Annotated in this window: 49 protein-coding genes (2 of these 49 cut by a window edge); 19 read left to right on the top strand and 30 right to left on the bottom strand. The window is 37.2% G+C overall.

The annotated features are described in order from the left end of the window. The 4 genes from ACFILO_RS05195 to ACFILO_RS05210 form a co-directional block, all read left to right on the top strand. Window positions 1-108 carry the final stretch of an asparaginase gene (locus ACFILO_RS05195; RefSeq protein WP_375652499.1) on the top strand. 882 nt of this gene lie to the left of the window's left edge, so only the last 108 of its 990 coding nucleotides appear in the window; its start codon lies beyond the left edge, outside the window; its stop codon occupies window positions 106-108. A 122-nt stretch (window positions 109-230) separates the two neighbouring features. Continuing rightward, a complete protein-coding gene (coaA, locus tag ACFILO_RS05200) occupies window positions 231-1,229 on the top strand; it encodes a type I pantothenate kinase (protein ID WP_375613301.1) in 999 nt (332 codons plus the stop codon). A 13-nt stretch (window positions 1,230-1,242) separates the two neighbouring features. Next, window positions 1,243-2,616, top strand: a complete 1,374-nt coding sequence (locus ACFILO_RS05205; protein WP_375613300.1) for a M17 family metallopeptidase — start codon at window positions 1,243-1,245, stop codon at window positions 2,614-2,616. A gap of 153 nt (window positions 2,617-2,769) precedes the next feature. Further along, window positions 2,770-3,633, top strand: coding sequence for an NlpC/P60 family protein (locus ACFILO_RS05210; RefSeq protein ID WP_375611871.1), 864 nt, complete (start codon window positions 2,770-2,772; stop codon window positions 3,631-3,633). Between the two features lie 901 nt (window positions 3,634-4,534). Here the strand turns inward: ACFILO_RS05210 and mutT are convergent. The 3 genes from mutT to ACFILO_RS05225 form a co-directional block, all read right to left on the bottom strand. Continuing rightward, window positions 4,535-4,948, bottom strand: a complete 414-nt coding sequence (gene mutT / locus ACFILO_RS05215) for an 8-oxo-dGTP diphosphatase MutT (protein WP_375627652.1) — start codon at window positions 4,946-4,948, stop codon at window positions 4,535-4,537. A gap of 125 nt (window positions 4,949-5,073) precedes the next feature. Next, on the bottom strand, window positions 5,074-6,306 hold the full coding sequence (gene argJ, locus ACFILO_RS05220; RefSeq protein ID WP_375677936.1) for a bifunctional glutamate N-acetyltransferase/amino-acid acetyltransferase ArgJ: 1,233 nt from the start codon (window positions 6,304-6,306) through the stop codon (window positions 5,074-5,076). Between the two features lie 129 nt (window positions 6,307-6,435). Further along, a complete protein-coding gene (locus ACFILO_RS05225) occupies window positions 6,436-7,389 on the bottom strand; it encodes a peptidylprolyl isomerase (RefSeq protein ID WP_375611828.1) in 954 nt (317 codons plus the stop codon). A 435-nt stretch (window positions 7,390-7,824) separates the two neighbouring features. Here ACFILO_RS05225 and secA point away from each other — a divergent pair, with 435 nt between their 5' ends. From secA to prmC, 4 genes are all read left to right on the top strand, one after another. Next, on the top strand, window positions 7,825-10,542 hold the full coding sequence (gene secA, locus ACFILO_RS05230) for a preprotein translocase subunit SecA (RefSeq protein ID WP_375652498.1): 2,718 nt from the start codon (window positions 7,825-7,827) through the stop codon (window positions 10,540-10,542). Continuing rightward, window positions 10,481-10,972 carry a Fur family transcriptional regulator gene (locus tag ACFILO_RS05235; protein ID WP_375611830.1) on the top strand — a complete coding sequence of 164 codons (492 nt, stop codon included), beginning with the start codon at window positions 10,481-10,483 and terminating at the stop codon, window positions 10,970-10,972. The genes secA and ACFILO_RS05235 overlap by 62 nt, the downstream gene beginning before the upstream one ends. A 222-nt stretch (window positions 10,973-11,194) precedes the next feature. Then, window positions 11,195-12,271, top strand: a complete 1,077-nt coding sequence (gene prfA, locus ACFILO_RS05240; protein ID WP_375632281.1) for a peptide chain release factor 1 — start codon at window positions 11,195-11,197, stop codon at window positions 12,269-12,271. Next, entirely contained in the window at window positions 12,268-13,134 is an 867-nt protein-coding gene (gene prmC / locus ACFILO_RS05245) for a peptide chain release factor N(5)-glutamine methyltransferase (RefSeq protein WP_375632280.1), read from the top strand. Before prfA ends, prmC begins: the two co-directional genes overlap by 4 nt. Here prmC and nrdF read toward each other — a convergent pair. Genes nrdF through nrdH form a run of 4 tightly spaced genes read right to left on the bottom strand, consistent with a single transcriptional unit; the run spans window position 13,131 to window position 16,871 of the window. Next, window positions 13,131-14,105, bottom strand: a complete 975-nt coding sequence (gene nrdF, locus ACFILO_RS05250; protein ID WP_375611833.1) for a class 1b ribonucleoside-diphosphate reductase subunit beta — start codon at window positions 14,103-14,105, stop codon at window positions 13,131-13,133. The two genes, prmC and nrdF, sit on opposite strands and share 4 nt — an antisense overlap. A gap of 11 nt (window positions 14,106-14,116) precedes the next feature. Next, on the bottom strand, window positions 14,117-16,267 hold the full coding sequence (gene nrdE, locus ACFILO_RS05255) for a class 1b ribonucleoside-diphosphate reductase subunit alpha (protein WP_375677937.1): 2,151 nt from the start codon (window positions 16,265-16,267) through the stop codon (window positions 14,117-14,119). Continuing rightward, a complete protein-coding gene (gene nrdI, locus ACFILO_RS05260; RefSeq protein ID WP_375613294.1) occupies window positions 16,249-16,647 on the bottom strand; it encodes a class Ib ribonucleoside-diphosphate reductase assembly flavoprotein NrdI in 399 nt (132 codons plus the stop codon). The genes nrdE and nrdI overlap by 19 nt, the downstream gene beginning before the upstream one ends. Beyond that, window positions 16,647-16,871, bottom strand: a complete 225-nt coding sequence (gene nrdH, locus ACFILO_RS05265) for a glutaredoxin-like protein NrdH (RefSeq protein ID WP_005774163.1) — start codon at window positions 16,869-16,871, stop codon at window positions 16,647-16,649. The genes nrdI and nrdH overlap by 1 nt, the downstream gene beginning before the upstream one ends. A 680-nt stretch (window positions 16,872-17,551) precedes the next feature. Here nrdH and ACFILO_RS05270 point away from each other — a divergent pair. From ACFILO_RS05270 to ACFILO_RS05285, 4 genes are all read left to right on the top strand, one after another. Continuing rightward, window positions 17,552-18,304 carry an ABC transporter ATP-binding protein gene (locus tag ACFILO_RS05270; protein WP_375677938.1) on the top strand — a complete coding sequence of 251 codons (753 nt, stop codon included), beginning with the start codon at window positions 17,552-17,554 and terminating at the stop codon, window positions 18,302-18,304. Between the two features lie 3 nt (window positions 18,305-18,307). Beyond that, on the top strand, window positions 18,308-19,177 hold the full coding sequence (locus ACFILO_RS05275) for a metal ABC transporter permease (protein ID WP_375613292.1): 870 nt from the start codon (window positions 18,308-18,310) through the stop codon (window positions 19,175-19,177). Between the two features lie 10 nt (window positions 19,178-19,187). Beyond that, window positions 19,188-20,105: a metal ABC transporter solute-binding protein, Zn/Mn family gene (locus ACFILO_RS05280; protein WP_375613291.1), complete on the top strand. Its 918-nt coding sequence runs from the start codon at window positions 19,188-19,190 to the stop codon at window positions 20,103-20,105. Window positions 20,106-20,465: 360 nt separating this feature from the next. After that, window positions 20,466-20,654, top strand: coding sequence for a DUF4102 domain-containing protein (locus ACFILO_RS05285; RefSeq protein WP_375677939.1), 189 nt, complete (start codon window positions 20,466-20,468; stop codon window positions 20,652-20,654). Between the two features lie 1,381 nt (window positions 20,655-22,035). Here ACFILO_RS05285 and ACFILO_RS05290 read toward each other — a convergent pair. From ACFILO_RS05290 to ACFILO_RS05320, 7 genes are all read right to left on the bottom strand, one after another. Then, the gene (locus ACFILO_RS05290; RefSeq protein WP_375613290.1) at window positions 22,036-23,082 is read right to left on the bottom strand and encodes a sn-glycerol-3-phosphate import ATP-binding protein UgpC; all 1,047 of its coding nucleotides are present in this window, start codon (window positions 23,080-23,082) and stop codon (window positions 22,036-22,038) included. A gap of 2 nt (window positions 23,083-23,084) precedes the next feature. Next, window positions 23,085-23,936 carry a sn-glycerol-3-phosphate ABC transporter permease UgpE gene (gene ugpE, locus ACFILO_RS05295; RefSeq protein ID WP_375613289.1) on the bottom strand — a complete coding sequence of 284 codons (852 nt, stop codon included), beginning with the start codon at window positions 23,934-23,936 and terminating at the stop codon, window positions 23,085-23,087. Between the two features lie 10 nt (window positions 23,937-23,946). Beyond that, complete coding sequence (gene ugpA / locus ACFILO_RS05300) at window positions 23,947-24,831, bottom strand: sn-glycerol-3-phosphate ABC transporter permease UgpA (RefSeq protein ID WP_375627662.1); 885 nt, start codon at window positions 24,829-24,831, stop codon at window positions 23,947-23,949. Window positions 24,832-24,926: 95 nt separating this feature from the next. Continuing rightward, window positions 24,927-26,261, bottom strand: coding sequence for a sn-glycerol-3-phosphate ABC transporter substrate-binding protein UgpB (gene ugpB / locus ACFILO_RS05305; RefSeq protein WP_375618067.1), 1,335 nt, complete (start codon window positions 26,259-26,261; stop codon window positions 24,927-24,929). A gap of 965 nt (window positions 26,262-27,226) precedes the next feature. Continuing rightward, window positions 27,227-27,949 (bottom strand): glycerophosphodiester phosphodiesterase, encoded by a 723-nt coding sequence (locus ACFILO_RS05310; protein WP_375632275.1) that lies wholly within the window; start codon window positions 27,947-27,949, stop codon window positions 27,227-27,229. Window positions 27,950-28,118: 169 nt separating this feature from the next. Next, entirely contained in the window at window positions 28,119-29,675 is a 1,557-nt protein-coding gene (gene guaA, locus ACFILO_RS05315; protein WP_375632313.1) for a glutamine-hydrolyzing GMP synthase, read from the bottom strand. A 132-nt stretch (window positions 29,676-29,807) separates the two neighbouring features. Continuing rightward, entirely contained in the window at window positions 29,808-31,094 is a 1,287-nt protein-coding gene (locus ACFILO_RS05320; RefSeq protein WP_375621173.1) for an RsmB/NOP family class I SAM-dependent RNA methyltransferase, read from the bottom strand. A 466-nt stretch (window positions 31,095-31,560) separates the two neighbouring features. Here ACFILO_RS05320 and ACFILO_RS05325 point away from each other — a divergent pair, with 466 nt between their 5' ends. Next, window positions 31,561-31,707: a hypothetical protein gene (locus ACFILO_RS05325; protein WP_273722522.1), complete on the top strand. Its 147-nt coding sequence runs from the start codon at window positions 31,561-31,563 to the stop codon at window positions 31,705-31,707. Window positions 31,708-31,886: 179 nt separating this feature from the next. On the opposite strand, the gene guaB is transcribed toward ACFILO_RS05325, so the two are convergent. The 3 genes from guaB to ACFILO_RS05340 form a co-directional block, all read right to left on the bottom strand. Next, entirely contained in the window at window positions 31,887-33,386 is a 1,500-nt protein-coding gene (guaB, locus tag ACFILO_RS05330; protein WP_375632274.1) for an IMP dehydrogenase, read from the bottom strand. 150 nt (window positions 33,387-33,536) lie between these two features. Beyond that, entirely contained in the window at window positions 33,537-35,108 is a 1,572-nt protein-coding gene (locus tag ACFILO_RS05335) for a phospholipase D family protein (protein ID WP_375613283.1), read from the bottom strand. 402 nt (window positions 35,109-35,510) lie between these two features. Further along, a complete protein-coding gene (locus ACFILO_RS05340) occupies window positions 35,511-36,896 on the bottom strand; it encodes a sigma-54-dependent transcriptional regulator (RefSeq protein ID WP_375611848.1) in 1,386 nt (461 codons plus the stop codon). A 253-nt stretch (window positions 36,897-37,149) separates the two neighbouring features. On the opposite strand from ACFILO_RS05340, the gene ACFILO_RS05345 reads away from it, so the two are divergent. After that, window positions 37,150-37,509: a hypothetical protein gene (locus ACFILO_RS05345; protein WP_375611849.1), complete on the top strand. Its 360-nt coding sequence runs from the start codon at window positions 37,150-37,152 to the stop codon at window positions 37,507-37,509. Window positions 37,510-37,787: 278 nt separating this feature from the next. Here the strand turns inward: ACFILO_RS05345 and ACFILO_RS05350 are convergent, their stop codons facing one another. After that, complete coding sequence (locus ACFILO_RS05350) at window positions 37,788-38,780, bottom strand: SIS domain-containing protein (RefSeq protein WP_375613282.1); 993 nt, start codon at window positions 38,778-38,780, stop codon at window positions 37,788-37,790. 39 nt (window positions 38,781-38,819) lie between these two features. Continuing rightward, complete coding sequence (locus tag ACFILO_RS05355) at window positions 38,820-39,710, bottom strand: UTP--glucose-1-phosphate uridylyltransferase (protein WP_375677940.1); 891 nt, start codon at window positions 39,708-39,710, stop codon at window positions 38,820-38,822. A 265-nt stretch (window positions 39,711-39,975) separates the two neighbouring features. Between ACFILO_RS05355 and ACFILO_RS05360 the strand changes: the two genes are divergently transcribed. Together ACFILO_RS05360 and ACFILO_RS05365 are read left to right on the top strand one after the other, a co-directional pair. Further along, window positions 39,976-41,232, top strand: a complete 1,257-nt coding sequence (locus tag ACFILO_RS05360) for a lytic murein transglycosylase (protein WP_375668324.1) — start codon at window positions 39,976-39,978, stop codon at window positions 41,230-41,232. A gap of 14 nt (window positions 41,233-41,246) precedes the next feature. After that, window positions 41,247-42,323, top strand: coding sequence for an SGNH family hydrolase (locus ACFILO_RS05365; protein ID WP_375668325.1), 1,077 nt, complete (start codon window positions 41,247-41,249; stop codon window positions 42,321-42,323). 162 nt (window positions 42,324-42,485) lie between these two features. Here the strand turns inward: ACFILO_RS05365 and ACFILO_RS05370 are convergent, their stop codons facing one another. Further along, window positions 42,486-44,510, bottom strand: a complete 2,025-nt coding sequence (locus tag ACFILO_RS05370) for a M3 family metallopeptidase (protein WP_375632269.1) — start codon at window positions 44,508-44,510, stop codon at window positions 42,486-42,488. Between the two features lie 549 nt (window positions 44,511-45,059). Between ACFILO_RS05370 and mgtE the strand changes: the two genes are divergently transcribed. The 3 genes from mgtE to ppa all read left to right on the top strand — a co-directional run bounded on the left by mgtE (window position 45,060) and on the right by ppa (window position 50,135). Then, complete coding sequence (gene mgtE / locus ACFILO_RS05375) at window positions 45,060-46,436, top strand: magnesium transporter (RefSeq protein WP_375606748.1); 1,377 nt, start codon at window positions 45,060-45,062, stop codon at window positions 46,434-46,436. Between the two features lie 1,262 nt (window positions 46,437-47,698). Further along, window positions 47,699-49,525 (top strand): translational GTPase TypA, encoded by a 1,827-nt coding sequence (gene typA, locus ACFILO_RS05380; protein ID WP_330168603.1) that lies wholly within the window; start codon window positions 47,699-47,701, stop codon window positions 49,523-49,525. A 79-nt stretch (window positions 49,526-49,604) separates the two neighbouring features. Then, a complete protein-coding gene (gene ppa / locus ACFILO_RS05385) occupies window positions 49,605-50,135 on the top strand; it encodes an inorganic diphosphatase (RefSeq protein ID WP_375613276.1) in 531 nt (176 codons plus the stop codon). A gap of 51 nt (window positions 50,136-50,186) precedes the next feature. Here ppa and ACFILO_RS05390 read toward each other — a convergent pair whose 3' ends face one another. The 10 genes from ACFILO_RS05390 to ACFILO_RS05435 form a co-directional block, all read right to left on the bottom strand. Then, the gene (locus tag ACFILO_RS05390) at window positions 50,187-50,501 is read right to left on the bottom strand and encodes a DUF167 domain-containing protein (protein ID WP_375632266.1); all 315 of its coding nucleotides are present in this window, start codon (window positions 50,499-50,501) and stop codon (window positions 50,187-50,189) included. 22 nt (window positions 50,502-50,523) lie between these two features. Beyond that, entirely contained in the window at window positions 50,524-50,817 is a 294-nt protein-coding gene (locus tag ACFILO_RS05395; RefSeq protein WP_375652491.1) for a YggT family protein, read from the bottom strand. 326 nt (window positions 50,818-51,143) lie between these two features. Beyond that, a complete protein-coding gene (locus ACFILO_RS05400; protein WP_273790632.1) occupies window positions 51,144-51,704 on the bottom strand; it encodes an invasion associated locus B family protein in 561 nt (186 codons plus the stop codon). Window positions 51,705-51,803: 99 nt separating this feature from the next. Further along, entirely contained in the window at window positions 51,804-52,331 is a 528-nt protein-coding gene (locus tag ACFILO_RS05405) for an RNA pyrophosphohydrolase (RefSeq protein ID WP_375611860.1), read from the bottom strand. Between the two features lie 39 nt (window positions 52,332-52,370). Next, window positions 52,371-53,681, bottom strand: a complete 1,311-nt coding sequence (locus ACFILO_RS05410; RefSeq protein WP_273790634.1) for a S41 family peptidase — start codon at window positions 53,679-53,681, stop codon at window positions 52,371-52,373. Beyond that, window positions 53,671-54,915, bottom strand: coding sequence for a murein hydrolase activator EnvC family protein (locus ACFILO_RS05415; RefSeq protein ID WP_375677944.1), 1,245 nt, complete (start codon window positions 54,913-54,915; stop codon window positions 53,671-53,673). Before ACFILO_RS05415 ends, ACFILO_RS05410 begins: the two co-directional genes overlap by 11 nt. Before the next feature lie 133 nt (window positions 54,916-55,048). Then, on the bottom strand, window positions 55,049-55,531 hold the full coding sequence (rlmH, locus tag ACFILO_RS05420; RefSeq protein ID WP_375677941.1) for a 23S rRNA (pseudouridine(1915)-N(3))-methyltransferase RlmH: 483 nt from the start codon (window positions 55,529-55,531) through the stop codon (window positions 55,049-55,051). A gap of 1 nt (window position 55,532) precedes the next feature. Further along, window positions 55,533-55,919 carry a ribosome silencing factor gene (gene rsfS / locus ACFILO_RS05425; RefSeq protein WP_375610572.1) on the bottom strand — a complete coding sequence of 129 codons (387 nt, stop codon included), beginning with the start codon at window positions 55,917-55,919 and terminating at the stop codon, window positions 55,533-55,535. A 111-nt stretch (window positions 55,920-56,030) separates the two neighbouring features. Then, window positions 56,031-56,624 carry a nicotinate-nucleotide adenylyltransferase gene (locus ACFILO_RS05430; protein ID WP_375652490.1) on the bottom strand — a complete coding sequence of 198 codons (594 nt, stop codon included), beginning with the start codon at window positions 56,622-56,624 and terminating at the stop codon, window positions 56,031-56,033. Window positions 56,625-56,653: 29 nt separating this feature from the next. After that, window positions 56,654-57,671 carry the 3' portion of a glutamate-5-semialdehyde dehydrogenase gene (locus ACFILO_RS05435; RefSeq protein ID WP_375677942.1) on the bottom strand. Its footprint extends 239 nt past the window's final position, so only the last 1,018 of its 1,257 coding nucleotides appear in the window; the start codon falls outside the window, past its right edge — the gene reads right to left on this strand; its stop codon occupies window positions 56,654-56,656.

Consider the following 57,671-nt stretch of genomic DNA (forward strand, 5'->3'; position numbering starts at 1 on the left):
GGTTATTTATCAGCCGTAAAAGCGCGCCTACTTTTATGGGCTTTTTGGGCGCAGGGGTACTCATTAGCACAAATCCGTGCAAACTGGAATGACTGGACTATAAGTTAATGAAAAATGATCTATTATCTTAAAAGAAGAGAGCATGCAAAACAAAATTCACTTGAAAATAAAGCCGCTCATCTGTCTGCTCTTAATCAATTGCTGCTGCAAAAAATTCTCGACTAATACAAATGATTGATACGACTATACAAAAAATTAATCAGAAAGATAATCTGGTCAAATCCGTTTCTGACCGATATTCACCCTATCGCGTTTTTACTGCACAAGAATGGTCAGAGTTTCGTGCAGACACACCTCTTACTTTGACTTTTGATGAAATTAAGCGTTTACGCTCTATTGATGATCCTATTGATCTTAAAGAAGTCCAACGCATTTATCTTTCTTTATCGCGTCTATTATCATGCCATGTTGAAGCAGTACAGGAACTTTTTCACAAACGTCAGCAGTTTCTCCATCAAGAAGAGAGTAGAAAAACGCCCTTTATTATTGGAATTGCTGGTTCTGTAGCTGTAGGAAAATCAACCACGGCTCGCATTCTTCAAGAACTGTTGAAAAGATGGACATCTAGCCTTAAAGTTGATCTAATCACAACGGATGGTTTTCTCTATCCTAACGCAATCTTACAGCAAAAAAATCGAATGAATCGCAAAGGATTTCCTGATTCCTATGACATTAAAAAGTTGCTGTGCTTTCTTTCGGCTATAAAAGCAGGTATCGGAAATGTCCGTGCCCCGCTTTACTCACATATGATCTATGATGTTCTAGAAAATCAGACTATTACCATTGATCGTCCTGATATTTTAATTGTTGAAGGTATTAATGTATTACAGGTCAGTGATCTTCCTAAAGATGGAAAAGCTATTCCTTTCGTATCAGATTTTTTTGATTTTTCAATCTATGTCGATGCTGAAACAGAAGTCATTCGTCACTGGTATTTGGAGCGCTTTAAACGTTTGCGTAAAACAGCTTTTCAAAATCCTGAATCCTATTTTCATCGTTATGCCCACCTCAATGAAAAAGAAGCTTCAAAAATCGCTGAGGATCTTTGGCAAACGATTAATTTAAAAAATTTACAGGAAAATATATTGCCAACACGACCACGGTCCAATCTCATTCTACGAAAGGGAAAAAATCATTTGGTCGAATATGTCGCACTTAGACGACTATAAGGATCTCATAACTATGCAGCACCACCACATTTATTTTACCTCAACACGTATCGATAACAGTTGCCCTATCATCTTGGTAAACCAAAGAACTCTTGCCAACTTATCACTTGATGCGTCAACAACAGCATGGATAAAAGTTAATGACTTTACTGGTAAAGCAGGACAAATACTCTTTATTCCTCACGAAACGGGGCATTTAAAAAAAGTTTTATTTGGAATTGGCAATGGGAACGATCCTTTTATCACAGGACTGCTTGCTCAAAAGCTTCCTGCTGGTCAATGGCATTTAGAAGGTACAACCTCTGATGAAATAAATACCTATCTTGGATTGGCATTTGGTAGCTATCAATTTAATCGCTATCGTCAAAATTCTTCTTTCAAATCATTATCTATCCATGTCAATGAGGCTATTGATCTTAATGAACTCCAACGAATTTATGAAGCTGTCTTTTTCGTCCGTGATCTCATTAATATTCCAGCCAATGATATGAACCCTGATACTCTCGAAAAAGAAGCTCGAAAACTAGGAAAAACCTATGGTGCTCATATCAAAAGTATTTGTGGAGACGATCTCTTAACCCATAACTTTCCGATGATTCATGCTGTAGGACGAGCAGGCAGCACTGCACCACGACTGATTGAGTTACTCTGGGGGCAAGAACATCGTCCTAAAATAACGTTGGTGGGCAAAGGCGTAACTTTTGATACTGGAGGTCTCGATATTAAATCAGCCAATAACATGTTGCTTATGAAAAAAGACATGGGGGGTGGAGCAAACGTTTTGGGATTGGCTAAACTTATCATGGATGCAAAATTGCCTTTCCGTTTACGCGTTTTGATTCCAGCTGTAGAAAATGCAATTTCTGCGAATGCTTACCGACCAGGTGATATTCTCAAAAGTCGTAAAGGTTTAAGTGTTGAAGTAGGTAATACAGATGCTGAAGGGCGACTTGTCCTTGCCGATGCACTCGCCTATGGTGATGAAGAAAGTCCACAATTCATGCTTTGTATGGCTACTTTAACAGGGGCAGCGCGTATAGCATTAGGACCAGATCTTCCCGCATTTTATTGTAATGATTCAATATGGGCACAACAAATTTCTGAATCTGCTCACGCTGTCTTTGATCCTCTTTGGCAAATGCCCCTTTGGAAACCTTACCAAGAGATGTTATCATCACCAATTGCCGATCTTAACAATGTAACTGGAAATAGCTTTGCTGGTTCTATAACGGCTGCTTTATTTCTTAATTCTTTTGTTGAAAAAGCTGAACATTTTGCGCATTTTGACCTTTATGGATGGGTTCCAAAAGAAAAACCAGGATACCCTATTGGTGGATCAGCACAAACTATTCGTGCCCTTTATAATATTTTTAAAAATGAATTTTGACACAAATATCCACAAAAAATGGACAATTTTGCAGCTTAAAGAATAATTGGTCTTACACTGTGTTCTTAGTTTTGTTTGAGGATAAAAACCTTACCAATACAGTTTTCATGAGTTTGTTTAAAGGTAAGGAGTAACAAAATGGAAAGCAAAAAGATGATCTCTAAAGATCCAAGACTTCATGCATTCAGAGATGATCTAGCAGATCAACGTCTTGAAACAGAAATTACAGCTCAACGCTTTGTTCAAGGTGAAAAAAGACGTGTTAATACAGCGGTCGCTGGACTTTTTAAAGAAAATAGTAAAAAAAGTGAAAGACAAACAGAATGCTTATTGGGAGAAGAACTTCTCATTTTTGAACAAGGGGAAACATTGTCGTGGGGACAATCACTCAAAGATGGTTATGTCGGTTATATTGATACAAAAGTTCTTTGTACATCAACCATAAAACAAACACATGTGGTTTCAGTACCACGCACATTTAAATATTTACACGCTGACTTACGTGGACCAATAGTATCCCCATTATCTATGGGAAGCAAAGTCAGTGTTGTTGATGAAATTGAAGTCCGTGACACAATGTATTCTATTCTTGAAAATGGAACAGCAATCATTACGAGCCATCTCAGCCCCATTGGACGCGTATATGAAGATTATGTCACAGTTGCAGAAACCTTTATCCGTACACCTTATCTTTGGGGTGGTGTCAGCGGTTTTGGAATTGATTGTTCGGGACTCATTCAGCTCTCTATGATGATGACCGATCAAATAGTCTTACGTGACACCGATATGCAGCAAGAAACTATAGGCAGTCTTCTTACAGATACTGATAAACTTCAACGAGGTGATTTAATTTTTTGGAAAGATCATGTTGCTATTATGGTCGATCACGCAAATATTATTCACGCAAATGGTTTTTCTATGGACGTTATGATTGAGCCATTGGAAAAAGCAATTACGCGTATCGCTAAAAAAAATCAATATCCTATCGCAAAACGCCGTCCAATTCAAGAAACTTAATACATGCCTCCTATAAAAAATTAATTGAATGTTTTTATTATGCAATAGATTGATTTATAAGGATAATTATCCATCATTCACTCTGCATCAAGCATTCTAAATATCGTAAAATTCTCTTATTTCAAATCTGTTTTTATGTTGAATCAATCAAAATCGCTTGCTTGTTCATCACAAGCGAAATTGATGTATAAGTAAAAATGATTACGAAAAGAAAAATATCCCTTCTGAATGCTCTCAAATGCCAAGAGCTATCATAACTAACATTGGAACCAGCTTACTCCTTCACAAGCGTAAAGATAGTGGCGCTCAATAGATTTTATCTTATAAAGCTCTACCATTATACCATTCACGAGTGCCGGCACGAAATGGGCTTTGGAATATTGCGAGATGCCTCTTTTAAACAACCCCGCAAATATGCAACACAATGGCGTTCTATATTACGTAAGGGATATGCCCCTCTTAATCAAAAGCAACATTTTTTGAAATTTTTCCTATTATCGATATCTTATGAAAGAAATACTCCTAATATCTCTCGGTGCATCCAAGACAATCTCTCAATAATAATCGCGAAAAGTATAAATCCATTATCTACCACCATTTTTATGCTTATGAAGCGTGCAAAGGCATCATTATACACTTTGCCAATTCTCAATGTTGCGATAACCCTTGGCTATTGGAGAGTATTCTTTCAACACGTATTTTATTTCTTTCTTAAATAATTTTATCCACATGACCCGCCCCGCTTGGAACGTGCAAAAGAATGGTTTTGACTAATTTAACATAAAACAGATTTGAAATATGAGAAATTTTTTTACGACTCTGGACTTCCCTATTCAACATAAAAAATATAAATTATTATTTTAAATCAATATATTGAATTATATTTTCTTCTTATAACACATTAAAGAAGATGATTTTTCAATACCTGAACCAATGGTTTATCAGCATCAGGCATAGGGTATTTATCAAGATCATTAATAAAAACCCATTCTAAATTTTGGCCCTCTCGTCCTTGCGCAACGCCCTCATAATGGTCACAAAGATACAATGGCATTAAGAGATGAAATGTTTTATAGCTATGACTTGCAAATGTTAAAGGGTGTAAATTATTTGGTTGAACATAAATACCAAGCTCTTCCTCTAATTCACGAATCAATGATGCTTCCGGAGTTTCACCTTGCTCAACCTTGCCACCAGGGAACTCCCATAAACCAGCCAGTGATTTTCCTTCAGGACGCTGTGTAAGCAAAACACGATTATTCTGATCTAACAGTGCACATGCAACAACAAGAAGAATGGAACTTTTCATACACATATCACTCCCCAATAGGGAACATAAAGATAACTGACTTTTCTATCATATCCCCTCTGCTCCTAAAAGAGCTCACATACCCCATTTGCTCTGAAAAATAATAAACTGTTAAATATAAAGTGCATCCATTAACTTCTGTAATCGCTATTGATCATAACGTACTCTTTTGTTAAATCGCAAGACCAAACCGTCGCCGTACTCTTACCCAAACCGATATCAACACGAATCGTGATGTGCTTACCTTGCATATAAGTACCTATTGTCTCTTCACAATACTCAGGATCTCGTACGCCATTCACGGCCACACGATGCTCACCAAACCAAATCGTCAATAGATCACGATCGACTTCAACACCGGCCTTCCCAACTGCCATAACGACCCGCCCCCAATTCGCATCTTCACCGGCAATAGCCGTTTTTACAAGCGGTGAATTTGCAATTGATAAAGCAATAGTTTTAGCTGCATTATTTGTTGTAGCACCTACCACATTAACCTCAATTAAATGACGAGCACCTTCACCATCACAAACAACTTGTAGTGCAAGTTCATGCAGAAGTGCACTCAATTGTTTCACAAAAACCCCATAACGCGGATCAGATTTACTTGTAAGACATGGAAAATGTTCTTTTCCTGTCGCAAACAACATAAGCGTATCTGAAGTTGAGGTATCGCTATCAACAGTAATTGAATTGAAAGAACCCTCAACTGCCTCTGATAACATGGATTGGAGTGCATCCGAAGAAATGGTAGCATCACTAACCACAAATGACAGCATTGTCGCCATATCGGGTGCAATCATACCAGCACCTTTTGCAATTCCATTAATGGTAACACACTCTCCCCCACAGTCAAAAGTGCGGGTCGCAAGTTTTGGAAATGTGTCCGTTGTCATTATGGCTTTTGCAGCTTCCAACCAATTTCCCTCTTCTGCTGTCTCTGTCATACTTGGTAAAAGATTGACAATACCCGATGCATCCATTGGCTCACCAATAACACCCGTAGAAGCTATAAAAATTTCATCTTCTCTAACCTTTAAAGCGTTCGCTGCTGCACAAATAATTGCATCGGTTGTGTGCTTTCCTTTGCTTCCTGTAAAAGCATTTGCATTTCCAGAATTCACAACAACACCCCTCGCAACCCCATGAGGAAGCGATGCACGACAATGCTCTACAGGGGAAGATGGACATTTTGAACGGGTAAAAACACCGGCCACACTCACTGGCTTATCGAATATGATGAAAAGAAGATCTGTACGATCTTTATATTTAATCCCAGCTTCAGCTGTTGCTATCCGTACACCAGATAATGGAGAAAGCTCTTGGATCTTTTGAGGCGACAAAGGAGAGATTTTCAAAACCACAATATGCTTTCTATAAAAAAATGAAATGATTGCAGATCAATAACCTCTCATAGAAAACTGCTAGGCTTTTTGAACAAAACTAACCTAGCAAATTATCTATTAAAGAGGCTATCTACTTATTTTTCCTAGCTATTCCGTATCTTCTTCATCAGATGTCTCATCGGGAAGTAGCGTCCCATTTTGATGAAGCGATTCCATGATTTTTGTAACATTAGGATCAGGGTATTTCACATCTATCTTGCTACGCAAATCAACAATCAGTTCTTGATAGCGCTTTTTTATCAGCTGTGTCCGCAACATCTCTTTAACATCATCAAATGCAGGCGGTTGTTTTACACGACGATCTTCTAATTTAATAATATGCCAACCAAAAGGACTTTCAACGGGTTGTTTTGTGTATTCGCCAACTTTCAAACCAAATGCGGCATCTTCAAAAGGCTTGACCATTTGACCATGGCTAAAATAACCAAGATCACCCCCAACGGCAGCAGAACCATCTGTTGAACTTTTCTTTGCAATCTCTTCAAAATTTTCGCCTTTATTTAAATGCTTAATGATAGCTTCTGCTTCTTTTCTCGTTTTGACCAAAATATGACGCGCTTTAACCTCATCCTCTTTAGGTAAAGCAGCAACTTCTTGCTTATAAAGAGCTTCCAAATCAGTATCCGATATTTTATCAACAATCGCCTGTTTAAAATAAAGCTGTTGAAGAACATTGTCACGCATGACTGCCATACGTTTATCGTAAGCTTCTGTCTTATCAAGACCTTTGCTTCTTGCTGCTTTTGCGAGGGCCTGCATATCTAAATAAGCTTTTAGAACCATCATACGGCGTTGTTCATCAGGAAAACGTGCTAAATTAGGATTTATTTCAAGCGCTAAATCATCCAATTGGCCTGCTGTAATATTTTTCCCATCAATAACCGCCATAACATGAGAAGGAGAAACGGCTTTTTCAGAAGCTTTCTCTAAAGTCTTTAAATCACTCGACGATGAATTCAAACCTTCTTGAGCACTCACCCCTAAACTTGTACTTGCCAATAAAGTTGATGCTAAAAAAAGCGTGATAAAGTTAAATTTCATAAATATACTCCTTAAAAATGAAGGCAGGTTCAAGATTCCAATTTTCTTTACCATAACACTTTAATCTTTAAACATAGAGAAATAAATTAGTAATTTTATTTTAAAAAAGTATAAAATTATCCTTTTATCTCAGTTTCTCCAATCCTATCTAATGCAGATGAAAAACATGATAATAGAGAAAAATGACATATTGTATCTTAAATTACTTTGTATTGTATCAGTTAAATAGCATACTTAAAGTTGACATAAAGCGCTTAGCCTCTTATCTCTACTTTACAATTAGAGTGAAAAATTGCACACCAGCAAGTATAATGGTACCATCTGCATTTCATGATGTCACTAATGATATCAGATAATTTGAAGAAAATGTAGAGTATGGGGAGAGCGTATGAATTACCCAACAAGAGTGACAACAATTAAAAGAAAGGGCCAGAGATGGTCAGTTTAGGTGTTTTTGCCCGTAAGTTTTTTGGTTCAGCTCATGAGCGACATCTCAAAGCACTCCGCCAAAAAGTTGCACAAATTAATGCTTTGGAAGAACAATTCGTAAAATTAAGTGATGAGCAGCTTTGCCAAAAAACAGATGCCTTTCGTAAACGTCTTAGTGAAGGTGAAAGTGTTGATTTGCTCTTACCAGAAGCTTTCGCGACTGTTCGTGAAGCCGCAAAACGTGTTTATGACATGCGTCCTTTTGACGTGCAACTTATTGGTGGAATGGTCCTTCACGACTGCGGCATAGCTGAAATGCGTACTGGTGAAGGTAAAACATTAATGGCAACTCTACCAATTTATCTCAATGCATTGGAAGGTAAAGGCGTTCATGTTGTGACAGTAAACGATTATCTCGCCAGTCGTGATGCTGAAACAATGGGGAAAATTTTTAGTTTTCTAGGGCTTACAACAGGCGTGATTCTTCATGATCTTGATAGTGATGCCCGCCGAGAAGCCTATGCATGCGACATCACCTATGCCACAAATAATGAACTAGGTTTTGATTATTTGCGTGATAATATGGCCTTCGATCATAGTCAAATGGTCCAACGTGGACATCATTACGCAATTGTTGATGAAGTTGATTCGATTCTTATTGATGAAGCCCGTACCCCCCTTATTATTTCTGGTCCTCTAGAAGATCGTACTGACTTCTATAACCTTATTGATACATTTATTCCTGCCTTAACTCCAGAAGACTATGAAATAGACGAAAAACAAAAAACAACGACCTTTACCGAAGTTGGTACTGAAAAAATTGAAAAAATGCTCGAACAAGCTGGGCATCTTAAAGGTGAGAGTCTTTATGACATAGAAAATGTCGCTATCGTTCATCATGTCAATAATGCTCTAAAAGCTCATAAACTGTTTGCTCGCGATAAAGATTACATTGTTCGCAATGATGAAATCGTTATTATTGACGAATTTACAGGGCGAATGATGCCTGGGCGGCGTTATTCTGAAGGACTTCATCAAGCGTTAGAAGCTAAAGAGCATGTTGCTATTCAACCAGAAAACCAGACACTTGCTTCCATCACTTTCCAAAATTACTTCCGTATGTATAGGAAATTATCTGGCATGACTGGAACTGCAACAACAGAAGCCGAAGAATTCAGAAATATTTATGGTCTTGACGTTGTCGAAATCCCTACAAATTTGCCAATACAACGTATTGATGAAGATGATGAGATTTATCGAACAGCAGAAGAGAAATATCGGGCAATTGTGCGTGATATCCGTCAAGCGCACGAAAAAGAACAGCCCATTCTTGTTGGAACAACCTCTATTGAAAAGTCAGAACAATTGGCAGAGCGTTTGCGAAAAGAAGGCATTACCGATTTTAGAGTCTTAAATGCTCGCTATCACGAACAAGAAGCATATATCATTGCGCAAGCAGGCGTTCCTAGAGCTCTCACCATTGCAACCAACATGGCAGGACGCGGTACGGATATACAGCTTGGTGGTAATGTTGAAATGCGCATCCGACAAGAGTTACAGGATATCCCCGAAGGTCCAGAGCGAACAGCTAAAATTGAAGAAATAAAAAAAGATGTTCAGAAGCTTAAAGAAAAAGCTTTAGCGGCTGGAGGGCTTTACGTTATCGCTACTGAACGTCATGAAAGCCGTCGTATTGATAACCAGCTTCGTGGACGTTCTGGTCGCCAAGGCGATCCTGGGCGCTCAAAATTCTTTCTCTCTCTTCAAGATGATCTTATGCGTATCTTTGGCTCTAACCGTATGGATGGTATGCTGCAAAAACTTGGATTGAAAGAAAATGAAGCTATTATCCACCCATGGATTAATAAGGCCCTTGAAAAAGCACAAAAAAAGGTCGAAGCACGGAACTTTGAAATTCGTAAAAATCTGCTAAAATATGATGATGTCATGAATGATCAACGCAAGGTTATTTTTGAACAGCGTATGGAGGTCATGAACGCAGATGATTTATCAGAAATGATCCTTGAAATGCGCAATGAAGTCGTAGAGGATCTCGTAGAGGCTTATATTCCTTCAGGGACATATTCTGAAAAATGGGATGCAAAAACTCTTGAAGAAGAGCTTCAACAACTCTTTAATCTTGAGCTTCCAGTGGAAGAATGGGCAAAAGAAGATGGAATTGCCGAGGAGCAAATTCTAGAGCGTGTATCAGATGCTGTTACAAAACTTGAAAATGAGCGTACTGAACGATATTCTCCAGAAGTTATGGCTTATTTTCACAAAGCAGTATTGCTCGAAACTATTGACACGTTATGGCGTGAACATCTGGTGAGTTTAGACCATTTGCGTTCTGTTGTTGGTTTTCGTGGTTATGCGCAGCGGGATCCGCTCAATGAATATAAGACAGAATCATTTGAACTCTTTCAAAGTATGTTGAGAAATTTGCGCCGAATTGTCACTTCTAAGCTTATGCGCTTTGAAATCATTCAACACCCCACAGAACCGACCATGCCTGAGCAAACTGATGCTGCTTCTTCTGTCTTTAATGATCAAAGTCAAGAAAATGCTCCCACCTTATGGGCACGATCACAAGAAAATAGATTTGTTAATCCACAAGATCGTGACCCTAACGATATAACCACATGGGGAAAAGTTGGACGTAATGAGCGTTGTCCTTGCGGTTCAGAGAAAAAATACAAACACTGTCATGGAGCCTTTGTTTGAAAAGCAAACTATGCAAATGAATAAAAAGCGAAATTATGAGCAAGAATTGCGCACAGCTGGTTTAAGAGTAACACGTCAACGACGAGTTATTCTTGATATTTTGACTGATACAAATGATCATCCTAATGCATTTGAAATTTTTCAGCGTGCAAACAAAATAGATTCGAATATTTCACTCTCAACTGTTTATCGAACCATGAAAATATTAGAAGGAAATGGAACAATTCATCGCCATAGCTTTAGTGGTGGTCCGTCTCGTTTTGAGCAAGCAGATGGGCAACATCATGATCATCTCATTGATATAGAAACAGGACAAGTTATCGAGTTTCATTCTGATGTTATTGAAAAGCTGCAAGAGGAAATTGCAAAATCCCTTGGCTATGATATTATTCATCACCGCCTTGAACTTTACGGAAAAAAAAACTCTTAAAAAAGTAATCATATATCATTAGATAAAATACCTCAGGCAAATCAAATTTTATAAAAATTTACCTTTAAAATATAATAGTTTTCATTGGCAAAAAAAAAGAATTGCTTTATTACCCCTCTTTGTATGATGCTATACGGTAATTCATTGCCAATATTATAACAAACAATCATTGCAACAAAATATTATAAAAATTGTATTATGAAAAATTAGGCCAATATTATCATGGTTTCCTTGCCACAAGATCGTATGAGACAGCTTGAAAAGCGCTTTGAAATAATTGAAAGCCAAATGACGACGAATCCAAATGCTGAAACATATGTCAAATTAGCTTCTGAATATGCAGAACTACAACCCGTTATTGCCTCTATACGCGCATTAAATGCTCTTTACGAAGAGATTACAGAATTAGAAACGATTATCAACGATAAACAAACAGATATAGAGATGCGTAATCTTGCCCAAGAAGAGCTACCATCGTTATATAAAAAAGTAGAGCAATTTGAAAAAGAACTCCAAATTCTGCTTTTGCCTAAAGATGTTGCTGATGAAAAAAACGCTATTGTTGAAATTCGAGCAGGAACGGGCGGATCAGAAGCAGCACTTTTTTCCGGTGATCTTTTCCGCATGTATGAACGTTATGCCCATGCTCACCATTGGAAAGTAGAAATTATTTCACTTAGTGAGGGGGAAGTTGGCGGATATAAAGAGATTATTGCTACCATTTCAGGAAAAGGTGTCTTTTCTAAATTGAAATATGAATCAGGGGTTCATCGTGTGCAACGCATCCCTGAAACAGAGACAGGTGGACGTATCCATACATCTGCTGCTACCGTTGCTGTGCTTCCAGAAGCTGAAGATATTGATATTGATATTCGTCCTGAAGATATTCGTATCGACACAATGCGTGCATCCGGAGCAGGAGGACAGCATGTTAATACAACGGATTCAGCTGTTCGTATCACGCATATTCCAACAGGAATTATGGTCGTACAAGCAGAAAAATCACAACATCAAAACCGAGCAAGAGCCCTTCAAATTTTACGGGCACGCTTATTCGATATCGAACGACAAAAAGCGGAAAGTGAACGTTCAGCTTCTCGTAAAAGCCAAGTTGGTTCTGGTGATCGCTCAGAGCGTATTCGTACCTATAATTTTCCACAAGGACGTGTCACGGATCACCGTATTAATCTAACCTTGTATAAGCTTGATCGCATTCTAGAGGGAGATCTTGATGAGCTTCTTCATGCACTCATCTCAGATCATCAAACAAGACTGCTGATGGAAATGGATAATAATTGAGCAAATATTCTTTCAAGAATGTTATCCAACAAATGCAAGAAAAATTGCGCACGAAAGGGATTGCTGAAGCCGATCTCGATGCGAAAATACTCATTGAATGGATAACAGGAATAAATGCTGCTGAAAGAGTTTCTAAACCAGATATGCATCTATCTTCTGAGCATATTATACAAATAGAACAGGCTTTACAACGGCGTATTGCAGGCGAACCCGTTTACCGTATTATAGGAGCACGAGAATTTTATGGTATATCTTTTACATTATCTCAAGAGACGTTAGAACCACGCCCTGATACAGAAACGCTGATAGATCTTGTTCTCCCTTTTCTCCAAAAACAGATCGAAAATTCGAGAAGAACAACATTCCTTGATATGGGAACAGGAAGTGGCGCCATTGCCATTGCCATTCTTAAACAAATTCCCCAATCCTATGCAGTCGCTGTCGATATTTCTGAAGATGCCCTTAAAACAGCGACAAAGAATGCAAAAAATGCTGAAGTAGCACACCGCTTCACACCCCTTCTTAGCGACTGGTTTGATTCTGTCACAGATCGCTTTGATTTTATTGTTTCCAATCCACCTTATATCCCCGCAAAAGATATCAAAAAACTTGCAAAAGAAGTGCGCTTACATGATCCATTGCGCGCTCTTGTCGGTGGAAAAGATGGTCTTGATTTTTATCGAAAGCTCGCCCATGAAGCAGCCAACTACTTAAAAGAAAACGGCACTATCGCTGTTGAAATTGGTTACTCTCAAGAAAAAGAAGTTTGCAATTTGTTTGAAACAAATGGCTTCCAATGTTTAGAAATGCGCAAAGACCTCAGTGGAATACCCCGCGCACTTCTATTTGCATGCAAACATTAAAATTCCCAATCATCATCCGTGGTAGCAACCGCCTTGCCAATGACATAAGAAGAACCTGCCCCTGAAAAAAAGTCATGATTTTCGTCAGAGTTTGGTGATAAAGCTGCCAAAATAGCGGGATTAACACGACAAACCTCAGGGGGGAAAAGAGCTTCAAAACCTAAATTCATTAAAGCCTTGTTAGCGTTATAATGAAGAAAAATTTTAACATCTTCTGTCAATCCAAGCGCATCATAAAGATCTTCAGTATATTTGCACTCGATGTTATAAAGATCAAAGAGCAGGTTAAAAGCAAAATTTTTAATTTCTTGTCTTTTGGCTTCATCAAGCTTTGCAAAGCCCAATTGGAATTTATAACCTATATAATAACCATGGACCGCTTCATCACGAATGATCAGTCGAATGAGATCTGCTGTATTGGTTAACTTAGCGCGACTGGCCCAATACATGGGCAAATAAAAACCAGAATAAAATAAAAAGCTTTCCAGCAAAGTCGAAGCAATTTTTTTCTTAAGTGGATCATTTGCTTCATAACGCTCAAGTACTAATCTAGCCTTTTTCTGCAAATGAATATTTTCTTCTGACCATCTAAACGCATCATCAACTTCTACCGTCGAACAAAGGGTTGAAAAAATAGAGGAATAAGAACGTGCATGAACCGCTTCCATGAAGGCAATATTCGTCAAAACTGCCTCCTCATGCTCTGTTATCGCATCAGCCAGAAGCGAAATGGCTCCTACAGTGTTTTGAATTGTATCAAGAAGCGTTAGTCCTGTAAAAACACGAATCGTTAGCTTGCGTTCTTCATCCGTTAAGCTTGACCATGAGGGAATGTCATTGGAAAGTGGAACCTTCTCAGGTAACCAAAAATTCCCAGTTAAGCGGTTCCATACTTCAAGATCTTTCTCATCATGTAATCTATTCCAATTAACAGCGCACACAACAGGATTTTTGGTTGTAATCTTTGTCATATGATGATCTCCTATAAACTGCACGAAACACAGCCATCAACTTCTGTTCCACTCAATGCTACTTGCCGTAATCGTACATAGTAAATACTCTTGATACCCTTTTTCCAAGCATAAATTTGTGCGCGGTTAATATCACGTGTGGTCGCTGTATCAGGAAAAAATAATGTTAATGAAAGACCTTGATCAACATGCTGTGTTGCCGCAGCATAGGTATCTATAATTTTTTCAGGGCCAATCTCATAAGCATCTTGGTAAAAATTCAAATTCGTATTATCCATATAAGGAGCAGGATAATAAACGCGCCCAATTTTTCCCTCTTTGCGAATTTCGATTTTTGAAGCAATCGGATGAATAGAGGAAGTGGCATGATTAATATAGGAGATAGATCCCGTGGGAGGAACTGCCTGTAGATTGCGATTATAAAGCCCGTACTCAACAACTAAATCCTTGAGTTCCTGCCAATCCTTTTGACTTGGAATAACAATATTGTTCCGCTCAAAAAGCTCTTGCACAAGCGCAAATTGCGGTTTCCATTCTCTTTCAATATATTTCTCGAAAAAACGTCCATCTGCATAAGCTGATTTTTCAAACCCTGCAAACATTTCTTGACGTTCGCGCGCAATTAAATTGGAAGCACGTATGGCGTGATATGTCACAATATAAAAATAGATATTGGTAAAATCAATCGCTTCTGGAGACCCATAATAGATCTGCTCACGCGCTAGAAACCCATGCAAATTCATTTGTCCCAAACCAATCGCATGACTTTCAGCATTGCCTTTCGCAATGGAAGGCACACAATCAATATTGCTCATATCCGAAACAGCAGTCAGAGCGCGAACAGCAGATTCCACGGTCTGTCCAAAATCAGGACTTTCCATTGCTTTGGCAATATTCATGGATCCAAGATTACAGGATATATCACTTCCAATCGTGCGATAAGTTAAATCTGTCTCCAGTTCACTCGCCTCACTCACCTGCAAAATTTCTGAACATAAATTGCTCATACTTATGCGCCCAGCTATCGGATTCGATCGATTAGCAGTATCCTCAAATAAAATATAGGGATAACCCGACTCAAATTGAATTTCCGCTAATGTCTGGAAAAAAACGCGTGCACTTATTTTCTTTTTACGAATCTTTGCATTATCAACAAAAGAACGATAATGCTCCGTTAAAGAAATATCGCTAAAGGGCTTACCTGTCACATGCTCGATGTCATACGATGAGAAGAGATACATATCCTCATTATTCCGTGCAAGCTCAAAAGTAATATCAGGAATAACGACACCAAGCGAAAGCGTTTTAATTCTAACTTTTTCATCAGCATTTTCACGCTTTGTATCCAAAAACTTCATAATATCTAAATGATGAGCATGCAAATAAACAGCTCCAGCCCCCTGTCGTGCCCCAAGCTGATTGGCGTAAGAAAAAGAATCTTCCAAGAGTTTCATCACCGGTAAAACACCTGAGGATTGATTTTCTATTTGCTTAATTGGTGCCCCTGCTTCCCGCAAATTCGTTAAACAAAGCGCCACACCTCCACCACGTTTTGAAAGCTGCAAAGCCGAATTAACCGAACGACCTATCGATTCCATATTATCTTCAACACGTAGCAAAAAACACGAAACCAATTCACCTCGTTGTTTTTTCCCAGCATTTAAAAATGTTGGTGTTGCCGGTTGAAAACGTCCTGTAATAATTTCATCCACAAAACTTTCAGCAAGAGCTTTATTCCCTTGTGCCAAATATAAAGCTACAAGACAGACGCGATCTTCATAACGTTCAAGATAACGTTTCCCATCAAAAGTCTTCAGTGTATAGCTGGTATAATACTTAAATGCGCCTAAAAAGGTAGGAAAACGAAACTTAAATGCATAAGCACGTTTAAAAAGCTTTTTAATAAAAGAAAAATCATAAAGCTCAAATAAAGCTTTTTCATAATAACCTTCCTCTATTAAGTAATCTATTTTTTCCTTCAGGTTATGAAAAAAAACTGTATTTTGATTAACATGCTGAAGAAAATATTGCCGCGCAGCAAGCCGATCCATATCAAATTGAATATGACCATTTTCATCATAAAGATTAAGCATTGCATTCAACGCATGATAATCAGTAATCTGATCCGATTTCTGCGATTGTCCTATACCAATTGTTTCCAAAATCTTTCCAATCCCTTTTTTACATAAATAACGTCTTCATCAGTTCCACGCAGCTCAAAACGATAAAGGCAAGGTACACAACATTTTTCAGCAATAATTTTACTTGCTAGATTATAATAGCGACCAAAATTACGATTCCCACCGCCAATAACACCACAAATTAATTTTCGGTTCTCAGCTTCATTAAGAAACTGGACAACGGCTTTCGGCACGGCCCCTCTTCCTTCACCATCTGCATATGTAGGAACAACCAATACATAAGGTTCACCAACCAATGCAGAAGGCTTTCTTTTATCAATTTTGAAGAGTCGTTGCCCAAGCTGCGAGACAAAATGTTCTGTATTACCCGTTGCACTCGAATAATAAACAATAAGCCCCATTAAGCACAAAGACCACTAATCATATCTGGTCTAAAACCAGACCAATGATTTTCACCACAAACAACGACAGGAACCTGACGATACCCCAGAGATTGAACAAAACTGTATGCTTGTTCATCACAGGAAATATCAACAACACGATAATGAATGCCTTTTGCATCAAAAGCGCGGCGTGTAGCATCACATTGGACACAAGATGGTTTGCTATAAATAGTGATCGACATTTTCTTCAACTTTCACAATTCCAAACAATCAACCCTGAAAGGTCAATCTAATAATTTTATAGATACTCAAGAATAACAAAAAATAGAAATTGTACGCAAAACATGTGGTTATTTTCAAATAATACACAGCTTCCTGAACATAACAGAATTCCTCATCAAATAACTTCAAAAACTATGATGAGAATAAGCGATTATTCTACAACTTAAATGGCAAAGCCCCCTAGTTATAAAACAATCTTTTGCTTGCATTACAATTCCCTCCTGCTGTCTAAAAAACTAATGTTCTAAACTACCGTTTTTCAAGAGCTCTGTTTGCTCTTTTACGGCAAAAATCAATTACAAAAACGAAAGGAAATCCTTCCAAAAGAGACCCTTCAGTAAAAATACTGCTATACCTTTGGCCAATAAACTCTTTACAATAATGGAAATAACTTAGATACCAAACGAAACACACTAACACCCTCTCTTGTGCTTATTTAGAATCACCAATCATTTTGATACTATATATAGTATATACTCTCTCTCTTTCGTCAAGGTGAATTCAATTATTATTTTTAATTTTCCACGATCTTCCCACTAAAATTTTCAGTACTCAAAACTATGTAATAATATAACATTTTGTTGACAAACGTTATATTATTACATAGTTTCCAAAATAATAAGCAACGATGGTAAAAAATATGGATCTGCACTTCAATAAAACAACATTAGGCTATAGGAATAGAATAGCAATAAAGAACTTTTCAGCAAAGTTAAAAGCTGGTTCATTGGTTGCAATAACAGGTGATAATGGCGCTGGAAAATCGACACTGCTAAAAGCCATCGCCGGATTGATTAAACCTCTTAAAGGAAAAATTACAAAACCAAAAAAAAGCCGCATTGCTTATCTTGCTCAGCAATGTAATATAGATCAAACATTTCCAATTGATGTGAAAACGCTTGTAAAAACAGGACTGTGGTCTTTTTGTGGATTATGGAAGAATCAGCGCCCTTATGATTCTAAGATTCAAAATGCTCTTAAAATGGTTGGGCTTACAGAACTCGCACCCCGTTCGCTTGAAACATTATCAGGCGGGCAATTACAACGCGCTCTTTTTGCACGTATCATTGTACAAGATGCCAATATTATTTTACTTGATGAACCTTTCAATGGTGTAGATCATAATACCCAAAAAGACCTTCTTTCTCTGATCACATACTGGCAACAGCAAGGACGCACAATTCTCACCGCACTCCATAACCCTCTCATCGTGCAAGAATTTTTCCCCCAAATGATTCAAATTGATCAACAAAACGCCTTTTATGGAGAAACAACACAGTTTTTAAACAACACCCTTCATCACGTTATGCCACCTCTCACATCCAATTCTTTCCCTATTAGCGCACAAAAACAAAATCTTCTCATCAATGATCCTCTCTTTCTTAGGTTATAAGACGTGTATGCATTTTTTCTTGCCCCCTTTGTTGATTTCCAATTTATGCAAAACGCCCTTATCGGTTCTATTTTTCTGTCTATTAGCGCTTGTCCTGTTGGTGTGTTTTTGATGCTCCGAGGAATGAGCTTGACAGGAGATGCTATCTCTCATGCCATTCTTCCTGGTGTTGCAATTGCTTTTCTGATTTGTGGCTTTTCCCTCATATCTATGACACTTGGTGGTATCTTCGCTGGTCTTATTGTTGCTTTAGCAACCATTTTGATTTCACGAAACAGCTTTCAGAAAGAAGATGCATCCATGACCGTCTTTTATCTTATTGCACTCGCGGCAGGTGTTATTATTATCTCACTGAAAGACTCAACAATTGAGCTGCTTCATCTCTTATTCGGATCGGTTCTTGCACTTGATGCACAAGCCCTTTGGTTAATCACTACTATAATGCTGATTACACTCTGCAGCCTTTGTATTTTTTGGCGTGCACTCGTTTTAGAAAGCTTTGACCCCCTCTTTTTTAAATCACTCTCTCCATTGAGTAAATATATTCATATTTCATTGCTTGGACTTGTGGTGCTGAATCTGGTTGGAGGCTTTCAATCACTAGGAACATTACTTTCCGTTGGTATTATGATGATTCCAGCCATTACAGCCCGTTTTTGGTTTTCACGGCTAGGCCCTATTTGCGCGCTTTCCACTCTTTTTGGAATCATTTCTAGCGTATGTGGTCTCCTGCTTTCTTTTCATCTTTCACTTCCCTCCGGCCCTGCTATCATCATTGCCGCAGGATTTATTTATCTTGTTTCCTGTTTGATAAGTCCACGTGGCTTTATTGTAACATGGTTTCCCCACCTCTTTTATACCTCCTCACTTTAAGGAAAAAAATGTGCCTAAGTTTGCTCAAAAATTTGTTCTTCTTGGAGCTTTATTGCTTGCCCTTTCTCCATTTTCTGCTTCTGCACACAATAAAATCAAAGTTGTTGCGAGCTTTTCTATTCTCGCAGATCTCGTAAAAAATGTAGGAGACAACCATATCTCTATGACCACTTTTGTAGGTCCCAATGCGAATACTCACACTTATGAACCTACCCCCCATGATGCTCAGGCTCTTAGAAATGCTCAAATTATTTTCATCAACGGGCTTCATTTAGAAGGATTTATTGATCGCCTCATTACAGCAAGTGGTACAAAAGCACTTCTTGTCGAAGTTAGCGCTAACATTCCCTCCCTCAAAATGAAAAATCAAGAACATAATGCCCATCACCACCACAGCGTTATTGATCCACACGCTTGGCAAACAATTCCCAATGTCAAAATCTATGTGAAGAATATCGCTGCTGCTTTTTGTAAAATCGATCCACAATCCTGTACCAGCTACAAAAAAAATGCCGAAACCTACATCCAAAAACTTAAAATAGCACAAGATACCCTGAAAACAAAAATTGCTACCATTCCTAAAGATAAACGTATCATTATCACATCTCATGATGCCTTTGGCTATTTTGCCAAGGAATATGGTTTTACTATCCTTGCTCCTCAAAGTGCTTCAACAGAAACTGAAGCAACCGCAGCCGATGTTGCTAAACTTATAAAACAAATTAAAGCGAATAAAGCAACTGCCCTATTCGTTGAAAATATCTCTAATCCCCGTCTCATAAAACAGATTGCAAAAGAAACAGGTTTAACAATTGGTGGAACACTTTATTCTGATGCATTGTCAAACAAAAATGGCCCTGCAGCAACTTATCTCGATATGATGGAACATAATGTAAATACCATCATTGACGCTATCACAAAACATTAAGATCTTCTATAAAAGAGATAAAAAAGAGTTCATAAAATCGTAAGTCTATGATTATGTTACTAATGATACCCCAACAGCTATAATTGATAACATTGATATGAAATAAAGTTACTTTTACAGAGAAATTTATACTCTATAGATTCTAAGATAGATAAAGTAAGTGGATTTATTGCCTCATGGTGCCCAAACTGTCAGCAGTAGCATTCTATTTTTCAATGCTTCTTTTACAATAACTCTCGACACTTGAAACGATTCATAAGAAGAATTTGGTGTCTCTTTCTTAAAGTATTTTTATCTATCCAACTTCTTTATAACATGCAAGTAGAATTAGTGTATGAATAAAAACCACTTGAAGAAAAAATGCCTCTTATGAAGAGTCTCAACACAATAATTGTTGCAATGTTTGAGACTGAAAGAGAGTATGATAATGGCCCCAGCTTGCATTTTTATAAGCATAAAGATGGCGATACACAATGGATTTTATGTTATACTACTTATAAACGACTGCGTGAAAAAATAGTTGGAACAACCTTGCAAGATATTTTTTAAAAAAAGTGCGTAAATTGGCAACCCAACAGCCTTCTGTTTAGGTATTCTGTTTTGTATGAGAGATGCAATTTTATTCAAAGAACGTAAAAAAATGTGTTCGGCAATGCTTAATTGCCATTATGTAAGAGACATTGGCTTAGATGTTTTTGAAAATTGCAATGCTAAATTAAAAGATGATGATAAAGATAAAATCTATTTTTTATTTGATGCTTTCATATTCTGCCTAAATTAAGCTGTCTCCTCATTTTAGAAATTACACAAGCAGATAAACTTATTCTACTCTGGCATACAAAAACTGAATACAACACCGAACCGTCTTCATATTTTTCTCAAACATACTGCTGTATAAAGTTTAGGTTGATTTATAAGCAACAAAAAGCACGCGCTTTATAAGAAAGTAATATCATAAAACCATTAATAGACTGGCAATATATTGAAAAAATATACCAGCTTTTATAAAATGCTTTGTAAAACAATAATATAATTGTCTTTGTCTCTGCTGATTCTTATAGATGTTCGCATCGATCCCTTATGTTATATTCATAAAGATCTGTTTGAGGATGATCTACAGGCAATTTTTAACTCAAGAATATAGAAAAGATCGATGAGATGTTACAGATGTGTTTCATCTGCTTTTATCGCTAAAAGTAATGAAAATTCTAAAACAAGCACGCCTTCTATCTCTCAGTGATTTTTTGCAACTTATCAGATACCCTTGCTGAGAATTGCATAGTGATTTACATGAGAAAAAATAAACTTGCAGCATGCGCGCATAGGTTTCTCTCTAATTTATGTGATTGGTAAAAAAAAACAAATGCTTCTTATAGGAGCTCTGAAACTATTTTAGATCATATGGCCAGCGGTAAAATAGAATGCGCCTATTCTCGTAGAGATTATTTAGAACAGCGTCGTATTTTGTGCATCAAATAGACTTCTTATGTTAGGGATCAAAGCTCAGATATGGGGCGCATCCTTCCTTATCTGTAACTCATTTTTTCTCTCTATTTCTCTCATTTGCTTTTATAATACACATAAATTATTACATCAAGAAACATATTATAATATGTTGTTTTTTATAACAAAATTATAAATGAGTAAAAATATGGTTAATAAAGATTTATTCTATATTGATATTTTTTTATAATGAAAATGATGTTTGAAAATTATATTCTTCTTACAGACCGTGAAAATGCAAAATTTCTTCATATAAATGTTTTGACATTCTCAGCGCTATGGGACAATAGATCATTACCAAAACTGTTAAAATTTTGTTTTTAATCCCATCGGTTACAACCTGAGTTTGTAAATGTAATTGAGCAAGTCAAAACACACCATTATCATGACGCAGCATAAAAGAGAGTCGTATCACATCAATTAATGCTTACTTATTATTTGTGCGCTTTCCTGTGTTTTTATTAAAAGTATGAAAATTCTGATGAGCAACAGTGAAACTTAGTTTTTGACCATAGTCGTGTGTCAAGCGTTCTTTTATTTCAATCGTAAAGATGATACCATTCCAACGCGTTAAAACATGGCAACCTGTTCCAATAAGCTTGATAAGCTCAATTTTTGTGTGAAAGACAGGCCCTTTATCTGGATGTTCGCCCAATAAGATTATTTCAGGTCTGAATGCTAAAAGATCAGTTTCTTCACCATAAGAAAATGAATGCCCTAAATGTTGTTCTAAGACATAGCGATCAAGAAAATTCATAGGAGGAGAACCAATAAAATCAGCAACAAATGTTGTTGCTGGAGTATCGTAAATTTCCATTGGTGTTCCAATTTGCTCGATAGCTCCTTTATTCAAAACGACTATTCTATCAGCTAATGTCATAGCTTCTAGTTGATCATGGGTAACATAGAGGCTCGTTGTTCCTAATGAACGCTGTAGTGTTTTTATTTCAATACACATTTGCGCCCGTAATTTTGCATCAAGATTTGAAAGAGGTTCATCAAAGAGAAAAACACGGGGTTGACGTACAATCACACGCCCCATTGCAACACGCTGACGTTGTCCTCCTGATAATTGTCGTGGTTTACGATCAAGAAATGGTTCTATCTCCAAAAGCTTTGCAGCATGTGCGATACGTTTTTTAATTTCTTCTTTAGGAGTTTTACGATTTTTAAGACCATATTCTAAATTTCCACGAACTGTCATATGGGGATAAAGGGCATAATTTTGAAAAACCATAGCGATATCACGATCAGCTGGTTCACGATCATTGATACATTCGTTATCAATGCATAATTCACCTGAGGTAACTTGTTCAAGTCCTGCTATAATACGTAATAAGGTCGATTTTCCGCACCCTGAAGGACCGACAAGAACAAGAAGTTCTTTATCGGCAACAGTTAAGTTTAAATCATCAATGACCAGAATGCCGTTGTCATACTGTTTTTTTATATTTGATAACTGGATTATGGCCACAATTACTTCTCCGTTTCAATAAGGCCTTTGATAAAAAGCCGCTGCATGAAGATAACAACAAGAACAGGGGGAACCATGGCAACAACCGATACTGCCATGAGTATATTCCATTGAGGATCATGTTGAAGTGATTCGACAATAAGCTGTTTTAAAATAATAAGGATCGTTTGATGATTTTGATCCGTTGTGATGATAAGAGGCCAGAGATATTGTATCCATCCATAAATGAACATAATGATAAATAAAGCAGCAATATTGCTTTTACTAAGAGGAAGAAGAATATCCTTAAAAAATTTAACTGGACCTGCACCATCAACACGTGCCGCCTCTAAGAGTTCATCTGGAACAGTCAAAAAAAACTGGCGAAATAAAAATGTAGCGGTCGCAGATGCAATAAGTGGAATAATCATTCCACTATAGGTGTTGACCATCCCCAATTTTGCAACAATCTCATAGGTTGGAAGAATACGAACTTCGACAGGGAGCATCAATGTAACAAAAATAAGAACAAAAGCAGTTTTTCGGAAGGGAAAGCGCATGTAAATAATTGCATAAGCAGACAAAAGTGAAATAATAATTTTTCCAACGCTAATCCCAAGAGCCATAATGAATGAATTCATTAAGAGTGGCCAGAGGTTGGGCAAACCCAGCTGTGCAAGGCCATCACCAAAGATTGTTTTATAATTTTCCAGAGCATATTTCCCAGGCAAAAGAGGAAGTGTTCCTGAGTTAAATGCTGCTGAACTATGAGTTGATGCAATGATAGCAACATAAACTGGAAAGCAAATAATGATAATACCAACAATGAGAATAATATGGGTTAGAAATTTCAAAACAGGGCGATTTTCAACCATAATTTGTTTCCTAATATTGTACACGGCGCTCAATCCAGCGAAACTGGATAAACGTTAAGACAATAACCATCAACATCAATATTGTTGATTGTGCAGCTGATGCACCGATTATTTGATTTCTAAAGCCATCGTCATATACTTTATAGACGAGGATGCTCGTTGCACGCGCAGGACCTCCAGAAGTTGTATTATCAATAATACCAAAAGTATCAAACATAACATAATTGACATTGACAATAAGAAGGAAAAACGTCGTTGGTGAAATTTGCGGGAAAACCACTGTCCAAAATCGTTTAAAGGGACCAGCACCATCAATGGCGGCTGCTTCTATTTGAGAACGCGGAACAGACTGAAGACCTGTAAGAAAAAAGAGAAAATTGTAAGAAATTTGTTTCCAACTAGCCGCAATGACAATAAGAATCATTGCTTGAGTGCCATTAATACGATAATTCCATAGCACCCCTATTTTCTCGAGAAAAAAAGGGATAATTCCGATGGTAGGATGAAAGATAAACAGCCACAATATACCTGCCAATACTGGAGCAACAGCATAGGGCCAGAGCAAAAGCATTGTATAAGCCTTTTTTGCACGTATGACACGATCAACACAGACAGCTAAGAGAAGTGATATTGTCATTGAAGCGACAGTAACTGAGATGGAAAATACTGCGGTTGTAAAAAGCGATTGCCGATAAGTAGGATCAGAAAGAACGGTTAGATAATTCTCAAAACCAATAAAGGTTGTTGTAAAGCCAAAAGGGTCTTCACGCTCAAAAGATGATTTTATTGCTTGAGCAGCAGGCCAAAAGAAAAACAAAAAAGTCACAAGAAGCTGAGGAAAAAGCAGTCCGTAAGAAAGTAGACTATTTTTAAAATATGCATGTTTTTCTTGCATTCATAGGGCTCTTTAAATGTAGAGACTTTAAAAAAGTAAACAAAAAGGACTCAACCGTTTTTGTTGAGTCTTTAATGTTTAACAATAAAACGAAATTAATGATTAGATCTTTCAAATTCACGCAAGAGTTTATTTCCACGTTCAACGGTCTCATCTAAACCATCTTTCGGCGTTTTTGAACCACTAAGAACAGCTTCCAACTCTTGATCAAGAATGGCACGAATTTGTGGTAAATTACCAAATCTTATCCCTTTTGAGTTAACTGTTGGTGGATTAAGATTAATCTGTTTGATAGCTATATCCGCACCTGGCGTTTTTTCATAGAAATGTTGTTTTTTGCTCAATTCATAAGTCGCTTTTGTGGTTGGGAGATAACCTGTTTCCTGATGCCATTTTGCTTGATTTTCTGTTTTTGAAAGAAATTTAAGAAAAGCGGCTGCCCCTGCATATTCCTTTGGAGTATGGCCCTTAAACGCCCAAATAGAAGCTCCCCCAATAACTGAATTTTGTGGTGCTCCTTCTGTATCCTTATAGTACGGTAGCATACCAACCCCCACATTAAACTGAGCTTCAGAAACAATTCCAGCATGTGATCCTGAAGATTGCATAAAAATTGCACAATTTTGTGCCATAAACATTGGTGTTGAATCTAATGCACCTGCTGGACCACCATAACGGAAAATACCTTGATCAGACCACTTTTTCAGGTCAGTCCACATACGCACTTGTAAAGGTCCATTAAATGTAAGTTCTGAATCAAGTCCTTTAAAGCCATTTTCCTTCGTTCCAAAAGGAACATTATGCAACGCTGAAAAATTTTCTATACCAATCCATTGAGCGGCATAAGCCATTGTAAAACCACAAGTTGCCGCTTTAGTCTCAAGAATTTTCTTGGAAAAGTTTTCTATATCTTGCCACGTTCTAGGAGGCTGTTCTGGATCAAGCCCTGCTTTTTTAAAGATATCTTTGTTATAATAAAGGATGGGTGTTGAAATATTAAATGGCATAGAGACAATACGTCCCTGTTCATCGGAGTAATAACCACTAATAGCAGGGAAATAATCTGTAGGATCAAATTCTTGTTTTGTATCAGCCATAAGTTGATAAAATGGGTAGATTGCGCCTTTTGCAGCCATCATAGTTCCAGTACCAACGTCATAAATTTGAGCAAGTACTGGCTGTTTCTTTCCACGAAATGCTGCAATGAGTGAAATCAATCCCTCTTCATATTCACCGCGAAATGAAGAAACAACTTTATACTCAGATTGACTTGCATTAAAATCGTTAATGAGACTTTCAGTTTGCTTTCCTAATTCACCACTCATAGAATGCCAAAAGCTGATTTTTGTCTGTGCAAAACTTTCTGTCATCCCCGCTGTGGACATTATGATAGCAACCGTGGCCGCTATGGAAAGATAAAAACGACTCATGCTTCACCCTTTCTGAAGTGATGGAATACAAACTACCCCTAAATTTATAGTATTACACATGAACATGCTATGACAGTTTTATTTCAGAAACATATTCTCTCATTTAAACAGGAACCACCTAAAGGTCAAATGAATTTGTTTAAATTTATTTATTTTCTTTTATAAGCTTTCTTATGTATTCACGAAATACGCGTTTGTAACTATCTGAAAAAAGTGAGATGGCTTAAATAAGAAAAGTCACTTGGTAAAAAGATATAGATCGTAAATATCATTTCAATGACTATTTTAATATCTGGATTTACTTTTTTAAAAAGAATTGTTTATTCTTTTATTATTTGTCTTATAACTTTCGGCTTATAACTTTAACACGATGTTGCTACTGAATTTAAAGAAGAGACAAATAGAATTTTTTTAAAATTAAGAAAATCATTTTGAAGCGCTTAATAGTCTCTTTCCCTGTAACAAGATCACACCCCTCACGCAAAACAAAATGACACTGTATAACCAATTTCCATGCTGTTAAAAAATCTTTCAATACATCTACATTTCATGATAGCACCTATAAAATAAGCCCTAAAGCCTCTCCATTAAAGTATATAAGACTTTTTGTATGCCATCATTTTTACACTTCATAAAAGTGCAAAACGACATCATCATGTGCGATCCTAATGCTTAAATAAGCCTTGCATTTGAAATACGTTAAATGAATATTTTTATTCTTTTCTCAATCATTTTTTATCCACACACCAACCCTGCTTGTAATGTGCAAACGAATGATTTTGATTGATTCATTGTAAAAATATTTGAAATAAGAGAATCTTACGTATTAAGGTCTCTTACTCACATGAATAAAATATTAATTATGATTATAAATCAATGTATTATTGTCATGTATTAGATAGTTTTTCTTCTTTCATTACGCTAACTTTATGAAGATATATAGTTCCTTTTGTGTTGATGTATTTTTACCTTTGTGCACACAATTGCAATGCGAGATCAGGTTGATCTGTCGTAATATAATGTACAGGCATATCAAGCCAATATGATAACCGAGCTTTTCCATTAATTGTCCATACCCCTACAGTAAAACCAGCCTCAAGAGCTGATTCAATAAAGTTCTGTGAAACAATAGAGCCATCTAAACTTAGATCAGAATAACCTAATTGCTTCCATTCAGAAAAATGACGGTACATATCACCTTCGAAATTATCAACACATGGACCAGATGGTATTCCTGCTTCAATAAAAGGACGAAGGATAAAAGGATCAAAACTAATTGCAGAAACCCGTTCTGATAAATTTCGGCTTTTTATTAGTGCAAGCGCTTTTTGGGATAATATTGTTTCACGCTCCACTTCACCACATGTTTTGATTTCAAGATGCAACGCAACATTCGTTGGTGCTAAAAGATCAAGCACTTCTTCTAATAAGGGAGGTGCTTCTTGGCTTCCTTTCACGCAGAGTTGTTTACGTATTTCATTATCAATGTCGTGAATATACCCCTCTTTCCCAACCAATTGGTCTAAACGGAAGTCGTGAAAGACAACCACTTCACCGCTTTTCAGCAAATGAACGTCGCATTCAACTTCATCAACACCTAACGCTATAGCATTATTAAATGCCGAAAGGGTATTTTCAGGATAAAGATGAGCTCCTCCACGGTGTGCAACAATTTTTTTCTCAGACATACAAAATCCCACACTTCTCAATTTTAAACGATATTGACGTACAGATTGCCAGATAAAGGCTTATATCATATGAAAATACACAATCATTTTTAAATGATTTTTTCTACACTTTTCGAATATCAAACCCTCAGTCATATTTTATTCTTAAAAGACTTATCCTTCATTTTAATTATTCCCATTCAATAGTACTAGGAGGCTTTGAGGTTACATCATATACAACACGATTAATCCCTCTAACTTCGTTAATAATACGTGCTGCTGTCTTACTTAAAAACGCCATATCATAAGGATAAAAATCAGCAGTCATTCCATCTACAGATGTGACGGCGCGAAGAGCACAAACAAATTCATAAGTGCGACCATCCCCCATCACGCCAACAGTTTGAACAGGAAGAAGAACAGCAAAAGCTTGCCAAATTTCGTCATAAAGACCAGCTTTATGGATTTCCTCAAGATAAATAGCATCTGCTTCACGTAAAATTTCTAATTTTTCACGGGTCACAATACCTGGACAGCGAATTGCAAGACCGGGACCTGGAAAAGGATGGCGACCAATAAACTGCTCCGGTAGCCCTAACTCTCGTCCTAGCGAGCGAACCTCATCCTTAAAGAGCTCACGTAACGGTTCTACAAGTTTCATCTTCATCTGTTCTGGTAGCCCACCCACATTATGATGGCTTTTAATGGTTACCGTTTCACCAATAGCAGACACACTCTCAATAACATCTGGATAAAGTGTTCCTTGTGCTAAAAACTCTGCACCTCCTATTTTTTTCGTTTCTTCTTCAAAAACTTCAATAAAAAGACGACCAATTGTTTTGCGCTTTTTTTCTGGATCTGTCTCACCTTCTAAAGCATTAAGAAATATATCGGCAGCATTAACGTGAATAAGCTCTATATTATAATGATCACGAAAGAGCGTGAGAACTTCTTTAGCTTCATTCTTGCGCATCAGCCCATGGTCTACCAAAATGCATGTCAGTTGATCTCCTATGGCTTCGTGAAGGAGTACCGCTACAACAGATGAATCCACTCCCCCTGAAAGACCACAAATCACACGACTTTTCCCAACTTTTTGTCGTATCGTAGCAATTGCCTGCTCACGATAAGAAGCCATTGACCAACTACCTTTAATAGCAGAGATCTTATGAACAAAATTTTGCAAAAGTTTTGTACCATCCGGTGTATGGATAACTTCAGGATGAAACTGTACCGCATAAAAATATCTTTTCTCATCAGCAATAGCCGCATAGGGAGCTCCTTTTGAGGTTCCTATGACACGAAAACCTTCTGGTAAAGCTGCCACACGGTCACCATGGCTCATCCATACTTGATAACGAGAACCTTTTTCCCACACTCCATCAAAAAGGGCACTCTCTTCTTGCACTTCCAAAAAAGCACGCCCAAATTCACGCTCATGTCCAGCTTCAACCTTTCCTCCAAGCTGAATACACATGACTTGTTCACCATAGCAAATACCCAGAATCGGAACACCCGCCTCAAAAATTTCCATTGGAGCACGCGGAGAGCCCTCATCAATAACGGAATAAGGACTCCCTGATAAAATAATAGCTTTAGGATTTATGCGGCGCACAGCTTCTAAAGCCAATTGAAAAGGAGCAATTTCACAATATACCCCCATTGCTCGTACCCGTCGTGCAATAAGTTGTGTAACTTGTGAACCAAAGTCAATAATAAGAACAGTGTCTGGATGTGATATGCTCATAGAAAACCAATCAACAATTGTAAAAGAAAACTCATGAGAGTTATGATTTAATCTTTCTCTTTTCACAAGCCTGTTTTCTTAAGAAAAAGATTATTCTCGTAAAGTTTATGATAAAAAGTGTAAGAATATGGATCAATGTTTTTTTTGCAACACAGATAAAAAGAACCCATCTGTTTGTGTTGTGGCCGGCGACAAAGTAAGTCCATAATTTGAAAAAACTGGTTGCACAGGAGAAAAACTAAAATGTTTCTGCCAAAGCGCTGGCATATCTATTGGAGAAAAATGAGAATGTTGTTGAAGGAAATGGGAAATTTGTTCCTCATTTTCATCTGTAAAAAGAGAACAGGTAATATAGATTAAGCGCCCATTTGGCTTAAGATAAGCTATCGCTTCATTCAAAATAGCCCTCTGTTCTGTTTGGCGTTGTTTCACTTGTTCTAATGTTAAACGCCATTTCGCATCTGGACGACGACGCCATGTTCCTGTCCCACTACATGGTGCATCTAGTAGAACTCTATCCATCTGGCCTATTAATGGCTTCAATTCTTCTTTTTGTGCTCGTGTTTGTACATTACGAACACCAGCGCGTCGAAGACGATCAAAAATAGGAGCTAAGCGCGCTTTATCGGAATCATAAGCATAAATTTGCCCACGATTGTTCATATCGGAAGCTAAAGCTAATGTTTTGCCACCAGCACCTGCACAATAATCTAATACCTGCATGCTCTCTTGCGCTTCCACAAGGTGAGCAACAATTTGAGATCCTAAATCCTGTATTTCAAAGTGTCCTTTTTGAAAAGCTGGTTCCACTTGAACATTGGGATGACGATTAAACTTTTCAATCGGTGCAATTCTTAAAGCTTGCCCAAACCATGGAAAAGATTTAAGTTTGGTTTTTGCTAATTCTTTCAGCACCTTTTCTGGTGTTGCCTTTAGGTTATTTACCCGTAGGTCTAAAGAAGGACGCGTTGCTAACGCAGCCGCTTCAGTGATCCAATTATCACCAAATAAAGGACGCAGATGCGCTTGACACCATTGCGGAATATCACCACGAATATAGTCTGGAGCATCCACTAATTGCTGACCTTGCCACGATTTACGCTGTTTAGCCCCTAATAACTGCGGTGCAAACCGATCTTCTGTCAACTCACCGTCAATTTGCTCCAGCGTCATTTTTCCAGAATCTAATAAGGCACCAAAAACGATATCTCGGATATCATCACTCTCCATACGCCATTGTAAAGAATAACGTCGTCTTAAAACATCATAAACGATTGTACCAATAGCTGCACGATCACCTGCTCCAGCAAAGCGATGAGAAAGACCCCAATCCTTTAAAGCTTCTCCTACTGGGCGATGCTTCATTTCTATCTCTGTGAGAACATCTATTGCTGCTTGCAAACGCCCACCTAATCGCATTCATTTCTCCCATTAAAATAATAAAATTTTAAATCATCTAAAAAATAATATCATCGCCTTCTTGCCAATGAAACCTTCTCAACGCCATAAAAAATTTACATTCAATCTTAAAACGATCTGATCATACTTTTTTATAAGATCCAATTTAGAGTATCTAAATTTTTCCTTTCATCTTCTGCCCATTCGTTTTTTATCCTTCTACCTCTTATACTAAAAGATACGTAGCCATCCATAAAAAACTTATTTCCGCCATGCATTACGAAAAAAACAAACTCTTTAATTTATTGGCGTAAAATAAAGTTTACGAGGATTGTCTGAACAATAGAAAAAATCTTCTCATAAAATTAAACAAGCTCATCTTACGTTCAACAAAAAATTAACTTTTTAGAAAATGCTTGGAACCACTATTTGGCATGACCGTTTTTACTCTAATGGCAACTGCCAGACAATTTTAAAGGAGAAAATAATGACTTATAATAATGGAAAAACAACTTCGTCTAAAAGCCGTCATAATACAATGCCCTCAAACAACGGAAAGAAATCCGTCCAAAGTGATCAGACAAACACTCGCCAACGTGCGTCAAAGACTGGACGGAAGACAACAAAAAGTTAATTCTAATTTTATATAACTTATTTCATATAGTCTTAACAGAAAGAATTAGAGTTTTAACCTCTAATTCTTTCCTTTTTGGGATTATTACACCAAATTACAAACAGAAAAAAGCGCAGTCTCTCTTTCTTGTTCTCGGAAAATTTTATATTTATGCAATATGATATTAGGCTCTTGTATCTTTAAACTGGCCCACGATAATTTGGACTCTCTCGTGTGATAGAAACATCATGCGTATGACTTTCATGGAGTCCCGCATTCGTAATACGTACAAACGTTGCTTTTTCACGAAACTCTACGAGATCTTTTGCTCCAACATACCCCATCGAAGCACGAAGTCCACCAGCAAGCTGATGTAGAACTGATGCTATAGGACCTTTATAAGCCACCTGCCCCTCCACACCTTCAGGAACCAACTTAAGTTCATCACGAACATCATCTTGAAAATAGCGATCTGCCGATCCTCGTGCCATAGCACCAACAGATCCCATGCCGCGATAAGCTTTAAAGGATCGTCCTTGGTAAAGATAAACTTCGCCAGGACTTTCTTCTGTACCCGCTAAAAGAGAGCCAATCATAGCAGCACAAGCCCCACCTGCTAAGGCTTTAGCAAAATCACCCGAAGCTTTTATCCCCCCATCAGCAATAACGGGAATGCCCACTTTTTCAGCAACTTCTGCAGCATTCATAATGGCTGCAAGCTGAGGAACACCAACACCTGCAACAATTCGCGTTGTGCAAATAGAACCAGGACCAATCCCAACTTTTATAGCATCCGCACCACTGTCAATCAAAGCCTGTGTTGCTTGAGCAGTCGCCACATTACCAGCAATAATAGCTGGAGAAAACGTCATTTTTTTAATACGCTCAACAGTGTCTAATACACGCTGAGAATGTCCATGTGCAGTATCAATTACTAGAATATCAACGCCTGCATCAATTAATCGTTCAGCCCGCTCAAACCCATCGTTCCCTACACTACTTGCAGCTGCAACACGCAAGCGACCTTGTGAATCTTTGGCAGCGTTTGGATTTAATTTTGCTTTTTCAATATCCTTAACTGTTATCAGTCCGACACAACGATTCTGTTCATCCACAACTAATAATTTTTCAATACGATGATAGTGTAAAAGATACTTCGCTTCATTGAGTTGAACATTTTCACGCACTGTGATTAAATTTTCATGCGTCATTAATTCATAAATTTTTTGTTTAGGATCCGATGCAAAACGCACATCCCTATTTGTCAAAATGCCAACAAGCCGTCCAGCAGTTTCACCTTTAGCACCATTTTCAACAACCGGAATACCGGAAATACCATGAGAGCGCATCAAAGATTTTGCTTCTTCAAGTGTTGCATCTGGTCCAATGGTGACTGGATTAACAACCATACCAGATTCAAACTTTTTTACTTGACGAACTTCTTCTGCCTGCTCTGCAGGAGACATATTACGATGAATAACCCCAAGACCACCAGCTTGAGCCATAGCAATTGCCAAACGCGATTCTGTTACCGTATCCATTGCCGCAGAAAGCAATGGCAAATTGAGCTTAATATCCGCTGCAATGCGCGTACTGAGATCCACTTGACTAGGCATAACAAGAGAATGACCGGGTTGTAAAAGTACATCATCAAAAGTCAGTGCCAATGCACCTGTCCCCGTTTCAACAATCTTTGCCATATCAAAATTCCTTTTATAATAAAACACCGCAAGAAGCTTTAAAATACAACTGCGGTTCTCATACATGGTAGATTGGCAAAAAATTATGCCATGCTACAAACAAAATGAAAAGAAAAATAAATATTTTTTTTAAGTGTGGTTTATAAAAATTTACAATTGTGATTCAATAGGTAACCAACTTATTATTTTTGCAAATGCGCGACGCCAAAAATTGCTTTCTGGCTCATAGTCAATGCTATATTTTTTTTCATTTTCAATAAAATCCCAATAAATACGATTATTATCACCAAGACGCAGATGATAGCTCATTTCCCCTGTGGTTTCTTCAGAAAACAACAAATCTAATCTTGCTGTAATGGGAGCACATTCAAAAAGAATGCCCATTTCTGTATTTAATGATGCTGATCTTGGATCAAAATTTAAAGATCCAATAAAAGCTGTTTTACGATCAATTAAAAAAGCTTTGGCATGTAGACTTGCCTTACTCGATCGAAACAATCGTAACCCATGAGTATTGCCTTCCGCTTTTAATTCATAAAGATTAACACCACTTTTCAACAATGCCTTACGATAAGGTACATAACCACCATGCACTAATGCTACATCAGTAGCAGCTAAAGAATTTGTCAGAATTTTGACATCAACACCCTTTGAAACCAAATTACTAAAATTCTGCGTGCCAACCTTACCAGGAACAAAATAAGGTGACGTAATCTGGACCGTTTTTTGGGCATTTCCAATAACCTTTGAAAGTGCCTTCATAAGCCAATTACTTGCTTTTTTACGCAATGCTTTTTCTGGAGGGTCAGAAAGAACAACAACTTTGTCTGCTAAAAATAACCGCTTTCCTGTTTGGATAAAACAATTAAAGTTAATGTGCTCTTTGACATAATCTAAATAAACTTTTGCAACTTTGGAATCACGAAACTTTCGTAATTTATCTTTCCAATAGCTAAGATCACTTGCGCTTTTAGGAACAACCAAAGTATGAATTGGCAAAACAACAGCACTATTCCAAAAATCATCAAAGATACTTTCTACCTTTTTAACAGAAGGACCGATTAACATCAAATCTAAATCTCGAAAATGGGATTCTTTACCAGCATCAAAATAAGAATCTGCAAGATTACGTCCTCCTACAAAAGCGACCCTGCCATCAACAATAAAAGCTTTATTATGCATTCTACGTGTTACAGTAATTGCCCGTAATATAATTTCTAAACCACGGCGTAAACCACCTTTACGCGATCGCCCTGGATTAAACATTCTCACCTCAATGTGAGGATGTTTATCTAGCGCAATATAAGCTGGATCACGTGCCTGAGCATTAATATCATCCAAAAGAAGCCGTACCCGAACCCCTCGATCAGCTGCCTCAACTATTTCACTTAATAATAGGCGCCCCGTTAAATCATCATCCCAAATATAATACATCAGATCAAGGCTACGCCCAGCCTCTGCAGCTCCTATTGCCCGAACACAAAACGCATCCAAATTGCTGATAATGAGGGAAAGGGCATCTTTATCAATCCCCAATCCATTTTCTTTCTCAGCTAATTGACTGACGATACGATCAAGCTTAGTTTCATCTTTCTGAAGAGGTAACGCATAAGAACATTTTCCCCTAGCATTTTTCACAAAACGCCCATAGGTGTAGATTGCCAACATAGATGCAATAAAAAAAAAGAGGACAAAACCAATAACAATCTGTAAAAGAGTCAAAGAGGGCAAACTTTCTATTTTAAACTATCACATCATCAGTAATGCAAACGATAACACTAATCACTTTATCTTAATCGTATAGCAGATAAAATGCCACTTCTTGCTTAAGAGAGTATAAATTTAATATTGATGATACAAAAATTTTAGCGGTAGTATTTAAAAGTTTTTAAAAATGCTTCTCTGTTTTAATAAATGTAAACTTAACTAAAATTGTATAAATTGAAACAAACGATTAAAATAGTCACATAAAATTTATATTTGATTTAAATCAACAAAATCATCCACTATAGATAAATTTTACAATAAATGATTGTTTTCTTCAGCTTTCCCCCACGGACTTTATCAAAATTCACTCTATTTTTTGAAACGCTTGCTTGTCATGAAGAGAAATTTGTTATGAATTTACTTTCGTTCTTGATTTCTTATTGCTCTCAATTCTTCCATTTTTCTATAAAGTGTAGAGCGACCAATATGAAGGCGACGCGCAATCTCACTCATATGTCCTTTATAATGTTTAATCGCTTTCTCTATAATATCATGCTCCATTTCTGCAAAAGTACGCACATGCCCATCAGTATTCAAAAATTTTATCGATTCTTGCTCATTATCTTCTTGCATATTACCCTCAATGATATTGGGAACATTCATTAATGAATTTCCCATTAATTGCGGAAAATCTCGAACAGTTAATAACGGTCCTTCACTGAGTAAAATCGCACGAAATAAAAAGGTTTCAAGCTCATTTCTATTGCCAGGCCAATCATACTGCATAAGCAAGGAAAGAGCAGAGCCTGCTAAACCATGGACATGTGATCGCCCTGTTTCTGTGATAATGCGATCAATCAAACGTTGTGTGATCTCTGGAAAATCATCCCTTAATTCTCGTAAAGCAGGAACGCTAATAGACAAGTGAGAAAATTGTTCAAACAAACTATGCAAAAAAAAGTTCTCATTAACCAAGTCCTTTAAACGCGATGTTGAAATAGCGATGATCCGAAAAGGAAAAAAATCTCCTTTTGTATCCCTTTCCCTTTCTTTAAGGTAATGAGCAAACCGTTTTTGCTGTATGGGCTCAAGTCGATCAATATCACAAAGGCAAAGTGTCCCTTTTTCAAGAGAAGAAACCAATGGTAGGAATTCTTTAAACCACTGCTGATTTTCTTCTTCTGGATCAACGATGGCTGAACATTGAAAGCGAACAAAAACACCCTCCGAAAATAATCCCTCATGATGAATAATCCGAGCTAATGTCTCACGTCCTGTTCCAGCTTCTCCCTCTATCAAAAGATTCTGTAAAGAAGTTGCTGCTTGTCTCGATTGTTCTAATACTATCTGCATAGCTCTACTTTTTACGCAAAGATCAGAAAACCGTAAATGATTCTCTTTTTTTCGCCGAATATCTCGAACCTCATGCTCCAAGGCAGAAATAAGAGCAAGGATATCCAAAGTAACTCTTACACGTAATAATGTTACTGGATGGATCCAATAATCAATAGCTCCAGCTGTTAAAGCTTTCTGGAGTAAATGCTGATTCTCTTGTTGTGCTATAACGACAATAGGAACAGAAACACCAGCAACTCTAATCATTTTAATCAAATCGCTCACACTCAAATCACTCATAACGACATCAAGGAGTGCAAGCACAATGTTTTTACGCCTGTGTAAAAGATCAATCGTACGGAGACCATTTTCTGCTTCAATGACACGATAACCAAAACCTCGCAGCATAGAAGAAAGTTCTATACGTCTTCCATAATCTTCACTCGCAACAAGAATGGGACCAACCATAATGTCAATAATCTCCTTTGAGACTACTTAGCAGCTTAATATAAAAATTGTTGTAAACCATAAGAAATATTTTACCTCTTGTGTTTCACTTACGAAATTCATCAAGCTGTCAATTAAATACAACATTAAGGCATTTTTTTCCATTTTTTTGCTTTTTCATTGATTTTTATCAAATTTTTCATATTGACTCATGGGGTAATTTAATAATGTTATAGAAACTAGAGAGCAAAATAATCTAAATAGAGTGCAATAAATGAAACATACCTATCATATTTTATGTCTTACAATTACCGCCTTGCTGTTAAGTGCCTGTAACTTTTCGCGATATTATAACTCAAATATGCCAACTGGAATTGATGGAAAATGGGTTGATGAGAATGGTATTATTTCTTCTTTCCACAATGGTGTTTTTGAAACGCATGCAGCAGATACAGAAGAAAAACTATCAGAAGGAGCATATAATTATCTCAATGCCCAAAATATAGAAATTGAAATACGCTCTATTCTCCGTGGAACAATTTCTAGAGTCAATTGTACAATGTCATATGACGCCACACAACTTCTCTGCACCTCACATACAGGAGCACAGTTTTTCCTTAAGCGGAAATCTTAAACAAAGTACAAGGGAAACCTCTCTTAAGAACAGAGGGAGCACACACATTAAGCAGGAGGCGATATCCTTTCTCCTCCTGATAGAAAATCCTCTCTAAAATACGCAAAGAGGCTGGTATAATCTTTACCCTGAAAATTTTCTAAACATTATGAAATGCGTAAAATAATCATTTTCTTCCACAAAATATCAGTAAAGCCACCTCACAATAAAATTGTAACTTTGTATCATTCAATCTATTTCAACCTAAAATAACATTTTATTTGATAGGGAACTTTAATCTAAGCAGCGCCAATGCGCAAAAGATCATGAAAATGAACAATTCCTATCGGTTTTTTATCTTCAACCACAAAAAATGCACCAATCTGATGATCATTAATAAAAGCTGTTGCTGCACCAACAAGTGTATTTGGCTTTACAACTTTAGGAGCTTTGGTCATCACCTCGTCAACATTAAATTTTGATAAATTAAAATGAATGTTACGTGCAAGATCGCCATCAGTTACAATTCCGATTAGTTCACCTTCTTGATTCACAACACCAACACAACCAAAATGTTTTTCCACCAAAACATTCATCGCTTCAGTCATAGCTGTTCCCTGCATAACCAAAGGAATATTATCACCCTCATGCATAATATCACACACGTATTTAAGGCTTGCACCAAGAGAACCACCAGGATGATATATTTTGAAATCCGTTGCGGTAAAACCACGCATTTCTAAAAGAGAAACCGCTAATGCATCTCCCATTGCCAATTGCATAATTGTTGAAGTTGTAGGGGCTAAACCATGGGGGCAAGCCTCTTCTATCTTTGGTAATAATAGTACAATATCAGCTTGTCGTCCTAACACAGAGTGCTTACTTGATGTCATCGCAATAAGGGGGATACGAAAACGCGCCGCATAACTTATAATACCACTTAACTCTTGAGTTTCACCAGACCATGATAAAGCAAGAATAACGTCATCAGAGCCAATCATACCAAGATCACCATGATTGGCTTCTGCAGCGTGAACAAAAAAGGCAGGTGTTCCAGTTGAGGCTAAGGTTGCTGCAATTTTTGTCCCTATATGACCACTTTTTCCAAGACCAGTAATAACCACATGTCCACGAGCATTTCTAATAGTTTGAACAGCCGCTTCAAAAGAAGAAGAAAGACTTTCCAGAAGAGCTTTTTCAAGAGCTTCAAGCCCCTGCTTTTCACTAGCAAGTGTTTTAAGCGCTGATGCTACTGCACCTTGCAAAGCCATATGAGGAGACGATATTGTCATAATCAAATTCGACCAATAAAATTAAGTGAGAGATCTATATCACTTTTCGACATTAATGGTTTCTAGTAAATTTTTCAATGAAGCAGAAACGTGGCTGTGCATATCAGCGCGTGCCAAAGAAAATGCAACGTTGGCTTCAATAAAACCAGCTTTAGAACCGCAATCAAAAGTGCGCCCTTTTACTTGCAAACCCCAAAAATCTTGCTCATTTGAAAGCCGTATCATAGCATCTGTTAATTGAATTTCATTTCCTGTTCCCCGTTCTTGAGTGGAAAGAATATTAAAAATTTCTGGCTGCAAAATATAACGTCCATTGATGTACAAATTTGATGGTGCCGTACCTTGTGCTGGTTTCTCTACCATTTTTGTGATTTCAAAACCATTTGCAATCTGTTTGCCTTTCCCAACAATACCATATTTATGTGTTTCTCTAGGATCGCATTCCTGAACTGCTATAATATTTCCCCCACCCACCTTTTCATAAAGGCTCATCATTTCAGAAAGACAGCCCTTTTTCGCTTGTATCAACATATCCGGTAATAACAAAGCAAAAGGTTCCCCTGCAACTAATTCACGTGCACACCAAAGAGCATGCCCTAATCCCAAAGGTTGTTGTTGCCGAGTGAAAGAAGTTGACCCTGGTAATGGCTGTAAACGGTATAAATGTGCAAGATCTTCTTTCTTTCCACATTCAGCAAGTGTCGTATATAATTCAACTTGCTCATCAAAATAATCCTCAATAACGGCTTTGTTACGTCCAGTCACAAAAATAAAATGCTCAATACCAGCTTCCCTCGCCTCATCCACAACATATTGAATAACAGGTTTATCAACAACTGTTAGCATTTCTTTAGGAATCGTTTTTGTCGCAGGAAGAAAACGCGTACCAAGACCTGCTACTGGGAATACTGCTTTCCGGATTTTACGCACACTCACCCTCCTCAATGAATTCATATAACTTTTTTGTTTTATTTATCATATGTTTTTACGAAATGGTAAAAAAGATATCTTATTGTTTTGATTATCATTATAATGAGCAATAAAAATGTAAAAAGAGTCTGAGAATTTATTGAAGGGATTAAAACGTATTATTTATTTCAGTTTTTTCCTCTTCTTGATCATATTATCGATTAAACTAAATACAAAATAAAGTTATTGCACATCTAATGAATTGAATATTAATGGGGATTTCAAAATGCAAAAAACAGAATTGAAGACTTTCTCTTTTTTAGAGAAGTCAATAGCTTGGAGAACTCTTCTCACTGGCTCTGCCGTTATTTTTTCTGCTTTTTTAATGTTTTTTGCACCCCTTTCATATGCTGATAGCGGATTTAAACACTGGATTAAAGAATTTAAAAAAATAGCTATTGCTCACAATATTACCCCCTCTACGTTTCATATGGCGTTTAAAGGTGTTAATGCCATTGATCCAGAAGTTCTAAAAAGCGCCGCATACCAACCGGAATTTGTTGCTCCTTCATGGAACTATTTCGATAATCGTGTCCATGATATTGCAATTGAGGAAGGACGACGCCAAACTCAAAAATGGAACAAATGGCTTCTTCAAATTGAAAAACGTTTTGGTGTTGATCGCAATATTCTGCTTGCTATTTGGTCAATGGAAAGCAACTATGGGAAGGTTTTAGCTAATAAAAGTGTAATGCGTGATACCATTCGCTCTCTTGCAACTTTAGCCTATGCTGATAAAAAACGTGCAAAATATGCATATACACAGCTGATTGCTGCTATGAAAATTCTACAAAGTGGCGAAATTAAACGCTCTCAACTCACTGGATCTTGGGCCGGTGCATTGGGGCATACACAATTTATTCCAAGCAGTTATCTCGCCTATGCAGTTGATATGGACCAAGATGGACGGCGTGATATCTGGAACTCTGTTCCAGATGCTCTGGCTACTGCTGCTAACCTTCTCCACAAAAATGGCTGGCAACCTAATCTTATTTGGGGAGTAGAGGTAAAAGTGCCGCAGGGGAAAACCCTTCCTGAAGGCTGGTATTCCTTTGAACAATGGAAAAAATTAGGTGTAAAACACGCAAATGGGCACCCTCTTCCTACATCAGCTGAACAAGCAATATTAAAATATCCAGATGGAGCAAAAGGACCTATATTTTTAGTCACAAAAAATTTCTTTGTTCTGAAACATTATAATAATGCAGATCGTTATGCGTTTGCTGTTGGCCTTCTTGCTGATCGCATTGCTGGACATCTTAGATTGGTAAATGATTGGCAAAGACCTTTTCAACCTCTTACTTTCCAGGAATGTAAAGAACTACAATCTCGCTTAAGTGCACTGGGCTATTATAAAGGGAATGTTGATGGAAAAATCGGAACAGCTTCTCGCAAAGCAATTAAAGCTTTTCAACTGCGTCACGGTCTAAAAGCAAATGGATATCCATCATCTCAAGTGCTTTTTCTCCTTCGCAAACAATAAGGGAGACTAAATTTTTGTCTTCTTTTCGCCTGATATACTTGACATTATTGCTGTTTTCACTTTCTATTGTGGGGATCTTACAGCCATCCCCAAGTAAAGCAACGAACTTCTTCAAATGGTTGTCACAACAAAACAAACAGACACAGCAGCCACCGCAAATTATAGAACAAAAAATAGACAAGCCGCAAAAAAAGATCGTAACACAAAAAAACATACAAAAGCTAAAAAATGAGAATGCAAAGCGCATTCTTGTCATAGGGGATTTTGCAGCTTCTGCTGTTGCTGATGCACTTAAGAAATTTTTTATAAATAATAGCGATATCGTTATCATGAACAACACAATGCCAGCTTCCGGCTTAGTTCGAACGGATTATTATTCTTGGCAAAGCAATATTTCTAAACTCATTGATCAAAATAGCCCCGATGTTATTATCATGATGATCGGTGCAAATGATAATCAACCCATCACAGACTCTCATAACATGATTAACACAGATCAGTCAGAATGGATACGCATCTACAAACAAAGAATTATCGAAATTACTGAAAGTCTTCACGCCTCTGGAAAATCATGGATATGGATAGGTCAGCCTTCTTTTGGAAATGATCTTTTGACACAAAAAATGAAAATTTTTAATGCGCTCTATAAACAAGAAACAGAAACAGCAGGAGGGTATTTTCTCGATATCTGGAGCGGCTTTAGTGATGAGACAGGAAATTTTTCTTTTTCAGGCTATGATATTAATGGAAAAATAACCAAATTACGCACCAATAATGGCATGCATTTCACCCCTGAAGGAAAGAAAAAACTTGCCTCTTATTTAGAAAAACCATTGAAAAATATTTCAAATTTTTATGCCTTTTCTCATGAAAATTCTTACTCAACCGATCAAGTTATTCAAAAACTTATACAAGAATCAGAGAATCAAGAGCGGAGTAAAATTATGCGTCAGCCTCCAATGAGCCTCGATGATATGGCACAAAAAAACACTCACCTTTTAGGCAAAAGAAAGTCAAGTTTTATAAAAAAATCATGGTTTCCACCAAATGGGCATCAAAAAGATCGAGCTGATAATTTTTCTTTCCCATAATGTCTATTTAAAATACAAAATCTATTTTCCTCTATAAACAAAAAGCGAATAAGATAAAAAACTCTGTTTACAGAGCTATAATGAAGAGAAAATTTGCATAAATCGCAACTGTACCTTTCGAATAATATGAAAACGGCATGGTGTTAACCATACCGTTATATCTTATAGTCCACGTTTGTTAATCATTGCCTCTGGTAAAGGCATTCGTCCCCGAAAAGCTTTATAAAGCTCCTCTGGATCACGACTTCCTCCAGCGGAGTAAATAAAACGTTTCAACTTATCAGCAAGCTCTGAATTAAAAACATCTCCCGTTTCTTCAAAAGCTTGAAAAGCATCAGCATCAAGGACTTCCGACCACATATAAGAATAGTAACCAGATGCATAACCATCCCCCGCAAACACGTGCATAAAATGTGGGGGACGATGACGCATAATAATTGTATCAGGCATTTGCAGCTTTTCTAATTCTTGGCGTTCAAACACTGTTGGATCAGTGACTGTTTCGCCTTGATGAAAAGCCATATCCACTAAAGCTGATGAGATAAATTCAACGGCAGAAAATCCTGCATTAAATGTCTGTGCTACTAAGACTTTATCTATCAACTCTTGTGGCATAGGATGGCCTGTTTTTGTATGTATAGCATAAGATTTTAATATCTCTGGTACTGTTAACCAATGTTCGTAAAGTTGAGAAGGTAGCTCAACAAAATCACGTGAAACAGATGTTCCCGACACAGATGGCCATGTGACATCAGAAAGCAAACCATGCAATGCATGTCCAAATTCGTGGAAAAGCGTACGTGCATCATCAAGTGATAAAAGAGCAACTTCCCCTTTAGGTGGTTTAGCAAAATTACAAACATTGTAGATAATAGGCTTTTGTCCGCCATCCAATTTATGTTGTGATTGCAAACTACTCATCCACGCACCGGAGCGTTTTGAAGAACGTGCAAAATAATCACCAATAAAATGCCCAAGTAGACTTCCATCAGACTTTTTTACTTCCCACAAACGTGCATCAGGATGCCAAAGTGTAACAGCGTTTTTTTCTTCAAATGTAATGCTAAAGAGTTTTTCGGCTACCCCAAAAGCCGCTTTAATCATAAGATCAAGCTGAAAATAATATTTAATCTCAGCGCTATCGAAAGAAAGTTTTTCAGTGCGAAGCTTTTCAGCATAATAACGCCAATCCCAAGCAGCTAAAGATTCATTGCTGCCCTGATTGTTGGCAAAATTTTGTAAGTCAATTTGCTCAGTAGAAGCTTTCGCTCTTGCGCGCTTCCATACAGGCATAAGCAAATCCATAACGGAATCAACACTTTTAGCCATAGTATTATCGAGCTTCAAATCTGCGAAAGATTTATATCCCAATAATTTAGCCTGCTCATCTCGAAGCGCAACAATCTCTACAATAATTGTTTTATTATCATTCTTGTTATTATTTTCACCACGTTTAGCCCAAGCTTGGAATGCAACCTCACGCAAATCACGACGATCAGAGAATTTTAAAAAAGGTTCAACAATCGAACGTGCTAGTGTTAATGCATACGCTTCTTCATTGCCTCTTTCACACGCAATTTCCTTCATTGAAGCAATGAGATCTTGCGGTAAACCAGATAAGTCTGTTTGTTTTAAAAACAGAATCCATTCAGCTTCATCATTTAAGACATTTTGTCCAAAAGTAGCATTTAAAAAAGCAAGTCTTTCATTAATTTCCAAAAGCCGTTTCTTAGCTTTTTCATCGAGTTTTGCCCCATGACAAACAAACTTTTTCCACCATAATTCAAGAACACGTGTTGTTTCACTCTCAAATGTGCCCAACTGCGACTGTTTATAAAGCATATCTATTTTCGCAAATATCCGCGCATCCATCATCATTTTTGAAGAATAACGAGAAAGTTTTACAACGAACTCTTGCTCTAGCTGTTGAATTAATACATTCGTATGAGCACTGGTGCGTAAGAAAAATATTGAACAGACACGATCAAGCGCTTTGCCGCAAAGCTCAAAAGGCTGCAAAAAATTCTCAAGCGTTGGTGGTTCTTGCACCATCGCAATTGCCTCTAGTTCTTCTTCTGCTTCTTGAAGTGCCTGTTCAAAAGCGGGTTTAAAATCTTCGTCACTTATAGAAGAAAAATCAGGAAGACCTAAAAATCCCTTCCAGTCCAGCACTGCTGCTTTTGTCATAATACTTTATGTCTCCATTATAAATTTAAACTGTAACAATTATCTTTACGACACAAATTGATAACATACTAAAACTATTTCGTGAGTTTCAAAACTACCTTTCAAAACCCTATTGAATAAAAAACCTGAAAATCGTAAAGTTCTTTCATTCAAACCATATTATATTGAAGCAATAAAGATTATTCGCTCGCACATCACAATAGAATTGCATATTAACAAAAACACTTGGAGAAAAGCATAATCTCCACTCTTTATAAAATATTGCTTTAGATTCTTTTGAAAATCGTAAACTACATTAAAGAAATGATGGTAAAATCAGAACTGATTTTTACATTTACGTTTTTATATTATCCTCAAATTAAGCTGTATTCTCGTTTTAGTGATTCAGAAACTTGTTTATAACTTATAATTTACCCTTGACTTTACTTCAAATATTAACAATTGGGAATATAGCTGGGGAGTTTTTTTTAAATCTTCCATAAACTTTTGTTTTTATCTCATCTATTATCTAGATTTACAACTCTCCAACTCTTCAGGAGGTACTTTATCATGACTGAAATCAAAACGGCCTTCGACTTCAAAAATTTTTCTCCTGAAGCTCTCGCTGAAAAGTTAAAGAACCAGCATTTTGCAGACTCTATTGATATCATCAATGACCTCGATATCATGGAACGTGTAACTATTCTTAGTCTTCTGCCTCTTGATTATGTTATCGAACTTTTTGATAAACCAGAGCTTGAGCAACCTGCTGCCATCCTAGAACTTCTCCCTATAAATCGTGCTGTTGAAATTCTTGATGGCATGTCTGCCGATGCTGCTGCAGACGTCTTTCAAGAAATGGATAAGGAAACCCGCACACGACTTTATGCCTTGCTTAACCCCTTAACGCGCGCTGAACTTAAAAAACTCACCAGTTATCCTGATCATACAGCAGGAGCACTGATGACAACAGAGTTTATAGCCGTTCCTTCAAACTGGACCATACAAAAAACTTTGGATCACATTCGTGAGGTCGAGCGAACACGTGAAACAGTTTATACCAGCTATGTAATTGACCCCAAAACAGGTACTCTTCTCAAAGCTGTTTCCCTGCGTAACCTTATTCTTGCCTCACCTGATGAACAAATTCTTAATGTCCCTACCCATGACTCGCCCATTACAATATCACCTTTCACACATCATGAAGATATCGCACGCCTTTTCCAGCGCCATGATCTTCTCTCTGTGCCTGTAGTTGATGAAAGTAACCATGTCATTGGCATTGTAACCGTTGATGACGTGCTTGATACTATGGTCGATGAAATGAATGAAGATGCCTATAAATTTGGGGGTATGGAAGCACTTAATAAGCCCTATATGCAAATTAAGTTTCCTGAAATGATGAAAAAACGCGGAGGCTGGCTCGCTTTACTCTTTATCGGTGAAATGCTGACAGCAAGCGCTATGCAACATTTCGAAACAGAACTCGAAAAAGCGATTATTCTTACACTGTTCATACCTCTCATTATGAGCTCAGGAGGAAATTCCGGCTCACAGGCTACATCCCTTATTATCCGTGCATTGGCTTTACGTGAACTCACGTTGAAAGACTGGTGGAAAGTGATCATTCGTGAAATTCCAACAGGACTATCCCTTGGTCTCTTACTAGGAATTATTGGTGTTACGCGCATTGCTCTTTGGCAAAAACTAGGTATCTACGACTATGGCCAACATTGGATTGCTATTTCGACAACAGTGGGTACAGCTTTAGTTGGAATCGTTACCTTTGGTTCTCTTTCTGGATCTATGTTGCCTTTTATTCTTAAAGGTTTAAAATTTGATCCAGCAAGTGCTTCTGCTCCTTTTGTGGCAACTTTAGTAGATGTCATGGGCATTATAATCTATTTTTCTGTAGCTTCTCTCATTTTGTCAGGAACTCTTCTTTAAACATGTAAAGTAAAAACTCTTACTTATGGAAAAATCTTGTCATGTAACCTAAGATTCTTTCCATAAGAGAATAAGCTTTATTATTTATTTTCTAGCGCACCGCTCTATAGATAATTTATTATTTTTTTGAATAACAGCTCCGAATAACGTAATTTTACCTCATCATAAAGCTTCTCATATTAAATCGATTAAAGTCATCTTCTTGCCAGTCACAAACGAGATCGGTGTATGTCTAAAAACTATTCAAGAAAAAATAAAATACTTCTTATATCCTCTCTCTCTCGTATCAAAAACTGGCGCAATATTGACAGCTGAGAAAGAATAATCATGATGATACTCAACAGGCTTTATATTTCTTCACAAAGGCGTTAATAGTATACTATTCGCGTATATTATATCATTTATGAGCTCTATCATGGAATGGATGTAGGTACGTTAAGAAATCTCTCTTAAGTACATGAATATGCAACAAAAAGTATATGCTGTTTAAAGTGTTCTGTTTGGCATGAAAAGCATACTCCTATTAGAGAGTGCAATTAACAAAAGTAAGGCAATGCACTATCTCCATGGTTTAAAAGATATTACTTTAGATGCTTTTGAAATTATAAATTGGATTAACAGCAAAGATGGGAATTTTCTTTGGATGCCTTCATATTCTTTCTAAATAAGACTGTATTCCGGGTTCATAAATAAATCAAACAGATATAACTCTTGCCCTAATCTGGCATACAAAAGCTAGAACTTCTTATAAAATTCTTAATCGTCTCAATATTTACCTCAAATACACGATTGCATTAAATCTGGATTTTGATTGACAAGTTATAGAATAAGAAAAAGCTTTATTTAGAATAAGAATGTTGTACAGTTGTCAATAAATTGGCTATGGATTGAGAGATATTCCGGATTTTTATTAATCTCTTTGCAAAACAACAACAATAATATGGCTAGCTTTATACTTACTCTTACAAGAGCTCAATATAAATTCCTTGTGTCATATTGATAAAAATCAAGTTGACGGTGATTTTTTGGATAATTCTTAGCTCGAGAATAGAACATACGCACTATAAAAATCCTTTTACGAAGCTTCAGAAATTGAAGCTCAATAGAGCCTTAAAGACTTGGATAAATAGTTTTGCCATAAAAATATTGCCTCCATCTTCCAAAATTATAAAAAAACATGTAAAAGGTTTTCTAATAGTCAGGCAAAGAATGTAAAGACTTTACCTCAAATGAAATTTCATTAAACGAAAAGAAGAAAATTTATGCAATTGCGTAACATTGCCATCATTGCCCACGTTGACCATGGGAAAACAACGCTTGTAGACGGGCTTCTCAAGCAATCAGGAAACTTCCGTGATAATCAGCGTACAAGCGAACGTATGATGGATTCAAACGATATTGAGAAAGAACGCGGAATTACAATCCTAGCGAAAGTGACATCTGTTGTTTGGAAAGATACTCGAATTAATATTGTTGATACACCAGGACACGCTGACTTTGGTGGAGAAGTTGAACGCATCCTCAATATGGTTGATGGAGCCATTGTACTTGTTGATGCTGCTGAAGGACCGATGCCACAAACAAAATTTGTCGTTGGCAAAGCATTGAAAGTAGGATTGCGCCCTATTGTTGCTATTAATAAAATTGACCGACCGGATGCACGCGTTGATGAAGTCATTAATGAGGTTTTTGACCTTTTCGCTGCTCTTGACGCAACCGATGAACAGCTTGATTTTCCTATTCTTTATGGATCTGGACGCGATGGATGGATGGCGGAAGCCCCTGAAGGACCAAAAGATCAGGGATTAGGTCCTTTATTTGATCTTGTGACGCAGCATGTCCCTTCTCCTAGTGTAGCAGAAGGACCGTTTCGCATGATTGGAACTATTCTTGAAGCGGATCCGTTTTTGGGACGAATTATTACAGGACGGATTCATTCTGGCTCTTTGAAACCCAATCAAAATGTCAAGGTTCTTGGACAAGATGGAAAACTTTTAGAAACTGGGCGTATTTCAAAAATTTTAGCGTTTCGTGGCTTAGAACGGCAACCTATTGAAGAAGGAAGTGCTGGTGATATTGTTGCGATTGCAGGTCTGCAAAAAGGTACCGTAGCTGATACTTTCTGTGACCCTACTGTCAATGAACCCCTTACTGCCCAACCAATTGATCCTCCTACTGTTACTATGAGTTTTCTCGTCAACGATAGTCCCCTTGCTGGAACTGAAGGCGATAAAGTAACTAGTCGTGTCATTCGTGACCGATTGTTAAAAGAAGCAGAAGGTAATGTTGCTCTTAAAATTGAAGAATCAGCCGATAAAGATTCTTTCTACGTTTCAGGACGAGGAGAATTACAGCTTGCAGTTCTTATTGAAAATATGCGCCGTGAAGGATTTGAGCTTAGTGTTTCACGTCCACGTGTTGTTATGCAAAAAGATGAAAATGGAATAACTCTTGAGCCAATCGAAGAAGTTGTTATCGATGTTGATGAAGAATATTCCGGTACTGTTGTACAAAAAATGTCTGAACGTAAAGGCGAAATGGTGGAATTACGTCCTTCTGGAGGTAATCGTGTCCGCCTTGTCTTTTATGCACCAACCCGAGGACTCATTGGTTATCAATCTGAACTTTTAACGGACACACGTGGTACAGCAATTATGAATCGCCTTTTCCATGCTTATGAACCTTATAAAGGAGACATTGCTGGTCGTGTTAATGGTGTTATGATTTCAAATGATAACGGTGAATCTGTCGCTTATGCTCTTTTTAATCTTGAAGATCGTGGACCTATGATCATCGATGCGGGTGTTAAAGTCTATCAAGGTATGATTATTGGCATCCACTCACGAGATAATGACTTAGAAGTTAATGTGTTAAAAGGGAAAAAACTCACCAATATGCGCGCTTCCGGAAAAGATGAGGCCGTAAAGCTAACGCCTCCAATTAAAATGACATTAGAACGCGCCTTATCGTGGATACAAGATGATGAGCTTGTGGAGGTAACCCCTAAAAATATTCGTCTCCGCAAACTCTATCTTGATCCTAATGAACGTAAACGTTTTGAAAAAACACGTGCATCAATTTCAAGTTAATTTCATAATCTCTTTGGTAAAATATTTATAAAATATTTAATTGTATTGAGCCTCACTATATTCCAGAAAGGATGTCTCTATGAATATTAAGGAAATACCCGTAGGCAAAAATCCACCAGAAGATATTAACGTTATTGTGGAAGTCTCCCTTGGTGGGCAGCCAATAAAATATGAGATGGATAAAAAGTCGGGTGCATTATTTGTTGACCGTTTTCTTCATACATCAATGGTTTATCCTGGAAATTACGGTTTTGTCCCTCATACGCTTTCAGATGATGGTGATCCTATTGATGTCCTTATCTGTAATACCCGTCCACTTATGCCTGGTTGTGTTATCAATGTTCGCCCCATCGGAGCTCTAATGATGGAAGATGATGGTGGTAAAGATGAAAAAATTATTGCCATTCCCACTACAAAATTAACAAAACGCTATATCAATATTCATGACTATACAGACCTGCCCGAGATTACACTCAAACAAATTGAACATTTCTTCAAGCATTACAAAGATCTGGAACCTGGAAAATGGGCTAAAATTGAAGGATGGCGTGATAAAAACTTTGCTCATGAATTAATTAAGCAAGCTGTTGAGCGCAATAACAAAATATAACGATTTAATAAAATAAAGCCTATAAAAAATAGGCTTTGTTATTTATTTTTTCTACGAGATGTAATCTCTAAAGGATTGCCATATCTGCTTTAGCTCTTCTAAATGTGTTGAAAAGTAAAGTTGTTTGTAGCGAGATATTGCACCGTTTTTCAGAGAAATAGAAGAAGATGGGATTCTCCACTGCTTCGCAAGAAATTTAATGAGAGCTTTATTCGCTTTTCCATCTTCAGGAACAGCACGAAGGCGTATAACCAGATATTGTTTTTCACCATCCCTACATTCAACCCCTATTATTTTGTCAACAGATGATTTGGGAATGAGATATACAAACAAAATCAAGTTATTTTCATCAACTTGATAAAACATGTATTCGCCTCAAGTAATATTTCTATACATACATGTTTGCGTAAACGCGCCACATAAAAGTACGAATAAAATAAATAATAATGAACACTACAATAGGTGAAATATCAATCGTTCCCAAATTTGGTAAAATTTGCCGGATACGGCTTAGAACGGGATTTGTAAGACGATATAGAAAGCTTCCTATCAAAACAACAAAGCGATTGCGCGAATTTATGATATTAAAGACATAAAGCCAAGAAAAAATGACACTAGCGATTAAAATATCGATATAAATCTCAAAAATCAAATCAATCGTTCGAAGCAATGCATAAATCATGCGTCATCCCTTTCAATCAAGGAAACAGAAGAGCGTATAGAAAACCTTCATTAAAGCAGGTCTGTGTATCAAAAAATGGTTTTATATTTCAATACTCTTTTTTCTTGAATAAAAACCAAGCATCTAAATTCTTCATCTCTCTATTTAATGACGATGCAGTTAGAAAACAAATATCAAAATTAAAAATAGCACATAAAATAGAAGAAACGGCAAAAAATCTGAATATCCCTTATAGGATTAATCTTAAATCTCATCGTTTTAATTATTAATTATAAAAAACAAACAAACTAAAAACGGCCTTTTAAAGGCCGCTTTTAGTTTTAAAATTATTTCTGCAAAGCAGTCAAACGATTAAGAGCACTGCTAAAACCATCTAGCTGAACAAATAAATCATTCAAAGCTGGTTCACCTGCAGCAGCAATTGTCATCGCCAACTTTAACTGTTTTCCAGAACGTAAAGCTGCTACGTGATTTTTGTCAAAAACAACAGGAACCACACAACCTGCTGGTACACAAGTCCGGATACCGGTTTCGATAACAGCTTTTCCCTCATCAACTTGTAAACGAACAGGTTTAGAAACCAAAATGCCAAAAGGAACTGTTAAATTACCAGATACAACACCCTCAGCATCGAGAGTAAGGCCCATAGCCACAACAACACGCCCCTGCTCATTTACTTCTTGACGGTGCATAAAACAAATTCTTTTCCCTTCTTGTATACCACAGTTAATAGTCCACAAACCGTAGGTTTCAGTCAAAGAAGAAGCTCCATTTGGCAATGTCGCTGCCGCATCTTTTGATGCAGGAGGCTTTGAACTTGTTGCAAATGCAACAGATGAAATACTCAAGAGAGTAAAAACTATAAGTAAATTAAATAACTTTTTCATTTTATATTCCTGTTCTTTACATAAAAGATAAACATGTTTATTATTTATTATAATATAAAGCATCTTAATAAAAAAAGCTTTCTCATAATCATATAGCTTTTATAATGGTCTAAGGCTACCTCGAAATTCGCTGACAACTTTCGTATAAACGTGCTTTTTAAAAGAAACAGCAATCAACGGAAGGGTTTCTAGATCAATCCATTTCCATTGATCGAATTCCGCTTTATTGCCATCTGGTGGCGGATTAATCGCAATTTCAGAAAGCTTTCCTGTAAACTGGAAAGCAAACCATTTTTGTATTTGCCCACGATATTTATTTGTTAATGTGCACCCAATAAGTTCTTGTGGAAAATCATAATGGAACCAATTTTGTGCTTCTTTAATCAACTTTACAGATCGAATACCCGTTTCTTCATAAAGTTCACGATATGCCGCATCTAATGGTTTTTCATCTTCATCAATCCCTCCTTGAGGAAGCTGCCAACGATGAGATATGTCAATATCTGCATCTGCATGAATGGGCATCATTAAACGACGCCCAACCCACACTTTCCCCTCATGATTAAAGACAACAATCCCAACACATTTGCGATATGGAAGAATCTTCAAATTAATATCTGCATCCATTTAATATTCCTCAAAATCGCAAGCTATAGATATCAATTCTCACTTTAACACATCCTTATTGGGATCTGGTGGAAATGCTGCATTTGCCATTTCACCTCGTAACAGTTTATAAGCCTCATTCAATTGAATATCATCTTTAGGGTCTTTGGGAACAAAAGCAGCTGAACCAGATCCTTTATTACTCTCTCGTTTTCCTTTGATATGTCCTTTTAATGCAGACTCACCAACTTTTACATCATAACCTTTATATTTTTCAGGGAGTGGTTGCTCTACAATAATATCAGGTGTGATCCCTGTTCCTTGAATAGAAGTGCCTGATGGCGTGTAATAAAGTGCTGTTGTTAAGCGTAAAGCCCCATTTTCACCCAAAGGAATAATTGTTTGAACAGATCCTTTACCAAAAGACTGCGTCCCTAAAATTGTTGCACGACGATGATCTTGCAATGCACCCGCAACAATTTCAGAAGCACTTGCTGAACCACCATTAATAAGAACAATGAGCGGTTTTCCATTGATGACATCCCCTGGCTTCGCATCAAATCTTGTCACATCACTCTTTTTGCGCCCACGAGTCGACACAATTTCACCTTTATTGAGAAAAGCACTCGAAACATTAACAGCTTGATCTAAAAGCCCACCCGGATTAAGCCGCAAATCAAGGACATAACCTTTTAGCTTATCTTCAGGAATTTTAGATTGGATATCTTTAATTGCCGCTAGAAGATTATTTAATGTCTGTTCAGAAAACTGGATAACTCTTAAATATCCAATATCACCTTCAACCCGATATTTCACCGCTTTTACTTTGATAATATCACGAACAATCTTCACTTCAAATGGCTTATCAACGCCAGAACGAATAATTGTTAAGGTAATTGGTGTTCCAGGAGCACCTCGCATCTTATTAACAGCTTCATTCAATGTTTGACCATTCGTTTGTACATCATCAATTTTTGAAATAAGGTCTCCTGCTAGAATACCTGCTTTTGAAGCGGGAGTATCATCCATTGGTGAAACAACTTTAATTAAGTTTTTTTCCATAGTGACCTCAATACCAAGACCTCCGAACTCTCCTTTCGTAGAATCCCGCATATCCTTGGCTTCTTCAGCATTCAAATAAGATGAATGAGGGTCCAGTGATGTGAGCATGCCATTGATAGCATTTTCAATAAGCTTTTTATCATCTGGAACTGTAACGTATTGCATACGCACACGCTCAAAAACATCGCCAAATATAGCTAGCTTTTTATATGCATTATCTTCATTATTCGCAGCAACAGACTGCACCATAATCATTGAACAGGCGCCGAGCAATACCCCAGCGACCAAAAGAATAACTTTACGAATCATTTTGGCTCCTTCTTATTTTTTCAGTCTGCCACCAAGGAGTTGGATTTACAGGTTTTCCCTGCTTTCTAAACTCAATGTAAAGCATTGGAGAAGTTTTTCCTATATCCAATGCAACACTATTTGAAATAAATTGCATTTCCATTATACCCAGAGGCTCACCTGAAAGAACAAACTGCCCCTGTTTTACATTAATTCTCGACATTCCAGTAAGAATGATATGATAACCATTTCCAACATTGAGAATGATTAAATGTCCGTAAGAACGAAATGGCCCAGCAAAAGCAACAAAAGCATCCACAGGTGATATAACAACAGCTCCTGACTCTGTTTCTATCGTTTCACCAAAGCGCGTAATCTGCGAACTTTTGTTAGAGTGATGTATTCTTTTTCCTGAAACAGGAAAAAGTAAAGAACCTTTTCGGCTTTCAAAATTGGACTGTTCTAACAATTGCAAACTTTTCCGTACCTGTACTGATGCATCAGAGCTAAGTTTTGACTGACGGTCGAGCTCTAAAATCAATTCTTCTAAAGACTGCGCTTTTTTAGCAAGAGCAATATTTTTTTGTTGCTGTTCTGTAAGTTCTTTTTCTGATTTTTTTTGTAGTTTGTTTTTTTGGTCTAATAAAAGCTCTAGACGTTTTCGCTGCTCTGCTTGATTTTGCAGCTTTGTCTTTAATGCCTTATATTCCGTAGTAATGGAATTACTCAAATTGGTCAACTCCTTGAGTTTTTCTGTTAAATCTCGTGTTTTCTCTTGCATCTGAGGAATAACGGTACCTAATAAAACAGAACTACGTATAGAAGCCAACGCGTCCTCTGGCTGTATCATAAGAGCAGGAGGCGGATTCAATCCCATACGCTCCAAAATTGCAAGAACTTCCGCAAATTCAGCACGACGATTTTTTAAACTTTGATAGACTTGTACCCGCTTTTCTATCATTTTTTTAAGCTTTTTTTCCCTTTTAGCAATATCATCTGCTACTATACGTTCTTCTTTAGCCGCCTTTATGAGTGCATCACTCAAAACACGTTGATCTTTTTTTAAATGCTCAACTTGATGCATAAGAAAAGCAACACGCTCACGCGAAAGTGAAATATTTTGGCGAATTTCTCCTAATTCTTTATGGACTTCCGTACTCCTCATTGTATCTTCCGCATGCGATACAGAAAAGCAAAAAAATATACTCAAGAGCAGAATGACAAATATGACGCACTCCTCATATAAATATAGCATCTTTCTATGAAGAAGCTTTTTCATTTGCAAAAACCATGACACCTCATCGTATACATTAGAGATGCTTTAAATGGTGTCAGCTAAAACAATATTAATAAACATATAAATAAGTGCTAAAAATTGAACAAAAATATTAAAAACGATGATACGGATGATTATTTTCAATTGTTACAGCGCGGTAAAGTTGTTCTGTAAGAAGAATACGTGCAATTTGATGTGGCCACGTCATCAAACCAAAAGATAAAAGAAAATCAGCACGCTTCCTTATTTGTTCATTATGCCCATCAGGTCCTCCCAAAGCAATGACGACATCTCGAATGCCCTCATCACGATAACGCCTCAATTTTTCAGAAAAAGAAATTGACGAAATCGATTCTCCACGCTCATCTAACACAATTAATCGACATTTTTCAGGTAAAAATTCAATAAGTTTTCTCCCCTCTTCCTCCATACGTTGATAAACTGTTTGAGCACGACTTTCTGGTATCTCTTGTAACTTTTTTAAATGAAAGCCTATATCTCCAGAAATTTTAGAAAAACAATCCAAATAATGCTGAACTAATTTTTGCTCCGCCCCACTTTTCATACGACCAACCGCAAAAATAGAAATTTGCATTTTAATGATCTCCGAAGAGAAGCAAAGCCGTATCGTTTAAATCCGGCGTCATCCATATTTTTTCTAAATTATAAAAAAGACGAATTTCTGGACGAAAAAGATGAATGATAATATCACCTGTATCAATCAATACCCAGTCACCTCCAGCAAGCCCTTCTACACGCGCAAGCCCCTGCCCACTATCTTTCCAAGTATGTAATAAATGATCAGCAACAGACGATACATGACGCTGCGAATTTGCTGAAGCTATGACCATATAATCAGCCAAAGATGACTTCCCTCGAATATCAATAGCAACAATATCTTCTGCTTTTGTATCTTCTAAACTCTTGAGAATAACTTCAAGACTCTCACTAACAGAAAAAACTTTTTTTTCTTTTGAAGGCATAATATCGTAAGAGTGTTTGTGTGCAACGTTTTTCAGATCAATATCCTTTCTTATCGTTGTGGAATCTAAAAAAGAGACTTCTCTAAAGAGAAGCAGAATCTTATGAAATGTTCAAGAAAAATCATTCTTCTTCAAACGAAGGTTTGTTGAAGATTGAAAAGATAAAGGTCCATGCAAATAAGTCCAAACTGGTGGCTTGATAAAAGGTAAGCGCCAACTTTCTCTCTCATCCAAACGAAAACGGCGATAAATATGTGCCATAGGAGAGGAAAGTGCTGACCGATTGCCTAAAGGACGATCAATAATCGCAATAGGAAGCATAGAGACAATATCACGCCATCGATACCAATGATGTATCGTTGTAAAACTATCTGCCCCCATAATCCATACAAAATTTACGCCACTGTAATGGGTAAGAATATGAAAAATCGTATCTACTGATACTTTGCTCCCTATAGCCTGTTCAAAACCTGTTAAGCGAATTTTTGGATGGTCAATAAGTTTAAAACTTAATTGCATTCTCTCCTCTAAAGAGAGCAACTGTGTACAATCCTTCAAAGGATTTCCTGGAGTGATCATCCACCATAACTGATCAAGATGCAAACGCCGAATGGCAATTTTTGCAACAAGAAGATGCCCCGCATGCGGTGGATTAAAGGAACCACCAAAAAGACCCACAACATTAGATCTTTCAACATGTGGCATACAATTTTTCCATGGAAAAAATGGTGTTCTCAAGCTCTAACCTGACCATTTCCTTTAACGTGATATTGAAATGATGTTAGCTGTTCAACACCTATGGGACCACGTGCATGCATTTTTCCTGTTGCGATACCAATTTCCATTCCAAAACCAAATTCACCTCCATCAGCAAATTGTGTAGATGCATTGTGTAATAAAATAGCTGAATCTAAATGATTAAAAAAATTCTTCACCACTTCCAAATCCTCAGCAATAATCGATTCCGTATGTCCTGATGAATAACGCTTGATATGAGAAATGGCTCCCTCAACACCCTCAACCGTTTTAACAGAAAGAATAGCATCAAGATATTCATGCGACCAATCTTCTTCAGAAGCTAATTTGACATCTGGCATAAGAAAAACAATATCTTCTGTGGCACGAATTTCACACCCCTTTTCCTGTAAAGCAGTTAAAACAGGAAGAAATTTTTTTAATGCTTGGCCGTCAATGAGAACTGTCTCAACAGCACCGCATATCCCTGTTCGCCGCAGCTTTGCATTTAAAACAATATTGCGTGCCATACCTAAATCTGCCGATTTATCAATATAAATATGACAAAGTCCCTCCAAATGAGCAAAAATTGGAACACGTGCATCAGACTGAACGCGGGCAACAAGGCTCTTTCCACCACGTGGTACGATCACATCAATCGCTCCATCCAATCCTTTGAGCATTTCCCCAACGGCAGCACGATCTGTCGTTCCAACCATTTGGATAGCATCTTTGGGTAAACCAGAGCGTTCTAAACCTTGTACCAAAGCTAAATGAAGAGCATGAGAAGAATGAAAGCTATCCGAACCACCGCGCAAAATCGCAGCATTGCCAGCTTTTAAGCACAAAGCACTCGCATCAACTGTAACATTTGGACGACTTTCATAAATAATGCCAACCACACCAAGAGGTGTTCGTACACGACTTATATGAAGCCCATTTGGACGCGTCCATTCATCCATCACTTGCCCAACAGGATCAGATAAACGAGCAACTTGGCGAACACTGTCTATCATT

It is taken from the genome of Bartonella sp. AP72JLCBS, from assembly GCF_042195705.1.
Lineage (GTDB): Bacteria > Pseudomonadota > Alphaproteobacteria > Rhizobiales > Rhizobiaceae > Bartonella.

Coding starts and splice junctions, on each gene's coding strand:
- typA (WP_330168603.1), top strand. CDS start 47,699: ATGCAATTGCGTAACATTGCCATCATTGCCCACGTTGACCATGGGAAA.
- ACFILO_RS05205 (WP_375613300.1), top strand. CDS start 1,243: ATGCAGCACCACCACATTTATTTTACCTCAACACGTATCGATAACAGT.
- ACFILO_RS05325 (WP_273722522.1), top strand. CDS start 31,561: ATGACTTATAATAATGGAAAAACAACTTCGTCTAAAAGCCGTCATAAT.
- nrdH (WP_005774163.1), bottom strand. CDS start 16,871: ATGTCGATCACTATTTATAGCAAACCATCTTGTGTCCAATGTGATGCT.
- ACFILO_RS05405 (WP_375611860.1), bottom strand. CDS start 52,331: ATGGATGCAGATATTAATTTGAAGATTCTTCCATATCGCAAATGTGTT.
- ACFILO_RS05285 (WP_375677939.1), top strand. CDS start 20,466: ATGCCTCTTATGAAGAGTCTCAACACAATAATTGTTGCAATGTTTGAG.
- ACFILO_RS05350 (WP_375613282.1), bottom strand. CDS start 38,780: ATGACAATATCGTCTCCTCATATGGCTTTGCAAGGTGCAGTAGCATCA.
- prfA (WP_375632281.1), top strand. CDS start 11,195: ATGGTTTCCTTGCCACAAGATCGTATGAGACAGCTTGAAAAGCGCTTT.
- ugpE (WP_375613289.1), bottom strand. CDS start 23,936: ATGGTTGAAAATCGCCCTGTTTTGAAATTTCTAACCCATATTATTCTC.
- nrdI (WP_375613294.1), bottom strand. CDS start 16,647: ATGGGGCTTATTGTTTATTATTCGAGTGCAACGGGTAATACAGAACAT.
- rlmH (WP_375677941.1), bottom strand. CDS start 55,531: ATGCAAATTTCTATTTTTGCGGTTGGTCGTATGAAAAGTGGGGCGGAG.
- ACFILO_RS05410 (WP_273790634.1), bottom strand. CDS start 53,681: ATGATTCGTAAAGTTATTCTTTTGGTCGCTGGGGTATTGCTCGGCGCC.
- ppa (WP_375613276.1), top strand. CDS start 49,605: ATGAATATTAAGGAAATACCCGTAGGCAAAAATCCACCAGAAGATATT.
- ACFILO_RS05235 (WP_375611830.1), top strand. CDS start 10,481: ATGAGCGTTGTCCTTGCGGTTCAGAGAAAAAATACAAACACTGTCATG.
- ACFILO_RS05395 (WP_375652491.1), bottom strand. CDS start 50,817: ATGATTTATGCATTGCTTCGAACGATTGATTTGATTTTTGAGATTTAT.
- ACFILO_RS05310 (WP_375632275.1), bottom strand. CDS start 27,949: ATGTCTGAGAAAAAAATTGTTGCACACCGTGGAGGAGCTCATCTTTAT.
- mutT (WP_375627652.1), bottom strand. CDS start 4,948: ATGTGTATGAAAAGTTCCATTCTTCTTGTTGTTGCATGTGCACTGTTA.
- ACFILO_RS05270 (WP_375677938.1), top strand. CDS start 17,552: ATGGATCTGCACTTCAATAAAACAACATTAGGCTATAGGAATAGAATA.
- ugpA (WP_375627662.1), bottom strand. CDS start 24,831: ATGCAAGAAAAACATGCATATTTTAAAAATAGTCTACTTTCTTACGGA.
- ACFILO_RS05370 (WP_375632269.1), bottom strand. CDS start 44,510: ATGACAAAAGCAGCAGTGCTGGACTGGAAGGGATTTTTAGGTCTTCCT.
- ACFILO_RS05430 (WP_375652490.1), bottom strand. CDS start 56,624: ATGCCACATGTTGAAAGATCTAATGTTGTGGGTCTTTTTGGTGGTTCC.
- guaA (WP_375632313.1), bottom strand. CDS start 29,675: ATGAGCATATCACATCCAGACACTGTTCTTATTATTGACTTTGGTTCA.
- mgtE (WP_375606748.1), top strand. CDS start 45,060: ATGACTGAAATCAAAACGGCCTTCGACTTCAAAAATTTTTCTCCTGAA.
- rsfS (WP_375610572.1), bottom strand. CDS start 55,919: ATGCCTTCAAAAGAAAAAAAAGTTTTTTCTGTTAGTGAGAGTCTTGAA.
- ACFILO_RS05415 (WP_375677944.1), bottom strand. CDS start 54,915: ATGCTATATTTATATGAGGAGTGCGTCATATTTGTCATTCTGCTCTTG.
- ugpB (WP_375618067.1), bottom strand. CDS start 26,261: ATGAGTCGTTTTTATCTTTCCATAGCGGCCACGGTTGCTATCATAATG.
- ACFILO_RS05400 (WP_273790632.1), bottom strand. CDS start 51,704: ATGAAAAAGTTATTTAATTTACTTATAGTTTTTACTCTCTTGAGTATT.
- ACFILO_RS05390 (WP_375632266.1), bottom strand. CDS start 50,501: ATGTTTTATCAAGTTGATGAAAATAACTTGATTTTGTTTGTATATCTC.
- ACFILO_RS05345 (WP_375611849.1), top strand. CDS start 37,150: ATGAAACATACCTATCATATTTTATGTCTTACAATTACCGCCTTGCTG.
- ACFILO_RS05210 (WP_375611871.1), top strand. CDS start 2,770: ATGATCTCTAAAGATCCAAGACTTCATGCATTCAGAGATGATCTAGCA.
- nrdF (WP_375611833.1), bottom strand. CDS start 14,105: ATGACAAAGATTACAACCAAAAATCCTGTTGTGTGCGCTGTTAATTGG.
- ACFILO_RS05225 (WP_375611828.1), bottom strand. CDS start 7,389: ATGAAATTTAACTTTATCACGCTTTTTTTAGCATCAACTTTATTGGCA.
- ACFILO_RS05320 (WP_375621173.1), bottom strand. CDS start 31,094: ATGCGATTAGGTGGGCGTTTGCAAGCAGCAATAGATGTTCTCACAGAG.
- ACFILO_RS05360 (WP_375668324.1), top strand. CDS start 39,976: ATGCAAAAAACAGAATTGAAGACTTTCTCTTTTTTAGAGAAGTCAATA.
- guaB (WP_375632274.1), bottom strand. CDS start 33,386: ATGGCAAAGATTGTTGAAACGGGGACAGGTGCATTGGCACTGACTTTT.
- ACFILO_RS05340 (WP_375611848.1), bottom strand. CDS start 36,896: ATGGTTGGTCCCATTCTTGTTGCGAGTGAAGATTATGGAAGACGTATA.
- coaA (WP_375613301.1), top strand. CDS start 231: ATGATTGATACGACTATACAAAAAATTAATCAGAAAGATAATCTGGTC.
- secA (WP_375652498.1), top strand. CDS start 7,825: ATGGTCAGTTTAGGTGTTTTTGCCCGTAAGTTTTTTGGTTCAGCTCAT.